This is a genomic window from Collinsella tanakaei YIT 12063 (assembly GCF_000225705.1).
Classification (GTDB): domain Bacteria; phylum Actinomycetota; class Coriobacteriia; order Coriobacteriales; family Coriobacteriaceae; genus Collinsella; species Collinsella tanakaei.
Genome location: NZ_JH126475.1, coordinates 1 through 57671, shown reverse-complemented (window position 1 = coordinate 57671; position 57671 = coordinate 1). Strand labels below are relative to the sequence as shown.

50 protein-coding genes (1 of these 50 running past the window's edge) are annotated in these 57671 nt (G+C 60.0%); 22 read left to right on the top strand and 28 right to left on the bottom strand.

Translation table 11 applies throughout. The features are described from left to right. From HMPREF9452_RS10740 to HMPREF9452_RS10720, 5 genes are all read right to left on the bottom strand, one after another. Positions 1-605: the start of a uracil-xanthine permease family protein gene (locus HMPREF9452_RS10740; protein WP_009142160.1), read on the bottom strand. It extends 688 nt beyond the left edge of the window; 605 of the gene's 1293 nt are visible here — the first part of the coding sequence; the start codon lies at positions 603-605; the stop codon falls past the left edge of the window. 68 nt (positions 606-673) lie between these two features. Next, entirely contained in the window at positions 674-1153 is a 480-nt protein-coding gene (locus HMPREF9452_RS10735; RefSeq protein ID WP_009142159.1) for a nucleoside deaminase, read from the bottom strand. Positions 1154-1727: 574 nt separating this feature from the next. Next, positions 1728-2954, bottom strand: a complete 1227-nt coding sequence (locus HMPREF9452_RS10730) for an FAD-binding protein (RefSeq protein ID WP_009142158.1) — start codon at positions 2952-2954, stop codon at positions 1728-1730. Beyond that, entirely contained in the window at positions 2951-3745 is a 795-nt protein-coding gene (locus HMPREF9452_RS10725; protein WP_009142157.1) for an electron transfer flavoprotein subunit beta/FixA family protein, read from the bottom strand. Before HMPREF9452_RS10725 ends, HMPREF9452_RS10730 begins: the two co-directional genes overlap by 4 nt. Further along, entirely contained in the window at positions 3745-5352 is a 1608-nt protein-coding gene (locus HMPREF9452_RS10720) for an FAD-binding oxidoreductase (protein ID WP_009142156.1), read from the bottom strand. The genes HMPREF9452_RS10725 and HMPREF9452_RS10720 overlap by 1 nt, the downstream gene beginning before the upstream one ends. A gap of 316 nt (positions 5353-5668) precedes the next feature. Here HMPREF9452_RS10720 and HMPREF9452_RS10715 point away from each other — a divergent pair, with 316 nt between their 5' ends. From HMPREF9452_RS10715 to HMPREF9452_RS10700, 4 genes are all read left to right on the top strand, one after another. Beyond that, complete coding sequence (locus tag HMPREF9452_RS10715) at positions 5669-5914, top strand: hypothetical protein (RefSeq protein ID WP_009142155.1); 246 nt, start codon at positions 5669-5671, stop codon at positions 5912-5914. Between the two features lie 94 nt (positions 5915-6008). Further along, a complete protein-coding gene (locus HMPREF9452_RS10710) occupies positions 6009-6722 on the top strand; it encodes a DUF554 domain-containing protein (protein ID WP_009142154.1) in 714 nt (237 codons plus the stop codon). Between the two features lie 125 nt (positions 6723-6847). Continuing rightward, the gene (locus tag HMPREF9452_RS10705) at positions 6848-7903 is read left to right on the top strand and encodes a DUF1385 domain-containing protein (RefSeq protein ID WP_009142153.1); all 1056 of its coding nucleotides are present in this window, start codon (positions 6848-6850) and stop codon (positions 7901-7903) included. Between the two features lie 120 nt (positions 7904-8023). Beyond that, complete coding sequence (locus HMPREF9452_RS10700; RefSeq protein ID WP_009142152.1) at positions 8024-8404, top strand: hypothetical protein; 381 nt, start codon at positions 8024-8026, stop codon at positions 8402-8404. Between the two features lie 44 nt (positions 8405-8448). Here HMPREF9452_RS10700 and HMPREF9452_RS11885 read toward each other — a convergent pair whose 3' ends face one another. Next, positions 8449-8613 (bottom strand): hypothetical protein, encoded by a 165-nt coding sequence (locus tag HMPREF9452_RS11885; protein ID WP_009142151.1) that lies wholly within the window; start codon positions 8611-8613, stop codon positions 8449-8451. Positions 8614-8841: 228 nt separating this feature from the next. On the opposite strand from HMPREF9452_RS11885, the gene HMPREF9452_RS10695 reads away from it, so the two are divergent. Next, complete coding sequence (locus HMPREF9452_RS10695; RefSeq protein ID WP_009142150.1) at positions 8842-10338, top strand: alpha-amylase family glycosyl hydrolase; 1497 nt, start codon at positions 8842-8844, stop codon at positions 10336-10338. Positions 10339-10350: 12 nt separating this feature from the next. Here the strand turns inward: HMPREF9452_RS10695 and bsh are convergent, their stop codons facing one another. From bsh to HMPREF9452_RS10675, 4 genes are all read right to left on the bottom strand, one after another. After that, entirely contained in the window at positions 10351-11295 is a 945-nt protein-coding gene (gene bsh, locus HMPREF9452_RS10690; protein ID WP_009142149.1) for a choloylglycine hydrolase, read from the bottom strand. 134 nt (positions 11296-11429) lie between these two features. Next, positions 11430-12188 carry a class I SAM-dependent methyltransferase gene (locus HMPREF9452_RS10685; RefSeq protein WP_009142148.1) on the bottom strand — a complete coding sequence of 253 codons (759 nt, stop codon included), beginning with the start codon at positions 12186-12188 and terminating at the stop codon, positions 11430-11432. A gap of 27 nt (positions 12189-12215) precedes the next feature. Further along, positions 12216-13145, bottom strand: coding sequence for a patatin-like phospholipase family protein (locus HMPREF9452_RS10680; protein WP_009142147.1), 930 nt, complete (start codon positions 13143-13145; stop codon positions 12216-12218). A gap of 18 nt (positions 13146-13163) precedes the next feature. Then, positions 13164-13994: a type III pantothenate kinase gene (locus HMPREF9452_RS10675; RefSeq protein WP_009142146.1), complete on the bottom strand. Its 831-nt coding sequence runs from the start codon at positions 13992-13994 to the stop codon at positions 13164-13166. 138 nt (positions 13995-14132) lie between these two features. On the opposite strand from HMPREF9452_RS10675, the gene HMPREF9452_RS10670 reads away from it, so the two are divergent. After that, positions 14133-15824: an OPT/YSL family transporter gene (locus tag HMPREF9452_RS10670; RefSeq protein WP_009142145.1), complete on the top strand. Its 1692-nt coding sequence runs from the start codon at positions 14133-14135 to the stop codon at positions 15822-15824. A gap of 226 nt (positions 15825-16050) precedes the next feature. Here HMPREF9452_RS10670 and HMPREF9452_RS10665 read toward each other — a convergent pair whose 3' ends face one another. The 6 genes from HMPREF9452_RS10665 to HMPREF9452_RS10635 all read right to left on the bottom strand — a co-directional run bounded on the left by HMPREF9452_RS10665 (position 16051) and on the right by HMPREF9452_RS10635 (position 23546). After that, positions 16051-17664, bottom strand: coding sequence for a peptide chain release factor 3 (locus HMPREF9452_RS10665; protein ID WP_009142144.1), 1614 nt, complete (start codon positions 17662-17664; stop codon positions 16051-16053). Between the two features lie 77 nt (positions 17665-17741). Beyond that, positions 17742-19406 (bottom strand): SulP family inorganic anion transporter, encoded by a 1665-nt coding sequence (locus tag HMPREF9452_RS10660; RefSeq protein WP_009142143.1) that lies wholly within the window; start codon positions 19404-19406, stop codon positions 17742-17744. 264 nt (positions 19407-19670) lie between these two features. Next, positions 19671-20525: an AraC family transcriptional regulator gene (locus tag HMPREF9452_RS10655; protein ID WP_009142142.1), complete on the bottom strand. Its 855-nt coding sequence runs from the start codon at positions 20523-20525 to the stop codon at positions 19671-19673. Between the two features lie 135 nt (positions 20526-20660). Beyond that, positions 20661-21761, bottom strand: a complete 1101-nt coding sequence (locus HMPREF9452_RS12055; protein WP_009142141.1) for a GNAT family N-acetyltransferase — start codon at positions 21759-21761, stop codon at positions 20661-20663. 39 nt (positions 21762-21800) lie between these two features. Beyond that, complete coding sequence (locus HMPREF9452_RS10640; protein ID WP_009142140.1) at positions 21801-22370, bottom strand: DUF6933 domain-containing protein; 570 nt, start codon at positions 22368-22370, stop codon at positions 21801-21803. 132 nt (positions 22371-22502) lie between these two features. Continuing rightward, complete coding sequence (locus tag HMPREF9452_RS10635) at positions 22503-23546, bottom strand: DNA alkylation repair protein (RefSeq protein WP_009142139.1); 1044 nt, start codon at positions 23544-23546, stop codon at positions 22503-22505. A 130-nt stretch (positions 23547-23676) separates the two neighbouring features. On the opposite strand from HMPREF9452_RS10635, the gene HMPREF9452_RS10630 reads away from it, so the two are divergent. Together HMPREF9452_RS10630 and mcrC are read left to right on the top strand one after the other, a co-directional pair. Further along, positions 23677-25668, top strand: coding sequence for an AAA family ATPase (locus tag HMPREF9452_RS10630; protein ID WP_009142138.1), 1992 nt, complete (start codon positions 23677-23679; stop codon positions 25666-25668). Continuing rightward, complete coding sequence (mcrC, locus tag HMPREF9452_RS10625; protein WP_009142137.1) at positions 25632-26723, top strand: 5-methylcytosine-specific restriction endonuclease system specificity protein McrC; 1092 nt, start codon at positions 25632-25634, stop codon at positions 26721-26723. Before HMPREF9452_RS10630 ends, mcrC begins: the two co-directional genes overlap by 37 nt. Before the next feature lie 36 nt (positions 26724-26759). Here the strand turns inward: mcrC and HMPREF9452_RS10620 are convergent, their stop codons facing one another. Both HMPREF9452_RS10620 and HMPREF9452_RS10615 read right to left on the bottom strand, forming a co-directional pair. Continuing rightward, positions 26760-28634 (bottom strand): DUF2075 domain-containing protein, encoded by a 1875-nt coding sequence (locus HMPREF9452_RS10620; protein ID WP_009142136.1) that lies wholly within the window; start codon positions 28632-28634, stop codon positions 26760-26762. 2 nt (positions 28635-28636) lie between these two features. Beyond that, a complete protein-coding gene (locus HMPREF9452_RS10615; RefSeq protein ID WP_009142135.1) occupies positions 28637-28972 on the bottom strand; it encodes a nucleotide pyrophosphohydrolase in 336 nt (111 codons plus the stop codon). A gap of 229 nt (positions 28973-29201) precedes the next feature. Here HMPREF9452_RS10615 and HMPREF9452_RS10610 point away from each other — a divergent pair, with 229 nt between their 5' ends. Beyond that, entirely contained in the window at positions 29202-30032 is an 831-nt protein-coding gene (locus tag HMPREF9452_RS10610) for a PDDEXK nuclease domain-containing protein (RefSeq protein ID WP_009142134.1), read from the top strand. A 151-nt stretch (positions 30033-30183) separates the two neighbouring features. Here the strand turns inward: HMPREF9452_RS10610 and HMPREF9452_RS10605 are convergent, their stop codons facing one another. From HMPREF9452_RS10605 to HMPREF9452_RS10590, 4 genes are all read right to left on the bottom strand, one after another. Then, on the bottom strand, positions 30184-30474 hold the full coding sequence (locus tag HMPREF9452_RS10605; RefSeq protein WP_009142133.1) for a hypothetical protein: 291 nt from the start codon (positions 30472-30474) through the stop codon (positions 30184-30186). A 2-nt stretch (positions 30475-30476) separates the two neighbouring features. Continuing rightward, positions 30477-30731, bottom strand: a complete 255-nt coding sequence (locus tag HMPREF9452_RS10600; RefSeq protein ID WP_009142132.1) for a hypothetical protein — start codon at positions 30729-30731, stop codon at positions 30477-30479. Positions 30732-30797: 66 nt separating this feature from the next. Further along, complete coding sequence (locus HMPREF9452_RS10595) at positions 30798-31379, bottom strand: NUDIX hydrolase (protein ID WP_009142131.1); 582 nt, start codon at positions 31377-31379, stop codon at positions 30798-30800. A gap of 52 nt (positions 31380-31431) precedes the next feature. Next, a complete protein-coding gene (locus HMPREF9452_RS10590; protein WP_009142130.1) occupies positions 31432-33018 on the bottom strand; it encodes an LPXTG cell wall anchor domain-containing protein in 1587 nt (528 codons plus the stop codon). A 371-nt stretch (positions 33019-33389) separates the two neighbouring features. Between HMPREF9452_RS10590 and HMPREF9452_RS11465 the strand changes: the two genes are divergently transcribed. Then, a complete protein-coding gene (locus tag HMPREF9452_RS11465) occupies positions 33390-34016 on the top strand; it encodes a helix-turn-helix domain-containing protein (RefSeq protein WP_009142129.1) in 627 nt (208 codons plus the stop codon). Between the two features lie 24 nt (positions 34017-34040). Continuing rightward, positions 34041-34622, top strand: a complete 582-nt coding sequence (locus HMPREF9452_RS10580) for an SGNH/GDSL hydrolase family protein (RefSeq protein WP_009142128.1) — start codon at positions 34041-34043, stop codon at positions 34620-34622. Here the strand turns inward: HMPREF9452_RS10580 and tsaA are convergent. Together tsaA and HMPREF9452_RS10570 are read right to left on the bottom strand one after the other, a co-directional pair. Beyond that, positions 34619-35356 carry a tRNA (N6-threonylcarbamoyladenosine(37)-N6)-methyltransferase TrmO gene (gene tsaA, locus HMPREF9452_RS10575; protein WP_009142127.1) on the bottom strand — a complete coding sequence of 246 codons (738 nt, stop codon included), beginning with the start codon at positions 35354-35356 and terminating at the stop codon, positions 34619-34621. The genes HMPREF9452_RS10580 and tsaA overlap by 4 nt on opposite strands. A gap of 322 nt (positions 35357-35678) precedes the next feature. Then, on the bottom strand, positions 35679-37709 hold the full coding sequence (locus HMPREF9452_RS10570) for an elongation factor G (protein ID WP_009142126.1): 2031 nt from the start codon (positions 37707-37709) through the stop codon (positions 35679-35681). Between the two features lie 211 nt (positions 37710-37920). Here HMPREF9452_RS10570 and HMPREF9452_RS10565 point away from each other — a divergent pair, with 211 nt between their 5' ends. Both HMPREF9452_RS10565 and HMPREF9452_RS10560 read left to right on the top strand, forming a co-directional pair. Continuing rightward, complete coding sequence (locus HMPREF9452_RS10565; protein WP_009142125.1) at positions 37921-38880, top strand: glycosyltransferase family 2 protein; 960 nt, start codon at positions 37921-37923, stop codon at positions 38878-38880. Then, a complete protein-coding gene (locus HMPREF9452_RS10560; RefSeq protein ID WP_009142124.1) occupies positions 38873-41335 on the top strand; it encodes a YfhO family protein in 2463 nt (820 codons plus the stop codon). Before HMPREF9452_RS10565 ends, HMPREF9452_RS10560 begins: the two co-directional genes overlap by 8 nt. 123 nt (positions 41336-41458) lie before the next feature. Here HMPREF9452_RS10560 and HMPREF9452_RS10555 read toward each other — a convergent pair whose 3' ends face one another. Both HMPREF9452_RS10555 and HMPREF9452_RS10550 read right to left on the bottom strand, forming a co-directional pair. After that, complete coding sequence (locus HMPREF9452_RS10555; protein ID WP_009142123.1) at positions 41459-43870, bottom strand: 5'-nucleotidase C-terminal domain-containing protein; 2412 nt, start codon at positions 43868-43870, stop codon at positions 41459-41461. A 276-nt stretch (positions 43871-44146) separates the two neighbouring features. Beyond that, the gene (locus HMPREF9452_RS10550) at positions 44147-45100 is read right to left on the bottom strand and encodes a tRNA dihydrouridine synthase (RefSeq protein WP_009142122.1); all 954 of its coding nucleotides are present in this window, start codon (positions 45098-45100) and stop codon (positions 44147-44149) included. A 475-nt stretch (positions 45101-45575) separates the two neighbouring features. On the opposite strand from HMPREF9452_RS10550, the gene HMPREF9452_RS10545 reads away from it, so the two are divergent. The 4 genes from HMPREF9452_RS10545 to HMPREF9452_RS10530 all read left to right on the top strand — a co-directional run bounded on the left by HMPREF9452_RS10545 (position 45576) and on the right by HMPREF9452_RS10530 (position 51002). Beyond that, on the top strand, positions 45576-45797 hold the full coding sequence (locus HMPREF9452_RS10545) for a cupin domain-containing protein (RefSeq protein WP_147568286.1): 222 nt from the start codon (positions 45576-45578) through the stop codon (positions 45795-45797). Between the two features lie 240 nt (positions 45798-46037). Beyond that, positions 46038-48035 carry a DNA gyrase/topoisomerase IV subunit B gene (locus HMPREF9452_RS10540; protein ID WP_009142121.1) on the top strand — a complete coding sequence of 666 codons (1998 nt, stop codon included), beginning with the start codon at positions 46038-46040 and terminating at the stop codon, positions 48033-48035. Between the two features lie 78 nt (positions 48036-48113). Further along, complete coding sequence (locus HMPREF9452_RS10535; protein ID WP_009142120.1) at positions 48114-50354, top strand: DNA gyrase subunit A; 2241 nt, start codon at positions 48114-48116, stop codon at positions 50352-50354. A gap of 69 nt (positions 50355-50423) precedes the next feature. Next, positions 50424-51002: a hypothetical protein gene (locus HMPREF9452_RS10530; RefSeq protein ID WP_009142119.1), complete on the top strand. Its 579-nt coding sequence runs from the start codon at positions 50424-50426 to the stop codon at positions 51000-51002. A 380-nt stretch (positions 51003-51382) separates the two neighbouring features. Here HMPREF9452_RS10530 and HMPREF9452_RS10520 read toward each other — a convergent pair whose 3' ends face one another. Then, positions 51383-52606: an ATP-binding protein gene (locus HMPREF9452_RS10520; protein WP_009142118.1), complete on the bottom strand. Its 1224-nt coding sequence runs from the start codon at positions 52604-52606 to the stop codon at positions 51383-51385. Between the two features lie 566 nt (positions 52607-53172). On the opposite strand from HMPREF9452_RS10520, the gene HMPREF9452_RS10515 reads away from it, so the two are divergent. The 5 genes from HMPREF9452_RS10515 to HMPREF9452_RS10495 all read left to right on the top strand — a co-directional run bounded on the left by HMPREF9452_RS10515 (position 53173) and on the right by HMPREF9452_RS10495 (position 56538). Beyond that, positions 53173-54126, top strand: coding sequence for an Abi family protein (locus HMPREF9452_RS10515; RefSeq protein WP_009142117.1), 954 nt, complete (start codon positions 53173-53175; stop codon positions 54124-54126). A 216-nt stretch (positions 54127-54342) separates the two neighbouring features. Then, positions 54343-54945, top strand: coding sequence for a Type 1 glutamine amidotransferase-like domain-containing protein (locus HMPREF9452_RS10510; protein WP_009142116.1), 603 nt, complete (start codon positions 54343-54345; stop codon positions 54943-54945). 115 nt (positions 54946-55060) lie between these two features. After that, positions 55061-55741, top strand: coding sequence for a DUF3800 domain-containing protein (locus tag HMPREF9452_RS10505; RefSeq protein WP_232205062.1), 681 nt, complete (start codon positions 55061-55063; stop codon positions 55739-55741). Positions 55742-55943: 202 nt separating this feature from the next. Beyond that, a complete protein-coding gene (locus HMPREF9452_RS10500; RefSeq protein ID WP_009142114.1) occupies positions 55944-56141 on the top strand; it encodes a hypothetical protein in 198 nt (65 codons plus the stop codon). Continuing rightward, positions 56128-56538: a hypothetical protein gene (locus tag HMPREF9452_RS10495; protein WP_040363097.1), complete on the top strand. Its 411-nt coding sequence runs from the start codon at positions 56128-56130 to the stop codon at positions 56536-56538. Before HMPREF9452_RS10500 ends, HMPREF9452_RS10495 begins: the two co-directional genes overlap by 14 nt. Before the next feature lie 853 nt (positions 56539-57391). On the opposite strand, the gene HMPREF9452_RS10485 is transcribed toward HMPREF9452_RS10495, so the two are convergent. Further along, on the bottom strand, positions 57392-57671 hold a 280-nt coding region (locus tag HMPREF9452_RS10485; protein WP_040363094.1), incomplete at its 5' end, for a hypothetical protein.

Below are 57671 nucleotides of genomic sequence, written 5' to 3'. Positions count from 1 at the left end.
GCGCCCACCACCGTGCCGAATACGATGCCCAGCAGCAGAGACATGCTGCGCCAGATGCCCTTGCCATAGCGCTCGACCAACAGGACGAAAACCAGCACGCCAAAGCCGAGGGCGAGGTTGGGAACGGAGGCGAAGGCGGCGCTTCCCTCTCCGCCCGCAAGGTCGCGCAGGGCGGAAGGAGCCAGGCTCACGCCGATGAGCGTAACAAAGGTACCCACCACTACCTGCGGGAACAACTTCATAACCTTGTCCATGAAGAACGATAGCAAGAAGATGATCGCGCCCGAAGCGATGATGGAGCCAAAGAGCGTGGGCAAACCGTAGCGCGTGCCGATCATGATCATGGGCGCCAAAGGCGCGAAGGATGATCCCAAGATGATGGGATAGCGCGAACCGATAAGCTTACCGATGCCGATAACCTGCAACAGCGTGGTGATACCGCTGGTGAAGAAGTTCGCCGCGACAAGGAAGCTGGTGGTCTGGGCATCAAGCCCCAGGCCGCCGGCCAGCAGCAGGGGCACGGCGATGGTGCCCGGCGTCATGGTGAGAACGTGCTGGAACGCGATTACGAGCATTTTGCCCTTAGAGATGTTCTCCTCGAACACAAGGGCCTCCCTTCTGGAAAGCGGACAAAAACCCGGCGCGCGGGCAAGCATGCGCCGGGCCATTCAAGCTAGTCCCAATAGCCCTCGTGCACGGCGGCAGCCTCGACCTCGACCTCGGGGAAGGGTCCCACGACCTCGATCTTTTTCTGACCGCATGCGAAGACGTTGCGACACGGCAGGTCGAACGTGGGGTTCTGCTCGTTAGAACCGGTGAGCTCGAGCAGGCGACGCTCCGTCATGCCGTATACCACGCGGCCGATGTTCGCCCAGTAGATGGCGCCGGCGCACATAGCGCACGGCTCCGCGGTGGTGTACAGGGTGCAATCCCACAAAAACGCCTTGGAGTACTCATGGGACGCGCACGCCGCGAGCGTCGCCTCGGCATGGCCGGTGCAGACCTTCTCGGTGATCTCGATGTTCTCCTGCTCCATCAAGATGTTGCCGTCCTTATCGACCAACAGGGCGCCAAACGGCGTGTTGCCGTGGGCGCGGGAATCCTTGGAAATCTCGATGCAGCGGCGAAGGTAAAACTCGTGGGACTGGTACATGGTCGGTCTCCTCCCCATCCATTGTTGATAGGTAGTAGGTAATAGGTATTACCTTTATACAGAATCAAGTGCGAGCAAGTACTGGGCGCCGTCATCTTTCCTGCAAACGAGCAGATTTCACGCGCCAACGGTATCGAGCAAAAGAGCGGGGACTCGAGCCTGATGTTAATACGGGCCGTATTGCTTTTTCGGCACCGAGATTAATAATCGGTGCCGAAGCGGCCATGCAAGAGCATCGGGTGCGTTCGTCTCGGCACCCGATCTCAAACTCGGGGACGGAACGGACGCCTGCGTGCTCGGGAACGCCCGTCTCGGCACCCGATTTGAAACCGGGTGCCCAAAGGGACATCCCATCGTTCCAAGATGTTCGCCTCGGCACCCGCATCCAAACTGGGGGCCGAGGCGGACGCCCCGGCGCACCAAGAGGTCTGTTTGGGCACCCGCGTCAAAACCGGGTGCCCAAACAGACCTTCGTCACCGCATAGAAAGGGCGGACGAAAAACTCGACCGCCCTTGATGGTCTTATTTGTACCGCAGGGCCTTCGCCCTACCCTATCCGGGCCCGGCGCCACGCCTAGGCCTGAAGCCTCGCCGTCAGCTCGCGGGCGACCTCCACGCAATCGCCCACCACGCGATAGGTGGCGGATCCAAAGATGGGGGCGTTCGGATCCTCGTTGACAGCGATCACGGTCCGCGCGCCGCCCGTTCCCGCCACATGCTGGATAGCGCCGGAGACGCCCAGGCTGATGAGGAGCTTGGGAGATACGGACACACCGGTCTGCCCCACTTGGTGCCAGTACTCCAGCCAACCGGACTCCACCAAGGGGCGCGTGCAGCCAAGCTTGCCACCCAGGACATCTGCCAGCCGCTGAGCCACCGCTAGGTTCTTTTTGGAACCGATGCCGCGACCCGCTACCACCAACACGTCGGCGTCCGTGATGATGTCCGTCGCGCCGGCATGCTCGATGGCATCCACGCGCACGCTCGGCCGCCAGGCGTCGGCCAGGGCGACTTGGGTGATGCGGCCGCGCTCGGCATGCAAAGCATCTACTTGGGGAGCAGCGAAGATGCCCGGGCGAACGGTGGCCATCTGGGGGCGATGCCGCGGGCATTCGATAGTGGCCATGAGGTTGCCACCAAAAGCAGGGCGCGTCTGCTGCAACAGGCCCGTGGCGGGATCGATGTCGAGAACCGTGCAGTCCGCGGTAAGGCCCGTTTGCAGCCGGACGGCCACGCCCGGCGCGAGCTCTCGTCCAAATGCGGTGGCGCCGTACAAGATGATCTCCGGCTTGCGCTCGCCCGCCATATCGCAGATCCAATGCGCGTAGACCCGCGCATCCAAGGTTGCCAGACGGTCATCGCGGCACAGCAAGACCTCGTCCGCACCTGCCGCGAGCAGCGCTGGAGCCTGGTCTTGCGGGGCGGTAGCGCCCTGGCCCAGCAGGGCGACAACACGGCAGCCGCGAATAGCCGCGAGCTCGCGGGCGCGACCCAGCAACTCGAACGCCACGGGAAGCGCGCGGCCCGTCTGGTCGACCTGCGCGAACACCCAAACATCCTTATAAGCCGCCAGGCGGCTTGCGCGTTGCTGCGGGGTCTCGTCCCCATCCTCATCGCGCGCGATGGAAATCGCCTTCTTGGGGCATGTCTGCACGCACGCGCCGCACAGGATGCACCCATCGGTGGCGTGGGCGAAGCGGTTGGGGCGCTCGCCCTCCACAACGATACCGGCGTTGCCGCACGCCTTGACGCACAGGCCGCAGCCTATGCACAGGTCTTTATCTACCAGCAAGCCACTCATAGCGACATCCCCTCAATCAGCTGGGCCAAGGCGCATGCCTGCTCGGCCGCATCGCCCGGAACGGTCACGGCGCCGTCGGCGCGATCGGGAACAAACGACCTCACCACCTGCGTGGGAGACCCGCTCAAACCAATGCGGCGCGCGTCCGACGCGGAGCGCTTCGCGTCGAGAACCTCGATCGAGACCGTCTCGGCCGCCATGATGCCGGCGATGCTGGGCATACGCAGATCGGCGATGTCCTTGGACACCGTCAGCACGGCGGGAAGCGGCACGGCCAGCGACGCCACGCCGCGATCGATGTTAGCGCGCACGCATGTGCACATCGGTTCCAGCCCGCGAACCTCGACAACATCGGTCGCGCACGGCCACTCAAACGTGCCTGCAAGTTCGGGACCGATCTGGGCCGTATCGCCGTCGACGGCCATCTTTCCGCACAAGATGAGATCGGCGCCGCCCAACGCCTCGATACCGCGTGACAGCGCGTAGGTGGTCGCCAGCGTATCCGCTCCGGCAAAGGCGCGGTCGCTCAGCAGCAATCCATCGTCCGCGCCGCGGGCGATGCAATCGCGCAGCAAATCCGCCGTGGCGGGAATGCCCATGGACAGAACGCTCACTCGCACGTCCGCCGGCTCCGCGGCGGCATCCTTGATGCGAAGGGCCGTCTCCAGCGCGGAGGCGTCGAACGGGTTGATAACCGCCTGCCCTCCGTCGCGGACGATGGTATTGGTCTTGGGATCCATTTTGACCTCGGTGCTGCCGGGCACCGCTTTGACGCACACAACGACATGCATCACAGCTCGCCTCCCTTCGCGCGGGCGACGGCCGCGTCGAGCTCGTCCTCGTCAAACAGGTTGCCGCGACCCAAGATTCCCTGGGGGTCCAGCGCCGCCTTGGTATTAGCCATCTGATCGATCGCCTGGTCGCCGTACATGATGCGCAAGAAGTCCCGCTTGATCTTGCCCACGCCGTGCTCTGCGGAAACCGCGCCGCCCATCGCGGTCACCTCGCGCGCCCACCGGGCGAATAGGCGCTTGCCCGCCGCGTACTCCTGCGCGTTGCGCGGCAAGATGTTCACGTGCAGATGGTTGTTTCCAATGTGGCCCCACGCCGCGGACTGCAGGCCCGCCTGAGCAAGCGTGTCGCGGTACAACGCCACCACCTCATGCAGCCGCTCGTTGGGAACGGACATATCGGAGCCAAGCTTGGTAATCGAGGGGTCGGTACGCCTGCGCTCGTCGATCAGCATGTTGACGCTCTCCGGTACGGCGTGGCGGAAGAAGCGCTGGCGCTCGCGGTCCACGTCCGTACGGGCGACCCAGGTATAAGCGGGGCTCGACCCGCACTGGTCCAAAAGATCGCCCAACAGGTGCAGGTCCGCAGCAGCTTGGCCGGCATCATCGCACTCGAGCTCCACGTACACGCAGGCGGCATAGGACTTTGGCACCGCAGGCAGGGACGAGAAGGCAGCGGAGCGCTCGCGCTGGGAACGCAGCACGTCGAGCGCGTCGCCATCGAAATACTCCAGCGCCGCGGCGCGAGGCAGCCTGTCGCGCATAGCGATGGTTGCGTTGAGCGCGGACTTCTCGTCCATAAAAAAGCAGTTGACGCCCCAGGTGAGTGCCGGCAACGCGGATAGGCGCAGCTCCAACTGGGTAATGACGCCCAGGGTACCGTCCGACCCTATGAACAGGTCGACGGCGTCCATGTTGTCCTCTACGTAATAGCCAGAAGCATTCTTGCTCGCCGGCATGGCATAGGCGGGCAGGGGCACCGAAATGCAGCGCCCGCCCACGGTTTCAAGCGTAAGCGCACGTCCGCGCGCGTGGGCCTCGCCTCGCTTGAGCGCCACCACGTCGCCATCAGCCAGCACCACGCGCAACGCGCTCACGTGCGAACGCATGGGACCGTAGCGGTAGCTGCGCGCACCGGAGGCGTTGCACGCCGCCATACCGCCCAGGCAGGCGGAGGCCTCCGTGGGATCCGTGGGGAAAAACTGGGTGGGCGCGGCGTAGAGCTGCTCGAGCACCTCTAGGTCCTCATCCGCCCAACCCGTGCAGGGAACGGTTTTATTTGCCAGGTACTTGCGCAGCTCCGACAAGATGACGCCGGGCTGCACCGTGAGGTAGAACGTGCCGTCCCCACCGCGGCGCGCGCCCAGGCAGCGGTTCATGTGGGACAGGTTCATCACGTGCCCACCGTGCGGCACCGCGCCCGCGGCCAGGCCCGTACGAGCCCCCTGCACGGTCACGGCGGTGCCGGAAGCCGTCAGCTTGGAAAGAATCGCGGAGACCTCGTCCTCCGTCGTCGGAAACGAGATGCTCTCCGCCTCGCCCTGGACACGCGACTCGTCACGGCGGTACTCGTCATAATCCGCACCAAACGCTTGTATTTGCTGCATGCGCGGCTCATCCCCCGTTCTTTTGCCTTTATCTCGATAGAGTGCATCCAGCAATTATGCCTGAACCCCGGGCATCGCGCGCACGCGCGACGGATTATGTCAAGCACGTGAACTCGCACGGCCCACCAAAGGAAAAGGGCAGATTGCGCATGTTTTATGTGCGTTCCATCCGCAACGTCACACCCCCAGGGGGTGACATGCTGCCCTGTGCAGATTTGGACGAGGTTTGGGGGAGATTTACCGTGCGCGGGGACAGGTAGGGTATTCCGCACCGGGGGCAACCATAGCCCCGCCACGCCAACCGATGGGAGAAATCATGGCGCTCTACCTGCCCGATCTTCACGTTGCCTTTGAAGTGACCGATGACCCCGCCAGCGCGCCCGTTGACGCCAGCGCGTTTCCGGGCCTCACCACCATCCACGTCACCGCAAACCAACTCGATGACCCCGGGCTTCTTGCCAAGGCGATAGAGCGGGCGCAAACCGGCCGCGGCCTGCCGTCCCCAGCCGGCGCGCAGAAAGCCGCCCTCCAAGCAGTGCGGGCGGCCTCGAGACTGCGCTAGCCCGGCTCGAGTTTGCTACCATCTCATTAAATGAATACGGGCGCCGCACCAACGTTTGGCAGCGGCGCTCCATTTGGATGGGAGCAGTCCGCACATGATCGGTCTTGGCACGCTTATCAACACCGCCTTGGCTGTCGCCGGCGGCATCGCCGGCATGCTTTTTGGCAGGTTCATCACCCCGCGCTTGCAAGACGGCCTTATGAAGGCGACGGCCTTGAGCGTGCTTTTTGTGGGACTCGCCGGCGCTCTTGGCGGCATGCTCTCCATTGCCGACGGCAAGCTGGTAAGCGGCGGCACCGCCATGATCGTGGTGTCGCTGGCTGCCGGAGCGCTTGTGGGCGAGTGGATCAACCTGGAGCACCAGATTGGCCGCTTTGGCGAATGGCTCAAATATAAGACGGGCAGCGCGGGAGATTCCTCATTTGTAGACGCCTTTGTCACGGCGTCGCTCACGGTGAGCATAGGCGCCATGGCGATTGTGGGATCCATCCAAGACGGCATCAACGCCGACCCTTCCACCCTCATCCTCAAAGGCGCCATCGACGCGCTGCTTGTTTGCATTATGACGGCGTCTATGGGCAAGGGCTGCATCTTCTCCGCCATACCCGTCTTTATATTCGAGGGGTCGCTCACCCTGCTCGCGCGCCTGATCCAGCCCATCATGTCCGCAGCGGCTATTGCCAACCTCTCCACCGTGGGCGCAATCCTCATCTTCAGCGTGGGTGTAAACCTCATCTGGGAGCGGACCTTCAAAGTTGCCAACTTGTTGCCCGCCGTGGTGGTTGCGGTTCTCTTCGCCCTGTTCTAGCCGCACCCGCCCCTAGTTGCGGTATGGTTGATGGCACCGCTTTGGCTCCGCAACGCCAAAGCCCACCCTGACCGCCAACGCATATGCGCGTTGATATGTTGATATGCAAGAGTATGGAGACCACCATGAGCGCACGCACCAACGAGGGCACAGCAGAAGACGGCGAGCTGTTTCGCACCCACATTGGAGGCTCTGCCGTGATCGAGGGCGTCATGATGCGGGGCAAGCTCAACTGGGCCGTCGCCGTGCGCCAGGACAACGGGCAGATCTACACCGAAGCGCATGACCTTCCCGACCCCGCCGGCCGCCCTGGTTGGTGGTCCTGGCCGCTGGTGCGCGGCTGTGTCTCTTTTGTTCAGTCCATGCAGCTCTCGCTGAAAGCCATGAACATCGCCGCGGAGCACGCATATCCGGATGAGGACGGAGCCGACGATGCCGGCGCATGCGCCAAGGATGATACGGACGATGGCATGCATCTGGATGTTCTCATCGCAAGCGCGGTGGGCGCCGTGGTGGGCGTGGGCGTCTTTTTAGCGCTGCCGGTCTTTTTATCGAACCTCATCATGGGCGAGCTCACGCCGGAAAACTCCGTTGCCTGGAATCTGGTCGAGGCGCTGGCGCGCATCGCCTTGCTGGTTGGCTATATCTGGCTGTGCGGCCGTTTTCCGGAGATGGCTCGCGTCTTTGGCTACCATGGCGCCGAGCACCAGACCATCCACTGCTACGAGCACGGCGACGCCCTCACGCCCCAAAACGCCGCGCGCTACTCGCGCCTGCATGTGCGCTGCGGCACCGCCTTCCTTGTCATGACCGTCACCATCGCCATCATCGTCCACTCATTGGTGCCCGTGGCGCAGCTGGCTGACGCGTGGGGCATCCAGGGGATTGCCCGCAACCTTTTTATCTTCGCGTCGCGTTTGGTGATGCTGCCCCTAGTCGCCGGCGCATCCTACGAAGTCACCGTGAAATGGGCCGGCGCGCACCCCGATAACCCCCTGGTCAAGATTGTGCTATGGCCCGGCATGCAGATGCAGCGCATCACCACCAACGTAGCGGACCAGGGCATGCTCGAATGCGCGATCGCCGCCCTTGAGCTTGTGCGCGACCGCGAGATAGAAGCGGGCCTGGACACCGCCGACTCGCCCGCCGACGCATCTGGCACGGGATGCTCCTGCCAATAGGGCGTTGTGAGAAAGTTATGCACGGTAAACTTTCTTCTACTGGCATATTTGTTTTATATGGTTAACTTTCTTGGCCGATAAGCGGGTGCGTTGTGCGCCCCTTTCAAGAAAGGATGCCGCATGAAACCCGTCCTTATTATCGAGATCGTCTCTGCCCTAGTCGCCCTTGGCGCTTTGGCGACGCTTACCATCCAGGCGGTCCGCGCGAAGCTGAAGTCAGGCGGAGACTCTGTTGGGCTTGGCCGCGGACACATCGCAATCGGCAGGGTGCTGCTCGCCGCCTCTTCCGTCCACGGCTTGGCCGCCATGGCCTACGGCTCCAGCGCACGACCAGAGGCCTATACGCTGGGCTGGGCGTCGCTCGCCCTCTTCGCGCTGTCCGGCGCTTGCATGCACCCAAGCGTCAAATGCCGCCTAAACTCCCCCGTCACCGCGCATGCAACGTTGTTTGCCATGGGCATTGTCCTGTTTATCATGCACGCTGTAGCGGGCAGGCTCTAGCGCGCAGACGCCCCGGCGCACCCTGCATCCGGCTCGAAGCCGTCTTAGCCGCGCTTTGATCCCTGGCGGCAGATGCCGCCCTTGTGGCCGCACGCCTTGTTGGGGCCCATGCCCTTGGAGGCGCGCACGTTGTGAAGCGGCGCCGCGCGAAACGCCGCCTTCTTGGCTGCCAGCGCCTGCATCTGCCTTTGGTCGAATGCCTTAGCCATGAACCCTCGCCCTTTCTCGTCCACCTTATCCGCCGCGTGCGTCACCGTCCTCCGCGTCGATGCGCCGCCATGCCCTGTAACGGTACCACCTATTGCGCCGCTGGGCGATATGCGCCGTCCGCGCCCGTGCGGGCGAACTATCCTTAAGCATGCAGGCACCACCGGCCCGGGCCAGCAAGCGAAAGCCATGCCGCGCATTGCGCCCCGGCGACTCTAGGGAGACTTCTTATGTGGGCATTCGACACCACCTTGTATCAGATCTATCCGCTGGGCATGCTCGGCTGCCCCTTTGACGCCCCCGCCATCGATGATGACGCCGCGCAGGAAGAGCAGGCGTCGCTGCATCGCGTACGGCACTTGATTGACTGGGCACCCTATCTGGGCAAGCTGGGCGTGGGCGCCATTTTGCTCAACCCGGTCTTCTCCTCTGACACGCACGGATACAACACACGCGACATGCTGACCATCGACTGCCGACTGGGTACCAACCAAGACTTTAAAGAGACGGTCGACGCGCTGCACGCCTGCGGGGCGCGCGTGGTTCTGGACGCGGTATTCAACCACGTGGGACGCGGCTTTTGGGCCTTTCGAGACGTGCAGGAGAAACGCTGGGAGTCTCCCTATAAAGACTGGTTCAACATCAGCTTTGACGGCGATACCCACTTTGGCGACGGCTTTTGGTACGAGGGCTGGGAGGGCAACCAGGACCTGGTGAAGCTCAACCTGCGCAACCCCGCCGTCATCGATTACCTGCTCGACGCCGTGCGCATGTGGAAGCGCGAGCTGGGCGTGGACGGCCTGCGCCTTGATGTCGCCTACAGCCTGGACCGCGACTTTGTGAAGCGCCTGCACCAAGTAGCGGGAGAGCTGGGGGCAGAACCCCGCTTTGACGGCGAGGCGGGCGACGGTTTTCCGTTGATCGGCGAGGTGCTGCACGGCGACTACAACCTTATCGTTAATGACGAGATGCTGGACTCGTGCACCAACTACGAATGCTATAAGGGCCTGTACTCCAGCTTCAACTCCATGAACATGTTTGAGATCGCCCACTCGCTGCACCGCCAGTTTGGCGGCGACCCGTGGTGCATCTACCGCGACAAGCACCTGGTGAGCTTTGCGGACAACCACGACGTAACGCGCCTGGCAAGCATCCTTACCTGCAAAGAGCACCTCCGCGGAGCCTATGGCGTGCTCTTTGGCATGCCCGGCATCCCCTGCCTGTACTACGGCAGCGAATGGGGGCAGCTTGGGCAGAAGGGCACCGGCTACTTGGCAGACGTGGAGCTTCGCCCCCAGCTTGATGTGCCGGCGGCAGACGCCCTGGAGCACCTAGCCGCAGGCTGGGAAGGCGGCGGCGCCCCCAACCAGCTCACCGCATACATCTGCGAGCTCAACCACGTTCGCCGCGCATCGCGGGCGCTGTGCCACGGCTCTTATCGCAACGTGGTGATCACCAACAAGCAACTGCTGTTTGAGCGCGACGCCGCCGCGGAGAGCGAACAGACGCCCGAGCGCGTGCTTGTTGCCGTCAACGCCGAGGACTGCCCATTCACCCTGAACGATGGAACGCTCAACGGACGCTTTGAGGTACTTCTGGCAAGCGCACCGTGCGCCGACGACCCCAACGCCGCGCCGGATTATCCGCAAACGGGAGACCTTTTGGAACTTGAGGGGTCGCTGACGCTACTTCCCTACGGCGTCCTGTATCTCAGGCGGACGATGTAGCGGCGCGGGGACCTACGCCTCGATGACGGCATCGCCCGTCTGGGGATACTCGTCCAAACAGTAAGAGCGAATCGATACGTCCTCGTACGTATTGAAGTAATACGTACGGGTAGCCGACGAGAAGCATCCGGTATAGAGCGTCTTCTCGGTCTTGCCGTCACGTGCCATCGCGCTACCCTCGACCATCGCTACCTGGGAAAGCGAGTGGAACATGCGGCTCACGTTGGCGGCCTCCCGCTCCTTTTGAGGATAATTGGCGTTTACGTACGCGGCGCGGACAAAGCGCGAAGGGGACGTGTAGTCGCCGGGAAGCCCGCGCTGGGCGGCACCCGCGCCAAACGGGGCGAGCGGGCGCCCAAAGGACCCCTCGCCGCCCCACGCGTTGGAAACGTTGAGATAGTTGCGAAGGTTCTCGGCATGCCAGCTGTAACCGGGCTGGTTCGCCAAAACATCCACAGGATTATCGAAGACCTGCATACCCGCATCGGTATACTCCACCACGACCGAACGCGTGCGATCCGCCACGATCCAATGCAGCAGGGCGGAAGGCCACTGGGGAGCGATGGGCTCGTCCACGATCGCCGTGGTTTGGAGGGCATCGACGACCTGGTCGACGCTTTCGAAGTTGGCGCAGACCCAAAGCGGGAACTCCCAGGCGGATACGTTGGTCTTCCCCTCCTGCGGCGCGCTTTCATACCCGGCGTACCCGGGGAAGTTGAGGCCGGCGACCGCGAGCCCGGCATCGTTGCCGGCATCGAACAGCATGGGCTGCCCCTGTTCCACCAAACCCATGCCTATGAGCGCATGGGAGCATTCGGCCGTCGCCCCAAAGGGGGAAGCCGGCTTGAAACCGCGGGGAACCACCAGCACGCGCTCGCCATAGTCGAACGTCCAGTCGAGATTTCTGCCGAAGAACATGTTGCCTTCGGTATCGTTGAACCTCATACCCGTGCACATGGGGATAGTCCTCTCACTCGATCGCGCCCGCGGGCGCGCGGCAAATCAAAGCCTGCATGGATATGTACCCCCGCCCCGCCCGCGTACGCCCTCCGCGTCGCCTATCCATAGGGCAAGCAGATTAAGGGGCGAGCTTAAGGGCGCGGGGGCACGATGCAGTCGTAGCGCACCGCTTTGCCCGCAACCGTATGGCTGGGCTTGACGCCGGCAAGATGCGGGCCCTTGACCGGGCGCTTGACGACGACCTTGCGCGGATGCGCCAGCAAGGCCGCGCGAAGCAGCTCTTCCTGGTCCTCGCATGGGCTTTCGAGATGATGGAGCAGCTGAAACTTCTTCTTAACCGCAGCGCTCTTGGTGCGCTCGGGGAACATGGGGTCGAGATAGACCACATCGGGCGCGGGGGAGATCATGGGAAGCGCCGCGATGCTGTCCGCGCGCACCAGCGTCATGCGGGCGACGAGCCCCTCCAGGCGGGGATCGGTTGCGGCGCGGTCCAGGGCGTCTTGCAGCAACGCCGCGATCACCGGATCGCTCTCGAACATGGTGACGGTAAAGCCCGCGGCGGCCAGGAGCAGGGAATCCTGTCCCAAGCCCGCCGTCGCATCGACCGCCGTGGGCGAGACGGCGCCTTTGATCTTGGCGGCGCGCACCAAAAGCTCACGCGACAGGTTCGCCTGCTTGAGGCGCGGAAGCATATCGGCAAAGTCGCCCCGCAGCACCATGCCGTCGCGTTCGAGCGAAAGGCCGCCCTCGTCCAACCGCAGCGCCAAGGCACCGCCCGGAGCGCCTTCAGCGACCTTGGCCCCGGTCGCGGCGGCAACGGAGGCGACGCGCTCTGGATCGGCCCCTTTGGACGCGACCAGCAGAAGCGGTACCTGGAGAGTTTCGATCATCATCGTCCTTTCATGGTGCGCATGGGGCTAGCGTGCGAGATACGCCAGCAGGTCCCCGTAGGTCGCCTCGCCGTCGCGGCGCCCCACCTGGTAGATGTCCTCGAGCTCCTGCGGGTCCTTGATCACCGCCGGCGCCTTCACCGACTCGCTGGGCCTGATGACAAAGAGATCCCCCGCCGCCTCGCGCTCGGCGACGTCGTCAAGCTGCGCGTTATAGCGCTCGTGGCGCCCCTCGAGCAGCTCGACCACGCGGGGGCAGCCCCGTAGCGCGCGGCGGATCACCGGCATGAGCTTTTGGGGCTGTTTGCGAAAACCCTTAGGCTGGGTGAGCACGGCAACCTGCTTGGCGTAGCCCTGCGACGCCATCCATGCCACGGGGATGGGATCCGCCGCGCCGCCGTCCAGCAACCGCAACATGCGTCCCTCGTGTTCAAGCTCCACGGGGCGGGACACCACGGGGATGGAGGCGGACGCGCGAATCCAATCGATATCGACCACATCGCCGCTATGAAGATCGCGGTAAACGGGACGCCCGGTTTCCACATCCGTGCACACCACGGTGAAGCGCATGGGGTTGGACGAGAAGGCCTTGGTATCGAATACGTCGAGCTTCAGCGGCACCTCGCGATAAGCGAAGTCGCGGCTGTAAAGGTCGCCCGTCTTGAGCAGCACGCGCAGGCCCGCGTAGCGCGGATCCGTGCAGAAGCGCTTGTTATAGCGAACCGCACGGCCTATCTGGCGGGATTTGTAGTTGCAGCCAAACGCCGCACCTGCGGAAACGCCCACCATGGCATCGACCTCAAGGCCGTGCTCCATCCACACATCGAGCACGCCCGCGGTATACATGCCGCGAAAGCCGCCGCCCTCGAGCACCACGCCGACCGTCTTAGCATGCTCGCGCACGGAAGGCGCGAAGGGCGCAGTCGGGTCGGCTGCAAGCTCGTCGTTATTTTCCATATGCATCTCCGTCATATCTCAATCGCATCGCTTCCGCGAGCGCGGGACAGCGCCATGCGCCCAGATACGGTAAAGCCCGCGCAGGGTCAGGGTGTTGTCCACAACCACCGCATGGGCCAGCAGCGGCGCCAAACCGGACGCGCCGTCTCCGGTGATAACCACCGGCGCCTCCTGCCCCAGCTCCGCCATAACCGCGTCAAGCAACCCGTCCACACGAGCGACCTCTCCCAGCACCACGCCGGACTGCATCGCGGCACGGGTGTTGCGACCTATAACGCTCGCCGGGGCCCGCAGCTCGATCACCGGCAGGCGGGCCGCCGCTGCCGCGAGCGACCGCGCGCCCAAAGCGACGCCCGGCGCGATCACGCCGCCCGCGAAGGCACCGTCCCCATCGATGACCTCGATGTTGGTTGTGGTGCCAAGGTCCACTACGACCACGGGCGAACCGTAGGCGTCGCGGGCCGCCACGGCGTCCGCCACGCGGTCGGCGCCCACCTCGGACGGATCGTCGATACGCATGCGAAGCCCGCTCTTGAGACCGGGCCCCACCACGTAGACGCGGCCCTCGCAAACGCGGGACAGCGCCGTGCGCCACGCGTCCGTAAGCGACGGCACCACGCTGGCAAGGATGGTCTCGGAAGGAGCAGCGACACCCAACATCGCCAGGGCGTGGGAGATATGCGAGAACGCCTCGTCCGCGGTAAGCGCCGCAGGCGTGGTGATGTCCCAGGTACCCAGGAGCTCCTCGTCCAAAAACGCGCCCAAACGCGTGGTGGTGTTGCCAAGGTCAACGGCCAGCAGGGTGCAGGGGCGAAACGCATCCCTAGACGCACCCGTTATGTGCTCCATATGGGGCCTCCAAACATATATCGACGCGGGGGCCGAATAACGGCGCCGCGCGAGGGGTCGACGTCTATACTATAGCGGTCCTTAAAGCCGTAACCCGACTTCCCGCTGCAGGGGAAGCGGATATACGAAGGAGAACAGATGAATACATCGAACGGTCGCGCGGAATCGCGCGAGCAGCTTAAGCCTGCCGGCATTGTTGTCGGATGCGTGGGCTGCGTCATCATCACGGCGTCGTCCGTGTACACCGCCCTTAAGATGGGAGCGCTGCCCTGGCCCACCATCTTCACCTCTATCACCGCCCTGGTGGTGCTGCGGGCGCTGGGCAGGAAAAGCCTCAACGAAGCGAATATCACCCAGGTCATCATGTCCGCCGGCTCCATGGTGGCGGGCGGGCTGGCCTTCACCATCCCCGGTATCTGGATGCTGGGGCTCGACGAGCAGGTAAGCCTGCCTCAGCTTTTGGCCGTGGCGCTCGCCGGCACGCTTTTGGGCCTGGTATGCACCGCCCTGATCCGCCGTCGCTTTGTGGAGGAGTCCGACCTGGAATATCCCATTGGCACCGCGGCGGCGCAGACCCTGCTGGCCAGCAGCGCGGGAGGGGCCACGGGCAAGAAGCTCTTTGGCTCCATGGCGCTGGCGGGAATCTGGTGCGCCCTGCGCGACGTGGCGGGCGTGATCCCCGCCATGGTCGCAGCGCTGCCCATTCCCGGCGTGAACTTCGCGCTCTACAACTCGCCCATGCTGTGCTCCGTGGGCTTTCTGGTGGGTGGAGCCGCGGTAGCCTTCTGGTTCGCGGGAGCGCTCATCGGCAACTTTGGCATCATCGTGGGCGGCAGCGCCGCCGGACTGTGGGACGTCGCGACGGCGCAGGGCATTGTCTCAAGTTTGGGCATGGGTCTCATGATGGGATCCGGCCTGGGCGTGGTGATCAAGGACATCCTGCCCAAGGCCGCGGGCTACCTTAAGCGCGGCCGCGCCACCGGGACGGGCGCCGCGCAAGACGCGGACGATAAACCCGGGATGCTGGGCAGCCTCTCCCGCATGGACGCCGGCGCGCTGGGCCTCCTCACGGCAGCCGCCGCCTGCCTGGCCTGTTTGGTGCTGGGACTCTCCCCTATCGCCGCCGTTGTGGTTGTAGCGCTCGCCTTTGTCACCACCATCATGAGCGCGCAATCCGTGGGTCAGACCGGCATCGACCCCATGGAGATCTTCGGCCTCATCGTCCTTCTGGTAATCGCCGCCATGGGCGAGCATAACCAGGTGAAGCTGTTCTTCGTCGCGGCGATCATCGCCATCGCATGCGGTCTTGCCGGCGACGTCATGAGCGATTTCAAAACCGGCGCCATCATCGGCACCAACCCGCGCGACCTGTGGCGCGGTCAGGCGATCGGCTCGCTGCTGGGCTGCATCGTCTCCGTCGCCGTCATGGCGGCGCTGCTGGGCGCGTACGGCGCCGAAGCCTTCGGCCCCGGCAAGCTCTTCGTCTCCGCCCAGGCCAGCGTGGTCGCCACCATGGTCTCCGGCATCCCCAGCGTCGCCGGGTTCGGCATCGGCATTATCGCGGGCATCGCCCTGTACTGCCTGGGCATCCCCTCGATGATGCTGGGTCTTGGCATCTACCTGCCGTTCTACATGTCGCTCACCGCCGCGGTGGGAGCCCTCATCAAGGCGGTCTACGACCGCATCGGTGCACGACGCGCCACCGCCGCAGATGCCGAGACCACGCATGAGGAATCCGGCATCATCGTGGCGTCCGGCATCCTGGGCGGCGAGTCCATCGTCGGCGTCATCATCGCCCTGGTCTCCGTCGCCAGCGGCATGCTGGGGTAAGAATGGCCAGAGGGGCGCGTCTTTGCAGGTAATCAACGGAGCGCCCCCAGACCGCGCCCCTGCGCGCCCCCGGCACACGCTCTCGGCACACGTTCCCCGCGCACCCCTATAGTGAGAAGACAAAAAGGACGCTTTTCAGGCAAGTTCACCGCCTAAAAAGCGTCCTTTTTTGTTGTTTCATCAAAATGGTCGCGCCCGACGGCGGGCAGGGCAACCCAAAGAAGCGTTAGAACTCCACGTTGCCAAACTCGGAGAGCTTGAGCTCCTTGTTGTGGTCGGCGGCCCAGTCGACGTTCCACGGGCTGGTGAACAGCAGCAGCTTGCCGCCGCGCATGTCCTCGACGCGCAGGGTATCGCGGGTGAGGGACAGGCCGGCGATATCGATGCTGCCGGGCTCGTTCAAGATCCAGCGGATATCCGTGTAGGGCAGTGGCTGGCGGCGCACCTCAACGTGGTACTCGCTCTTCAAGCGCTGCTCCAGCACCTCGAACTGCAAGGTGCCAACCACGCCGACGATAACGCTTTCCATGCCGGCGCCCAACTCGCGGAAGATCTGCACCGCGCCCTCCATGGCGAGCTGCTCCATGCCCTTCACAAACTGCTTGCGCTTTAGGGTGTCCACCTGGGTGATGCGGGCGAAGTGCTCGGGCGCGAAGGTGGGGATGCCCGCGAACTGCACGTGCTTCTTGCCGGCGCACAGGGTGTCGCCGATGCTGAAGATGCCCGGATCGAACAGGCCCACGATGTCGCCGGCGTACGCCTCGTCCACGATCGCACGGTCATCGGCCATCATGGTGGTGCCGGTAGCCAGCTTGATCTTGCGGCCGCCTTGCATATGGTAGGCCTCCATGCCGCGCTCGAACTTGCCCGAGCAGATGCGGACGAAAGCGATGCGGTCGCGATGGTTCTTATCCATGTTGGCCTGGATCTTGAAGACAAAGCCGGAGAACTCCTCGCGGGTGGGCTCCACCACCTCTCCGGTAAGCGAGTCCACATGCGTGGAGGGGCCGGGAGCCAGACGCAGGAAGTCCTTAAGGAAGGGTTCGACGCCAAAGTTGGTGAGGGCGGAACCAAAGAACACGGGCGAGAGCTTGCCGGAAAGCACCGCGTCCAGGTCGAACTCGGAGTCGGCGCCGTCCAGCAGCTCGATATCGTCCATAAGGTTCTTATGGTTGTTCTCGCCGATCAGCTCGTTGAGGGCGGCGTCGCCCAGCGTCGCCTCGACCTCCTCAACCTTCTTGGTGCCGTTGGCGCGACCGTCGCCCTCAAATGCCAGCACGTGGCGGCTGGCGCGATCGAAGACGCCGCGGAAATCGCGACCATTGCCGATAGGCCAGTTCATGGGGTACGTGCGGATGCCCAGGACGTTCTCGACCTCTTCCATAAGGTCGAAGGGGTCGCGGGTCTCGCGGTCCATCTTGTTGACGAACGTGAAGATGGGAATGCCGCGCAGGGCGCAGACGCGGAAGAGCTTCTTGGTCTGGGCCTCGACGCCCTTGGCGCCGTCGATCACCATGACCGCGGCGTCGGCGGCCATCAGGGTACGGTAGGTATCCTCGGAGAAGTCCTGGTGGCCGGGGGTATCCAAAATATTGACGCAGCAGCCGCCATAGGTGAACTGCAATACGGACGAGGTAACGGAGATGCCGCGCTGTTTCTCGATGTCCATCCAGTCGGACACCGCATGGCGGGCGTTCTGCTTGCCCTTGACGGAGCCGGCGGACTGGATGGTGCCGGTATAGAGCAGCAGTTTCTCGGTAAGGGTGGTCTTGCCGGCGTCCGGGTGCGAGATGATCGCGAACGTGCGGCGCGAGGAGATCTGGTCAGCAAGAGATGCCATAGGGTTTGATTCCTGTTCTTTTGCGCAAAGGTTGAACCTTGCCATTGTAGCGACAAACGCGGGCGGCGCCGTCCTCGCTACTTCTCGTCCACCAAAACGGCGGCGCGGGCGATAGCGGCGTCGATGTTGGGCAAGAAGTTCTCGCGGCCAACCTGGTCAACAAAACCGGCGCGCTCCATGGTGCGCATGGGCTGGTCGTTGGGATGCGAGATAACCAGCTGCACACCGCGCTCGCGGCACATATCGAGCAGGTCCTCCAGAGCGTGCATGGCCGAGGAGTCGAGCGACGGCACGCCGCGCATACGGATGATGAGTACGCGCGTGAAGTCCTTAACCGAGATGTTGTTGAGCTGATCGGTCATGCCAAAGAACATGGGACCGTTGATCTCGTACACGCGGACGGCGCGCGGCAGCTCGCGCAGGTGCGTAACCTCGGAATCCTCATCGCAGTAGTAACGCCAACCGCGCACCTCGGTCTCTTGGCTCACCATCTTCATAAAGAGGACGATGGTGACGACCATGCCGGCTCCAATAGCGGTGACCAGGTCGAAGACGATAGTGAGGACGAGGGTGGTGAGCAGCACCGCTATGGCGCCGCGCGAGGCGGTGCGGCAGATGTGGACCACGTTGCGCCAGCCGCTCATGTTATAGGCAACCTGCAGCAGGATCGCCGCGATGCAGGGCATGGGAATCAGCGCCGCGTAGGGCATGAGCAGCACCAGCACCGCCAGCAGCACCACGGCGTGGACCATGCCGGCGATGGGCGTGCGGCCGCCGCTTTTGATGTTTGCCGCGGTGCGGGCGATGGCGCCGGTCGCGGGGATGCCACCGAACAGCGCGGAGGCGATGTTGCCGGTGCCCTGCGCCACCAGCTCCATGTTCGCGCGGTGATGCGAGCTGATCATGGAGTCCGCCACCACGCAGGACAGCAGCGATTCAATTGCCGCCAACACGGCGATGGTGAAGCCGTTGGGCAGCTGTTGGCGCAGCAGGTCCAAGCTGAGCTGCGGCATGACGAAGCGGGGAGCACCTCCCTGGATGGAGTACAGGTCGCCGATGGTGTTTACATCAAGATGCAGGCCCGAGACCAGGGCGATTCCGGCAAGCACCGCAACCAGCGACGCGGGCACGCGCTCGGTCACGCGCGGCCACAGCACCAGAACCGCCAGGCAAGCCAGGCCGACGGCGAGCGCCTGCACGTTGAGGGTTCCCAGGTTCTGTACCACGCAAGCGAGTTTGTCCATGGACTCGATGGGCGCGGTGCCCGTCGGATACGTGAGGCCCATGAAATCCTTGAGCTGGCCGATGACGATGGTGACGGCGATACCGGCGGTAAAGCCCGTGGTGATGGTATGCGGCACAAAGCGGATGAGCGTGCCCAAGCGCATGACGCCCATAACTATCAGCAGCACGCCCGCGATGATGGTAGCCGCAACCAGCCCGCTCATGCCGTCCGTCGCCACGATACCGGCGACGATGGTGGCGAACGCCGCCGTGGGACCGGAGATCTGCACGGCGCTGCCGCCCATGAGGGCGATGATGAAGCCCGCGACGATCGCCGTGTACAGGCCCTGCTCCGGGCCAACGCCCGAAGCGATAGCCAGCGCGATAGACAGCGGCAACGCCACCACCGCGACCACGATGCCCGAGACGATATCCCTAGGGATCTGCCGTTTGAGCTCCTCTTTTGTAGAGTGGCCGATGATGCTGAACAGGATCGGCTTGAGTTTGTCGCGATGCACGCGCCGCCGCCCCCTTTCTTGCTCGCGAAGCGCCCCGCGGCACGTCGACACGGCGAACGGGGCGACTCGCCGCCGCCTCGTCCGCCACGGGAAAACGCCCGCCGGGGCCTTCCGACGGGCGCAACGCTTCAGTTGTATCTGCTTGCTAGCGGCGATAAAAGTGTGTCCGCTGCAGCATGTTTATACCACAGGCACCTTATAAAATGGGAGTTGTTCATCAAATTGAAAAGAGCTGCGGACCATCGATATAGGCTGCAAGCAGCCCTATTCCGCACGGACCACGGGCAGCCACAGCTCGCTTCTGCTGTCTGCCGCGTGCATATCCCTGGAAAGATAGCGCTCCACATCAGAACCGCTCTCCCATGAAAAACCGCTCGACGGCAGCCATTCGCTCAACACGCGATGCCACAGCTCGCCCATAGCGGTCGAAACGTCACCCGTGCACTCGAAGACGGCGTAGGTCGCCGCCGGAACAACGCGCACCGCCATGCCGTCCGGGCAGGGCGCCTGCGTAGCCACGCATGCCATATAGCCGTCGAATGCGCCGTCGCGGCAAAACTGCACGCCTAGCAGGCCCGCCGGCTCCCCATCCGATAGACCAAGCAGCGCATCGACTTGCGGCTCCACATCAACCCAGTACTGCACCGCCTTCTCGCCCGCATCCTCAAGCTCCCATTCGCCCGTGGACGGCACGCCCACCACGCGAAAGGCGGGCATCTCTACAATCTTGTAATCCATTGGTTCCTCCCCTTTTACGGACAAGGTGAACACAAGGCGCGGATATGACGCGAGCTTAACGCCCTCGCTTTTCGCTTCGCTGGGCGAGACGCCGTGCACGCGCTTGAACGCACGGGCAAACGCCGTGGGAGAGTCATACCCGTAGCGCAGGGCGACGTCTATCACCCTGGCGTCGCGATCAAGCAAGTCGGACGCCGCCCTGGTCATCTTGCGACGACGGACGTACTCCGCCAGGCTCACGTTCGCCAGATAGGGAAACATGCGCTCGAGCTGGTAGCGCGAGCACCCTGCCGCACGCGCCGCTGCCTCGTAGTCGACATCGCCCTCAAGCGATGCCTCTATAACCGCGAGGGCGCGATTGAGGTTTTCTAGCTGCGTCATCTCCGCACCTCCTTACAAGACCAATCCTATGGTGGCAAAGAAGCGCGGTCCTCTCAATACGCGTGCGAGAAAAGTCGCGCGACGGCACGGTCGGCCGCCACCATGCACGGTCGCACCCTCACCCGCAACCTTTGCCTACTCCGTTCGAGCAGGGTCGAGACCCCAGATCGAATAGTGCTGTGGGCAGCCAAACATCGTAAAGCCTCGTTTGTCCCCATGCGGATAACGCCAGAACTCGCCTTGCTCTTGCAGCGTCCAGCCGGGGCGGCCCATGTAGGAATAGTTTTCGCCGTTGTCAGACATATGGACGAGTACCACCCGGCGCCGCGCTTGGGCTTCCAGCTTGTCCAAAAACGCCAGAAGTACGTTGTTGTCAAACGGGTTGAACAGGTAGAAATGGGTGAAGCTTTCCAGCGGCATATCGAGCGCGCTGCCGCAGACCACGTCGACCTGGTCAAACGGCCCCGCCCATGACTGCGCCCGCGCCGCCAGCGCCGGGTCAAGCTCCACGCCAGTGAAATGCCCCAGCAGCCCCGCCTCCACCGCGTAGGCAAGCACGCGCCCCGCGCCGCAGCCCACATCGAGCAGATGCGAATCCTCGTCCAGATGAATACGGCTAAAGAGGTCCTCCAGAATGAAATATGGGGTAGGCGTAGGCTCATGCGCGCAATAATCCGCGCGGATGGAGTCATCCCAGCAGCCATCGTCCGCACGTGCGGAAAGAGGGCGGCCGCACACCAGAAGATCGCGCGACTCATCCTGCCTCAGCAGTTCTTCTTTTGTAGTTGCTACCAGGGGTTTTTGCAGGTACACCATATCGATAAGCTGCCGTCCGTCCTCGATGATGACATGGTCGTAGTTGTCGATAAAGAAGTTTGCCACCCTATGCGAGAGCGCGAAACCGCAGTGTTTGTAGAAGCCGACGGTCGAAGGGACATCGCCCGTACCAACTTGCAGCGCGTTGTGGGAGCTGCGATAGTTACGCTCGATAAAGGAGATAAGGGCCTTGCCAAAGCCCCGGCCTTGAAAGCGCGGATCAACCGAAAGGCTCTTGAGTTCCAGAAGTCCCTCGCCCTCATCGGTCACCACGCACTGCGCCGCGGGCCGGCCATCGCAGGCGAGCAGGTACATGTCGCCGCGCTCGAGGTAGCGGTCGATCATGTCCTCCTGCTCGTCCGCAAGAAGCAACAGGTCGAGATAGCGCTTTTTGTTCGAGGTTATCCGGGTGATTTTCATCTCTAGCCCCTATGGAAAGCGAGTCCTTGCAAGCTCGATCTAGTTCAGTGTGACCTTGCCTCGCAAAATCCCATGCTCCGCCAGGCTCTCCGCAAAGGCCTCCGCCGGAAATATATAGGATTTGCGCAGCGAGCAGTTGCGAATCAACTTGTTATTTAGCAGGTAGCACATGTCGGACTGAACCGAGCATTGACTATCGACGTTCTCGAACCAAATCATATCGACCGACTGGTTCATGTGCCCAACGGAGACGCGGCCATGCGTTTTGGTGACTTCCACGCCTTCCGTAGGGCGATAGAGGCTCTCGCTTGCCTCTGCTCCCGCAGCATCAAAATACGCCCTGATCGTAGCTTCATCAAAACCAGACACCGCCATGGAATCCGCGATGGCCCCCACCGCCTCGCCCTCCCAGCGCTTCCACGTGGCGGCAGTCATGCGGGTGACGGCAGCGAAATAGCTTGAAGCATTCGAAACGATCATCAAAACCTTGCCGTTAGCGATCTTGACACGGTGAACGTCCCAACAAAACAAGGGATCGGGACAGGTTCCGTACGGCGGCTGCTTGAGTTTGAGGAACTTCTGAAGCGGAATGGTGATGCCAAGTTCCATGCGAGACCTCCTGTTAGTGCGCGTGTTGCACAACAGGGTAACCGAGGCGGCAGCCCCTATTCGCGCTCATGTCAAAATACCTCATCGCGAATGTACTCGCACAAATGAGGAATGCAGCAACATCATCGATAATCAGCGCATCGCGCGGAGCTGTTCCTTCATGGTGGACGAGATGCGCCGGCTTTCAATCGCCTTCTGGATAGCCTTACGACGGGTCCATTCGTCCAAAAGTGCAGCGTCGCCCTTGCGCTGCAGATACGGCAACGCAGCGGATTCCTGCTTCGCGAGCGCTTCGGCAAAGTACCACGCGCGCATCATGTCCACGTAGTAGATATCGTCCTCAGACGCGGGCGAACCGTCCGCAGCCGTCTGCGGCATGCGAGAGGTCGCGACCATATCAAGAAACCGCGGGTCGAACAACTCGTCCAAAAACAGACGCATAAGCACGCCGATGCCAAACCGGATGGTGTAGCAGCGGCCAGAAGCGAGCCATACCTCAACCTGCTCAAGCGTGCGCGAAGGATCTTTCGCAAGAACTTTCACCGGCAGCTGGTCGCACGTGGCCCAGTTATCCACATGGAGCAAGAAGCGTTTGTACAGCTTGAGCGCGCGGCCAAAATCGCGCTCTTGACCAATAGCGAAGGCGTGCACCTGGTTCTCTTCGAACAAGCGGTGCGGCAAGGCGCGCAGAAACGTCGCGGCATCATCGCGGTGGACGAGCTCCTTGGCGATTGCACGCAAGGCGGGCGTGCGCACGCCGACCATGCGCTTAGGATCAACCGTGGGCGTGAGTTTAGCCATGAAGTCCCTGTACGCAGGGTCAACCTGTTCGCTCAAGCTGCGGGCGACGAATTCGCAGGCGGAATCATCACCAAAGCCGGGCAGCTCGCAGCAAAGAACGTCTTCAAGCGGCTCTGTGGCTGCCATGGCCAGCAACGCATCCTTGCGCTCTCGCGGCAGCTTCTTGAACAAGGCCTCCGCACTCATGGCGCGCTGTTTGGAATAGAAACGCGCCTGCGCCACCAGGCTCACCGGTGCGTGCGACTTGGTGTACTTGGCGCCGCGCCCGGCTTGATGGGCCGCAACGCGCGCCGTGACATCAACCGCATAGCCGGTGTAGAGGCTGCCGTCACCGCAGCGCAACACGTAGAGGTAATGCTCAAACGGCGAGGTCACATGCACTCCTTACCTAAAATACAGCTCTTGAGTATTGTACAGAGTGGACCGGCGATGCGGCGTCCTTTAATAATCGCCGCCTCAGACGCATAATATAAAGTCGGATAGCAAGCATACAGAGGAGCTGGCAATGTTTGACGATGCCCTATTCCAAAAATACCTCGTCCAATACAAAAAAGATCTCACAACCGGCCACTGGGATGCGGAATCATATAAATGGAAGGCAGTCAAACAATTTCAAGAAAACTGGGACATAGGCTCACAGGACTTCAAAGACATGCTCGAGCGATCCCTTGAAGCTTCAAGCAATCTTTTGACGTCATATAACCATTACCCTAAAAACATGCTGCTCGAATTTGCAACAGAAGTCCCAGAGGAAACGCGCGCGCTCTTTGTATCTCTTTTTGACGAGTCAAGGGATTATCTTGACCGAATTGAGGCATTTAATCTGGGAAGCGAAGTGCTAAGGAAGACTTATAGGCCCACAGCGAAAAACCACTATCAAAATGAAAATGTAATCACTACGTACTTATGGCTGCGGTATCCAGATAAATACTATGTATACAAATATACCGTTGCAAAAGCAGCGTTTGAACAACTTGGAAACAACCGCAGCATCATCAAAGGCAGGCGCGGCGACAACCTGCGCTTCCACCTTGGCTTTTACAATGAGATCTGCGAGAGGCTCAAAAAAGATGATGAGCTTATTGACCTCTTCAATTCCCAGCTCACCCCCGATTATTACCCCGATCCTCAGCTACGCACACTAACGGCAGACTTTTGCTATTACGTGAGCAACCATAAAGAAGAAAATCCGTCCAGCAATCATTTAGGCAGCGGAGAACATGACTTTTGGTGGTTAAACGCCAACCCTTCCCTCTGGAAGCCTTCGTCCGTCCCCATAGGCTCATCCCAGAGCTACACAATGTACAGCGAAAACGGCAGCAAGAGACGCGTATTCCAGCACTTCCTAGATGCGAAGCCAGGAGACGCGCTCGTGATATTCGAGACAAGCCCCATCAAGATGATTACGGCTTTAGGAACAATATCTAAAGACCATGACAATGAGCGGATTTACTTTGAGAAGACCGCGGATATCGCCAACCCCATCGCCCTCGAATCCCTGAAGACAAAACAAGAGCTCGCCAGCATGGAGTATTTTATCAACCCTCAAGGCAGCCTTTTTAAGCTCACGGCTTCGGAGTACCAAACCATTATTAACATGATTGAACATTCCAATACTACGCCTGCGACCTCCGTGCGACCGTACGACAAGGAGTCTTTCCTTAGGGACGTCTTCATGGGGAAAAGCGATTATGATTGCTTGAAATCCGTGCTATTACGAAAGAAGAACGTCATCTTGCAAGGCGCTCCAGGCGTTGGGAAAACCTTCGCCGCTAGACGCCTCGCTTGGTCGATTATGGGAAAAAGGGATAACGACCACATCAAGCTTATTCAATTCCACCAAAGCTACTCCTATGAAGACTTCGTTATGGGGTACAAGCCCGAGGGCGACTCCTTTGCTCTAAAGCATGGAGTCTTCTACAACTTCTGCCAAAAAGCCGCATCGCATCCGGAGGAGCAGTTCTTTTTCATCATCGATGAAATCAACCGAGGCAATATGAGTAAAATCTTTGGCGAACTGCTCATGCTCATCGAGCGTGATTATCGCGGATCCGAAGCGACTCTTGCATATGATGGCAGCCCATTCAGCGTTCCTGAAAACCTATACATCATCGGCATGATGAATACCGCCGACAGATCTCTGGCCATGATCGACTACGCGCTGCGCCGCAGATTCAGCTTCTTCGAGATGACGCCTGGCTTTGAAACCACCGGTTTTAAAGCCTACCAACAACAGCTCTCAAGCGAAACAATCGATGAGCTCATCGCATTGATTGAGAAATTGAATGATGAGATTCGTACGGACAAATCTCTTGGCACAGGATTCTGCATCGGTCACAGCTATTTCTGCGGTGTCAACCCCGATGAGGCAAGCGATGAGTGGGCGCGCGAGATAGTTGATTACGACATTCTTCCCATGCTTCGCGAATACTGGTTTGACTGCGATGAGAAGGTCCTCAAATGGGAGAACGCTCTTCATGGGGTGTTCCAGCAGTGACAACTAAAAACGGAACCATTTTAATCAAAAACATCTACTACATGCTTGCATACGCATTCAGGTCGCTCGAATCATATGGTTATCAAGAAATTGCCGGAGAGGAATTCAGCAACATACACGACCTATTTGCCGTAATACTAGCAAAAGAGGTAAGCCGCCAAATTAAAAGGGGACTCTATCGCGAATATCATTCGCGCACAGAAGCCCTGCCGACCGTGCGAGGCAAAATCGACTTGCAGGGCACGATCGGTAACAAAATCAAGAGGGAACGATGTGTAACCTGCGAATACGATGAGCTTACGGAAAACAACCCGCTCAACCAGATATTAAAAACCACGATCTGTCTGTTGCTCCGTCATGGAAAGATAACAGATGAACGATATGCCGAACTCCGAAGGATCCTCCCCTTCTTTTCGAACATTGATGAGATCGACGCGAAGTCAATCGCCTGGGAAGCCGTTCACCTGCAACGTAACAATCAATCCTATCGACTAGCGCTGGGGATATGCCAGCTTATTCTCGAAGGCATGCTGCTGACCACGGAATCCGGACAATATCGCCTTTCTTCATTTGTCGATAGCCAACAGATGCATAGACTGTACGAAAAGTTCATCCTGGAGTTCTATACGGCAGAATACCCTTTCGCCAAAGCCTCGTCCCCACAAATCACATGGGCCCTTGATGACGGCGCGGGCACCTTGCTGCCCACAATGCAAACCGACATAGTTCTCTCAAGAAACAATGAGGTTCTAATCATTGATGCCAAGTACTACTCACACTCTATGCAATACTCTTTCGGCACCGCAACCATCCACTCTGCGAACCTCTACCAGATTTTTACCTACGTTAAAAACAAGGAAGCCGAGCTTTCCGACAGGCCTCACAGAGTAGCAGGGATTCTTCTATATGCAAAAACCGATGAAGCGCTTCAGCCTGAAGGCGACTACTGCATGAGCGGAAACCAGATCAAGGTAAGCGCCCTCGACCTCAATCGAGACTTTCAAGAGATACAAGCCCGGCTGATCTCCATTGCCAATCAGTTTTTTGCCGCATAATAACCCGCCCTGCCCCCTCGTGGCCCCATCAGTCAATTAGACGCACACCGCCGAACGCTCCTTCAAGTAGCTGCGCAGATTTGGATCCGTGGCGTATACATAACAACCCTTCATGCCGCGCGTCATCAGCGTGCGATATGTGTTCTTAATAATCTCATCAGCAAGCTTGAGCGCATGTTTTGGATCTTCGCGCTCCATCTTTTTCAAGCCCTTGATCGACTGGTCCGTTCCCGCGCGCTTTGTATAGTCGGTCACCACATGGTTGCCCTCATAGCGAAGGTCGTCGCCTATGATCACGCCAACGTACTCGAACTCAAGGCCCTGCGTTGTGTGGATGCACCCCGCCTCGTTGATGGACGTTGGACTAAGCGCGAACGCCTCTCCCCCATCCAGGTTCCAGCTTATCTCGAAGTCTCCTATTGTAATCTCATGGGTGTTTGTATCGGCGCGACCCGCGCGCGGCCAGTTCCAGCAATATCCCGCCAAAATGCGCGACTTGTTCGACCCCTGGTTTCGCTCGATTACCTTTTGCCTCATTTCATCGGGAGAATCAAGCACTTCGAAGTCGTAGTCGATGCCCTCGATATCGTAATTCGCCGTCTCGCGAATCTCTAGAACATCGTCCAGCCATGCGAGATACCCATCGGAGCCGTTGCAGCGAAACTGCGAGGAAAGCCCCTCTTCATGCACTTCCGCCCCGTTAACGGCGGCCCAGCGCTTAATCTCCCCAACGCTGCCGATATCCTTCACGGTCACGCGTTGGCATTCGTCGATAAAGAACACGCTCAGCCTGGCGGCATGGATGATTTCATGTATCTGGTTGACGCCCTGGTTGCCATACAGCCCCGACTTTTCGTTCAGACGATGTGCCTCGTCGGCCAGCACAACTCCAACGGCGTTCCTAGGCGCTTCCACATAGGCACCGGAGCCCTTGAACATGTTATCGATGCTGCTTTTTGTCCTGTGCCCCTTGAGTTTCTTGGCGTAGACCGTACGGGGCGCGCTGTTCTTCGAACAATACTGTACAAAGACGCCCTCTTGGGTAAGGCGAGCAAGCAGATTCATCGCGATAACCGTCTTGCCAGTTCCGGGACCACCGGTCGCAATAAGCACGCGCTTCCTTCCATCCCGCTCGCATTGGCGAGAGAGCTCCATGATGCGCTCGAACACAACCTTCTGGTCGTCGATCAGGTTGAACTCGGGATTGCTCTCAAGCATTCCCACAATAGCGTCCTGAAGACTCTTCGATGGTTTGATGCGGCCGTTATCGATCTCGTAGAGGATTTCGCTGTCATCGCCAGTCTCCACCACGCGCTTAATGAACTCGCGTAGCTTCCTCACGTCGCCCTTGGCAAACGCGGGGGCTTCGTCCAGATAATCCTTGTAGATGGGATCGTCCAACGGGTCATCCTGCACACGCATATAGTTATGCAGATAGGCGCAGGGCCACAGGTTCACGCCGGCCATCTGGGCGTATTCGTTGTAGTCCCTGATCATCTCCGCATAGCTCCAGGCTTGGTAAGAAGGATGGACCACGCGGCGCTCCCTGCCACCCGTGAACGTTTCCACCAGCGCGTCGAGGCCCTCGACCTTGTTCAGCTTCTCCCACTGTTTCAGCTCGATAATCACCACATTGGCCGCGCGTTTAGCGTCGTAGCCCGAAACAAGAAAGTCCACGCGCTTGGCGGTGTTGGGCAGGTTGTATTCGATCGCTATGCCAGAATTCCGCGGAATCCCGTCATCGTTAAGCACCTTGTACATGTACTCAAGCGAATTCACCCATGACCTGAACTCGGCGTCGGGCGTCTTGCGGTGCATCTTCTCCAAGATATTGTCACGGATGGTATAGGCGATGGTGTCTTCCTCGACCTGAACCATAAAGTCGGCCTTGCTACCACTGTAGATAATCATGGTTACAGCTCCGTGTACTTCTTTGAATTGCCGCGCGCCTTATCGACGGGATATTTCACTGCATTAGCATCGATTTTAGCGCTTACGGCATCGGCCAGGTCCACGCCCAGCTCGCTGGCAAGAAAGATGCAGTAGATAGCAACGTCGGCAAGCTCCTCTACCATCGCCTCTCGCTTCTTGGCAACCTCAAGATCCGTCCCCGACCACTGGAACGTTTCCAACAGCTCCGCCGCTTCCAAGCTAATAGAGATCGCTAGGTCCTTAGGGTTATGGAACTGCGCCCAGTCCCTCTCATCACGAAACGCCAGCGCCTTTCTGGCCGCATCCTCAAACACCATGGCACACCCCTCTCGTCATTCTTAGGACGAATTATCCCACCGCGCGTAACATGCAAGGGCCTTTTTATGTCCGGACGAAAGTTTAGTAAAGGCACAATGAAATAGAACACAGGTTCGATACATCAACCAGAAGGGAGTAGCCAACCGCCAACCTCGTCCACAGCAGCCTCGTCCACAGTAATCAACCCGCCTAAACAACCCGCTCGAGCACCGGAAAGGACAGACAACCATGAAACATCCAACCAGTCCTAGCCCCCTTGAGATAACCGCGAGTGTGGCAGCTGGCAAGCAGCAAGCTGGCGACACGGCCCCGAACGACGAATCGGTCTACTCCAACGTCCACGACGTCCTTGCACAAGCGCGCTCATCTGTCACGCGTGCCGTGAACGGCGCCATGGTGAACGCTTATTGGGAGATTGGGCGGCAGATTAACGAGGCGATTGGTGAGCGCGCCGAATATGGCAAGCATCTGTTCTCATACCTCTCCAAGCGTTTGACGGATGACTTTGGCAAGGGCTTTACGCAGCGTAACCTGCGAGCCATGCGCCAGTTTTACCTCACGTTTCCAATTCGGCACACACTGCGTGCCGAATTGAGCTGGTCTCACTACCGCATGCTTATGCGCGTAGACAACGAGCGGCGGCGCTTGTGGTATATGAACGAAGCCGCGGACGCAGGATGGAGTTCCCGCCAGCTCGACCGGCAAATCCAGACCCTCTACTATGACCGTCTGATTGCCACGCGGGGCGAACGGAACAAAGAAGAAGTCGCTGCAGAGATTCAATCCACGCAGCCAGTCACTGCGGCCGATAGCATTGTGCGTGACCCCTATGTTCTTGAATTCCTCAACATCCCTCAATCGCCAAAACAGTTGGAGAGCACGTTGGAACAGGCACTCATCGACAAGTTGCAAGACTTTTTGCTGGAGCTGGGGCGCGGTTTCGCGTTTGTGGGCAGACAAGGACAGCCTCTTTGCCTCTCAATACCTGACCTACCTGCCAACCGAGAAGGAGCTGGAGCGTGCCCTGCGGCGCGAGCGCGATGCGGCGGAATCTGTTGAACTATGGAACCGCATCGAGGATGAGGGATACCGACTCTTATCCAACCTTATCTAGAAAAGATTGAACGCCGGGCGTTGCAAACCGCACGACGGTCCAAGCCAAACAGGATCGATGCCCAACTGACAGCCCCGGTCACGAGCAGCCCTTAGACTAATCGCCCCTTTCCTCGTCATCATCCTCGCACGCAGCGCATCCCTCCCCGGTTAGCTCGGGAGCGCGCTCGATCATGAAGCCGATTAAGGCTACAAGGTATTCAAGCCCCATCTTGTAGCGGGTGTCCTCAGAAGGGGAAACGGCGATGTACTGCTCCTCTCGCTGGCCGAGCTCAAAATAACTCTCGAGCTCCGCGAGCTCTGCCACAAGTTCTGCGCGGGCCCTAATGAGCTCGCTATAAGGAGCATCCTCAAATTGAGCGATGTAAGACTCAGGTGAAATCATCATGGCTACTCCCCTACAAAGAAGTTGATTATCACCGCGGCGACTACAAACAGCAGAATGGCAACAACTAGCGCGCCGCCGGGGGTATCGACTCCGCCATAGCTGCCGGCTCCCTTGGCGCGCCTTCGATTTGCGGACGAGGGGCCGGCGGCGTCGCGGGCATCATCCAGCTCCTGCATAAGACGCTCTTCCTCGTCCATCCACATAACCCCAAAAGAGCGACGGCCGATCTCCTCGCCCAGGCTCCGCTTCTCGTCCATGCGCGCTCCGTCCCCGCCATCAGCCGACCGATAGGCCAAACTGGAAACCTAGCTGGTCCATTGAGTCTATGCTACCCAATCTGCATGTTGCCGGAGCTTATCGATAAGCTTGCGGTAGATGCGCTCGCGAATCCAAGGCTCGTTCGAAAGGGCGATGGCGTCTTCCATAGGCACCCAACGCACCGCGGAGTTCTCGTCCGCACAAATGCGCAAGGGCTCCGCCGGGTCCGCGACCGCCAGGTAGGTAACGTTAAGATGGGTATGCGAACTTACGTAGCGCCCGCGCTTCTCATGGCCGGCGACGGGAAGGACCTCGAGCGAGAAGATGGCGCCGGGCCCGCACTCAATCAGGCACGCGCCCGTAACGCCCGTCTCTTCCCGCAGCTCGCGAAGGGCGACGGCTGCAAGGTCGCGCTCGCCGTCCGCATGGCCCCCGATCCAGCTCCATGAGTTATAGATGTTGTGGTAAACCAGCAGAGTTTGGCGAGCCGTCGGGTCAACGGTCCAGATGGAACACGTCATGTGGGCGGGAGCCGTGCGCTCGAAGCACGTGGAGCCGCAGTCGAGCGCACGCAGCATCACATGACGGTCTGCCTCCTCCTGCGCGTTGAAAGGCGTGTAAAGCTCGATTTCCTCGCGCAGGTCCATAACGGGTCAACTCCCTTGCCGCAGTAAATCTATTCCTTGCTGCAGTGTAGCCCTACTTGCGCTTATTGAACAACAAGGCGATACCGGCGCCAAGAAGCGCGACTCCGATGATTCCGGCAAATACAAGAGGGAGCGTAAGGTTGGCGTCACCCGTCTGGGGGAGGTGTGACGCAATGGAGCCTTTGCGCCCCGCTGCCTCCGCCTTGGAAGGGGCGGACGCGTCCTTCGCCTTGGCAACCTGGGGCTTCCGGGCAGCATTCGCCTCGCTGTCTTCAAGCGCCTTCTCGACGTCTTCGCCCACCTTCTCGACCGTGCCCTCAACGTCCTTCTCAGCTGCGGCGGCGTCCTTCTCGGCTGCGGCGGCGTCCTTCTTGGCGGCGTCCTCCTTCATCGCATCGTCCTTAGCAGCCCCGTCCGTCTTTGCCGGACTTTCAGACTTCTCGCTATCTTCGTCCCGCGCGGAACGCGACGCATCAACGGGCTTCTTTTCGGTCGTGTACAGCACGTTTGCCCGCAGGGCATCGACGGGAAGCTCACCCTCCTTGGTATAGGGGGCTCCTCCCACGGTCTCGAACTTCACCCCATCCAGACCATCGACATCCGAAGGCAACGCCCTCACGCCGTCCGCGGTGGCAACGCTCATAACCTCACCCGCATCCGGCGCCACCGTGAATCCCTTGGGGCAACGGGCCGCTTCAAAGTTTCCGGACGCGAGCAGTTTGCCGCCGACGACCGAAGCGCTCACCGCCGAGATGCCCACACCCTCTTTAGCGGACGACGAGGCGCTCACGACGGAATCTCCCGCCACAGTGATGGAGCCGAACGCGCTGCCCATACCAGCGCTGCTCGCCGCTTCGCCAGCGGTCGCCGTGAGCCTTGCAGCGTCGACGCTGATGTCATGGGCGGCATGGATGCCGCTGCTTATGCTCCCCTTACCTGCATCTGTGTTCCCAGCGGTAGCCACCACCGTGCCGTCTTCTATCTTCACGGCGCCGGCGTTGGCGCTGATGCCGGCGCTCACCTCCGCCGCGCGGCCGCCGCGAGCCTCGACATCCGCCTTCGCGCCCTTGATCACCACGTCGCCCTCTTCGCTGTAGATGCCGACGCCGTACTTGGCTTCGCCCTCGCCCTGATCCAGACCGCTCGCCTTGACGGAAACGCTGTCGATCACCACGTCGCCCGTAGCGTAGATGCCATCGCACTCGTCGTTGCCATCATGCGCAGGGCGATCCATGCCGCTTTCGACTTCAAGCGAGCCCGCACCCCCTATCCACAGCGAACCGTCGACTTCGATTCCGTTCGCGCCCTGGGACGTAACCGAGCTGTCCCCGTTCAGCATGATGCGTAGGTCGCCATCGCCCAGGATTCCCTCGCCGGCGATACACGATACCGTGGCATGGTTGAGATACAGCGTGCCGTCTTGGAACTTGAGGTTGTAGTCGCCCTCGCCACCTCCCAACGCCACCGATCCGGCAGGGTCCGTCTTGGCATACGCGGCCTTGCCCGCTCCGCCCAGGGTGACGCTGCCGGCAACCACGCTGCTCGCAGGCTGAGCGTCCGCGATCGCGGGCGCGACGCCAATCGCCAGCGCCGCAACCGTTGCCGCGAGCATCATCTTGCGCTTGCCCCCATTACCCATGTTTCCAATCCTTTCTGCTACGTAGGTTCCCGCTCACAACAAAACGGGCTGAATCGCCCCCTTTCAGGAGTCATTTATCAAACGCACGATGCGCCACCGAGCACCTTGGGCCCGTCGGCACGTGGATTGGAATGTGGTTTTAGGATGGCTCCCAGGGGGCACCCGCGCGAACCGTGCATAGGCAAAACATGGCGGCACGCGGGCGCACAACCCCAAAATACCGCCGGCGCGAATACCGATTCGTATCATTTGTTATTAGCATTAAACTAGCAGGTAGATTGGCATGTTACATATTTTTACTGACAAGATGACCCCCATTGTTCATGCTGGAAGGCATACCATCAGGACAAACGGGCGAAAGGACGGGCCGTATGAACGTTGGCGAGCGCATTCGCGAAAACAGAGCGAGAATGGGACTTTCTCAAGAAGAGCTCGCACAGAGGGCGCTGGTGTCCAGGCCAACCCTGTCGCACTGGGAAACGGGGCGGACGCTACCCGATGCCCAGTCCCTCCTCATCCTGTCCCAGATTTTTGGTGTAGCCATCGACGACTTGGTCTTAGGCGATGCGGACGAGATGCGCAATATGGTCCAGGCGGAAGCGCGCGCCTCCCACGGTCGAACCATCCTACTCGCAGCAGTCACCGCGGCGAGCGCGTGCGCCCTTATCACGGTTGGCCTGACGGCTCGCCCCATGGTTGGCAGCGTGGCCCAGCTTTGCCTGGGGGCGATCTGCGCGACCGTGTTCATAGTCCTGACCATGCGCGGGCTGGGGCGTGCCACCGCCGCGCAATCCGCCGCAGGGGTACTGAGAGCCCTCGACAAGGAGAACCGCCGATCAGTCGATCCCTTGGACGAGTGCCTCGCCGACCAGATCGCCCGCGATGGAGTAAAGGACCCGCACAACGCCCTGGTCCTCTCCCTTGCGACGGCGGTTGCCATCGCCTGTATACTCGCATGGATCGCCACCTTGCTTGCACCGAACCTCTTCATTGCCTAATCCGCATTCCAAAGAAGGAGTCCCATGAGCCTCTCCATACTTATGGTGGGCAACAGCCTCACCGCGGCAAATGCCATGCCAACCATCCTTGCAAGTCTCCTCGACGCGCAGGTGGTCGCCATCACCCGTGGGGGCGCTCGACTCGCAGAATTTTCCAACCCTCTCACCAAAACGGGATCGCGCGTTCTGCAAGCGCTGGACGGCGATGGAACTCAGGCAGAGCACGGATGCTTTGACTACGTGATCGCGCAGGATATGAGCCATCTGCCCGCAACCAACCCATCCGCACACGAGCGAGCGGTGGCCAAAATATGCGAGCTGGCGCGCGACCACAACGCGGCGCCCGTGCTCTACGGAACCTGGGGATACCGAGAGGACTCGGCCAAACTGAAGAAGCTGGGCATGAGCGCCGCGCAGATGGGTCAGCTCATGCATGAGGGATCTCTGCGTGCCGCTGCCGCCCATGGCGCCATCTTTGTCGACATGGCAAAAGCCGTGGCGCAGATGGAGGACGCCAGTTGGTTTTACGCGGTCGACGGCGTGCACCCCTCGCCCGCTGGATCGCAATTTGTTGCCCAAACGATTGCAGACGCGTTGAACCGCTAGTCGAGTCCAAGAACATGCAGCATGTCTCGATCCACGGTGAACGCGACATCAAACCCAGCGTATGCCAGATGATAGACGCGGTCGGGTTCATGTTTGCTTCCGGCACGGCGCGGATCCTGGCGCAGGACTTCGATAAGACCTTCGAGCTTAGATGCCTCCGCAAGCGCTGCAAAACGAGCGCGTAGCTGGTCGGGAAAATCGACTTCGAGCTCATGCCAGGGCGCGTCCTCGATCCATCCTCCCGTGGCTTCCGGATGGCAGTCTGCAAAGGGAATATAGGGCTTGATGTCATAAATGGGCGTGTCGTCGCGCAGGTCCGCCGCAAGCACATGGATCACGGGACCCTGCGGCGTCAACTCCACATGATCAAGCTTTACGCAGGTAAGACCTATAGGATTGGGACGGAACGGGCTGCGCGTAGCGAAGACGCCGTGCCTCTCAACGCCGCCCAAGCGCGGCGGACGCACGGAAGGCGTCCACTTGGACGTGGCACCGCTCTTATCCTTAGTCGCTAGATCTGCGGCGATATCCGCCGCGGCCCCGCCCGGCGTGCCGTTTTGGAACTCCCAAAGCAACCATATATGCGAGAACTCGTCGAGCCCCTCCACCGCTGCAGGCAGCGCGAACTCCGGCTCGAAAACGATACGCCCCTGCAGATGGGGAGCAAGAAAGCTGTTACGGGGAATGCCGAACTTCTGCGGCAGGTCTGTATGAATATGTGCGATGGCTTTCACAGCGACCCCTTCTATTTCCAGGCATGTTTCGTGACTACAACGGGCTTTTCCTGCGTTCCGCCCTGCTTGTTAGGCGCCTGTGCGCGGCTCTTTCCAGAATGCCGCACGCATTTGTGACGGATAATTGCATCGATTTTGATTATCCCCAAGTAGACAGCCATGCCGCCCCAAAGAAACGCCTGGTAAAGCCAACCCGCAAAACAGGTATACACGCACTTTTCTGAAAACGATGCAATTATCCTTCAGAACTGCGCAGGCGCACCATTCAGGACCCGTTTTCACAGCCGCTTTTCCATGAAAATCGCCTGATACTCGCCGCACCTCACTCCGCAAAGAAACTCGCATCCGCCTTTCGCCACGGGCGCAGCCGATCAAAGTCGATCTCGACGTGCGCCTGCGCGGGAACCTGATCCCATGCCACGTTGTAACCAGCACCGTGGCTGCAAAAAACGGAGTCGGGCGTGTTGGCAAGATCCGCCACGGGATCATAGGCGGCCTCAGCGATAACCTGCTCGGCGTTATGGCAGGGCCGGTAGCCTGCATACTCCAAAAACAACCTTCCGCGACCTCCCGAATACGCACTCACCTCCAGCGCGTAGGAACCAATCTCAGAAGCCGGCGCCGCGCCCGCAATCTCCGCGCGATCGCCCTCGGCGACCGGCGCATCGAAATCGCCACCCATACGTTGCAAGTCAGCAAGTGCGCGACCCACCTTGTCCGCCGGAACGCCCAGTCTAAAGCGGTACCACGGTTCCAACAGCCGGCAAGCCCCCTGCTCGCGCGCCGTCATCAGCGCCTGACGAATAGCGCGGTAGGTTGCCTGCATAAAATCGCCGCCCTCGGTATGCTTCAGGTGCGCGCGCCCGCCCAGCAAGGTGATGCGAACATCCGTCAACGGGGCACCGGTCAGCACACCGGGGTGTTCGCGCTCCAGCACGTGGGTAAGGATAAGCCGCTGCCAGTTGCGGTCCAAATCATCCTCAAGGGCGCGGGTGCCCGCCTCAACGCCCGCTCCGCGCTCCGACGGCTCCACCAGCAACTGAACCTCCGCATAATGGCGCAGCGGCTCAAAATGACCCGCCCCGCGCACCGGCGCGGTCACGGTCTCGCGATACAGGATGCCTCCGGCGCCAAAGGTCACCTCGAGCCCAAAGCGATCCAACAGCTGACGCGCCACCACCTCGCGCTGAACCTCTCCCATAAGCTGCACGTGCACCTCTTGCAGCTGCTCGTGCCACGCAACGCCCAGCAGGGGATCCTCGTCCGCAAGCTCTCGCAGCGCCTGCACCAGCGTGGTAGCGTCCGCACCCGCGGCGTTCACGCTGTAGGAAAGCACGGGCGCCAGAGCAGGCTCGGCCGAACGCGCCTCCGCGCCCAAAGCACTCCCCGGCAGAACCTGGGACAATCCGGTCACCGCGCACACGCGCCCCGCCGGCACCTCGCGCGCGATCTCAAACGAGTCGGCATCATAGATGCGCACCTGGTCGACCTTCTCGTTCCATGCCGCACCACGGTCAAAGCCGCTCAACTGCTCCTTGGCGCGCAGCACGCCGCCGGTGACCTTGACCCAGGCCAGGCGCTCGTCATGCGCCCCGCGACTCACGCGGTACACGCGCGCGGCGAACTCATCCGGCCACGTCTTCTCCTGCACCAGCGCGACCACGCCGTCCAAAAACTCCTCGATACCTTCCATGCGCAACGCGGATCCCGCAAAGCACGGAAAGACCTTTCTTTGGACGATGAGCCGGCGAATCGTCTCGGCAGACAGAAAGCCGCTCTCCAGATACTCATCCAACGCGTCTTCATCGGTCGCCGCGACGTCTTCTAAAAGCGCGGCAGCGCCCTCCCCCGCCCCGCCAGCTGAAGCGACCAGCGCCGACAACGCGTCGCCGTCCACAACCGAAGGTGACAGGCGGCGATGCATCTCGTCCATAACGGGACCGAGGCCGTCCGCGGCAAGATCGAGCTTGTTTACAAAAACAAAGGTAGGAACGTTATATCTGGCGAGCAGGCTCCACAGGGTCTCGGTATGGCCCTCCACCCCGTCGTTGGCCCCCACAATAAGCACCGCGTAGTCCAGCGCCTGCAGCGTGCGCTCCGCCTCTGCGGAGAAGTCGACGTGGCCCGGCGTGTCGAGCAGCATTACGTGCGCACCCGCCCAATCCAGCGAGGTCTGCTTCGAAAAAATCGTGATACCACGCTCGCGTTCCATGGCGTCCGTGTCGAGGTGCGCATCGCCCTTGTCCACGCGCCCCTGCCGGCGAATGGCGCCCGCGCGGTACAGAAGAGCCTCCGCCAACGTGGTCTTGCCCGCATCGACGTGGGCGACAAGACCTATCACGGCCTGGGACATGAGCGCTCCTATCTATGCAGGCCACGGCTGCCCGCGGCGGTTTTGCAACCCATTTATTGTATCCCGCCCATGCAACCGAGACGCCCGAGCTTACATGCGGCGGTATATGGCCAGTTTAGCCAAATCGAAACGCCAAGGCCTATACTTAAATGATCGAAAAACCAGCAAATAAAAGCGCTATCGCCTCGCGCAGTGACTCGGGGGTATCACATTGAACGCACAGCAAACTCTATCCGTTGTTGTTCCATGCTTCAACGAGGAAGAGAGCCTGCCGCTCTTTCTCAAGGAGCTTTCAAGCGTAGCGAAAAAGATGGAAGTCGAGCATTCCCTCGCCTTCGAGGTTATCCTTGTCGACGACGGCTCAACGGACCGGACGCTTGACGTTATGAAAGAGCAAGCGAGCGCGCACGATCCCCTTGCCATCAAATGGATCTCCTTCTCGCGCAACTTTGGCAAGGAAGCAGGTCTTCTCGCAGGATTGCAGCACGCCACGGGCGATTACGTCGCCACCATGGATGCGGACATGCAAGATCCCCCATCCCTCTTGCCGCAGATGTATGAGATTCTCCAAACGGAAGACTATGACAACGTCGCCACGCGACGCACCACGCGCCAAGGCGAACCGCCCATCCGATCATTTTTCGCCCGGATGTTCTACCGCCTCGTCAACCGCATCTCCAAAACAGAGATTGTCGACGGCGCACGAGACTTTCGCCTTATGCGCCGGTCCATGGTTGATGCAATTCTATCCATGCCAGAGTACAACCGTTTTTCCAAGGGCATATACGGCTGGGTTGGTTTCAAAACAAAGTGGCTGCCCTACGTCAACGTAAACCGCGTCGCCGGAGAAACCAAGTGGAGCTTCTTCTCCCTTTTGCTTTACTCAATCGATGGAATCGTCGCCTTCTCTACCGTCCCGCTCTCGATCGCCTCTGTTATGGGAACGATTTTCTGCATCGTCGCGTTCATCGCCCTCATCTTTATCTTCTTTCGCGCACTGCTGTTCGGCGATGCCGTCCAAGGCTGGCCGTCACTCGCCTGCATCATCATCTTCATCGGGGGCATTCAGCTCCTCTGCCTTGGCATCATGGGCCAATATCTTGCCAAGACCTACCTTGAGACCAAGCACCGCCCCCTTTACATTGTGAGGGAGAGCAACATCGATGAATAAGAATGGTTGCAGAACTCTTTTATTTTGGGCCGTCTGCTTCACCCTGCCCATCGCCATGCTTGCCGTGCAATCCGTCTGGGCGGGTACGTATCCCTTTGGTGCCCAATCCTTTTTGGCGGACGATCTTAGATATCAATATATCGACTTCTTTACCTGGTACAGAAGCTTGTTGTGCGGACAGGGAAGCATCTTTTACTCCTTTGCCCAAGGCATGGGATCCAATACCTGGGGGCTTTACAGCTACTACCTCGCCAGTCCGTTTAACCTGGTGACCCTGTTGTTCGACCAAAACCATCTCACCCTTGCCATTTACGTCATCGTCGCGCTCAAGCTAGGATGCATGCAGCTCGCCATGACCTGGTATCTCAAAAAGAGGTTCTCCCTCTCCCCTGCGTGGGCGCTCACGCTTGGGCTTTGCTACACCTGGTCGACCTGGACGGTAACCAACCTGCGCAACCCGCTTTGGCTCGACGCGCTCATCATCCTGCCGCTCGCCGCCTGGCGCTGCCATAGGCTCATCATAGGCGGCTCATTTGCGCCCCTCGCCGCAATAGTCGCCATTGACGTGATCACCTGCTGGTACATGGCCTACATCACGCTGTTGTTCCTCTGTCTGTTCGTCCTCTTCGAGCTGGCGGATCATATAACGTCCGGCGCGCGCGTCTCCGCCCGCTGGGTCGCCGGCAGGGCGGGGCGCTTCACATTCGCCATCGTTCTTGGCCTTTTGCTCTCCTCCTGGACATTCGTTCCAACCGTACTCGCTATGCTGGGAGGCTCTGGTTCTTCCCAGATTTCCCCCCTTGCCACCACGCCCCACGCAATCCTGCTTGGCTTTCTTCCCTCGCAATGGGCACCGGACGCGGTACCGCAATTCTTTGCAGGCATTATTCCACTCGTGCTTTCCGCCTGCTTCCTTCTCACCCCAAAGGTCGATTGTAAATTCAGGCTCCTCTCATTCGCATGCCTCGCGTTCATGGCTGCATCGAGCATTTTTGGCGCTCTCCAGTTTGTATGGTGCGGCATGCGAGTTCCAAACGGGTTTTATTCTAGAACCGCCTTCCTGTTCACCTTCCTGCTCATCTGGACCGCAGCGCATTACCTATACGCACGCGCGACAGCAGAAAAATCGGAGGAAGAAACGGCTCGTCGCCTAGTGTCGCCCATTGCAAAGAACGCAGCGCTGACCGCCCTTCTTTTGTTCGCCTGCGTCGATTTGGGGCTCAACGCCCACTCCGCATGGGAAAAGATCTATTACAACTACACGCAGGAGCAACATAACGCCTACGTTGAAGAGGCTGACGTGCAGCTCGCTCAGATCAAGCAAGCGGACACGGACCCCTTCTACCGCTTCGACAAGACGTACAACAGAATCGGCGCCTCGTTCAACGAGGGCATCTCGCACGGCTTCAACCAGCTCTCGTCCTATTCGTCCGCAAACTCCCCTGCCGCCATACGGTTCCTCAACAGCATGGGGTATAGCAGCGTGGGGGAGTTCTCAACCGTCTACGCTTCACCCGTGCTGGCAATGGATAGCTTGCTTGGCGTGCGCTACGTCGGCACCTGGGGAACGCCCGCAGGATACCGCGCGACCGGCATCGAAACCCCAAGTAACGGCGCCTCCATTTCGTACAACCCATACGCGCTTTCCCTAGGCATAAGCGTCGATGCAAACTACAGCCTCGCCATCCCCAATGGGGGCAATCCATTCGAGCGCCAAAACGCTCTGTTCTCAGCAATCACGGGCTCCACGGTTGAGCTCTACCAAAAAATCGATGCCACGCAACACGATGCAGACGGACGCCTAAGCTGGACCGTCGATGTTCCGGCCAACAGCATTGGCTATGCCTATGTGGTACGCGGCGAAAACGCGGGAAGCTACTCCCCCGTCTCATTCAGTGTCGACGGAGGCCCCCTCATAAAGGAAGGCTGGCGTTTCTCCAACAACGTGCGCGAGGTCAACAGCCAGATTGTGGAGAGCGCCACAACCCATACCGTAAACATCGACCCGTTCTATGAGGGCGGCGCTGTCCCCGCTGGCACGGGCTGCTTGTTCTACGCGCTTAATATGGACGAGTTCACCCGCATCCATGACAGCCTTTCGCAGGCACAGTTTGTCCCCAACGTGTTTGAAGACGGCCACGTCTGTGGCATATACACGGCCGCGCGCGACACCACCCTGCTGCTCTCCATACCCTACGACAAAGGCTGGCAAGCCCGCGTGGACGGCAGCGAGGCTCCTATATCGCCCGCGTTCGACAAAGGCATGAGCTCCATCCCCGTCTCTACCGGCAGCCACACCATCGAGCTCACCTACCGCTCTCCCGGCTTCACCGCCGGCCTTCTCCTCACGCTGGTAGGCTGCGGCGCCATGGCGTTCATTGGCATATGGACCGTTCGCAGGCGCAGGCGCAACGATGCCAGCCCCACAGCCAGCGCTCCTTCTTTGCGCAGCTAACCGTTGCAGAAAGGGCGCTCCCGCATGCAACGGCGGGAGCGCCCTTGTTTTTGGACGATTACGGCCTACGGATGGTTTGCGTCCGCTTGACCAGGATCACCCTAAGATGGTCACCATAACCGATTACTTAACGCCATCCTTGATGAGGTCCTTGGCGAGCACAAACACCTTCGCCCCCTCGCAGCGCAGGGTGGAAGCCGTGGGCTTGAGGTAGGATCCATCCGCCTCGACCGAACCGGTCAGAATGCCCTTGGAGGCAGCCCATTTAAGAGCGTCGACGGCGAAGACGGACTCCTTGCCGGCGTCCTTGCAAGAACGGTAAGCATCGTCGCTGGTCGCTACGGGCGCCCCGGCAGCGCGCCACACCAACGTGACAAGCTGCTCGCGCGTCACCGTGTCGTGGGGGCCAAACAGGTTGGCCATCTCGCCGTTCGCCTTGGTATATCCGCTGGTAAGTCCGTTCTCATACGCCCAGTTGAGCGCGTTGATGTAGTAGGCCCCATCTTCAACATCGGTAAACGGCGTCTTGTTGGCGCCCGGTTTCTCGCCCGACGTCGCATCGCCGGAAATGCGATAGAGCACCGTCACAACCTGCGCGCGCGTCATGTTGTCATAAGGCCCAAAGAAGCCGGTGGAAGCGCCCGAATCGTCTGAATACCCCTTCATCAGCTCGGCGTCGACCGCCTGGCCCACCACGCCGGCGAACCAATCGGTGGCGGCAACGTCCTTAAAGCCAGTGCCGGGCTTGGTCGCGTACGTGATGCGGCCCTCGCCGGTGGCGTTGGCATAGCGCTCGCCCACTACGCCCTTGAGGTCGTTGGTGATGTAGTTGATAAGCGCCTGGTTATCCAGGATCACGTTCTCCTGCAGCACCTTGTTGTCCCTGAACATGGTGAGGCCGTCGCCGCCTTCAAGCAGCATGTATCCGTGGGATGCGACCTTGTACGTCTTGGTGGCATCGATCGCCTGGCCGCCCACCTTGACATCGAACACGCGGCGCTCTCCGTCCACGCTGACAAAGTTGCCGTTCTCATCCGTCTTTACGGACGAGGGGATGGAGGCGTCGATCTTGTAGCTAAGGCCGGACACCTTCAAAAAGCCGCCAAACTCCTCCGGCGCGTTGGAAGCGCCCATCTCGAGCGCATCCAGAATCTCCTGGCCAGTAGCCTCGATCAGGCATAGCTCGTTGCCGTAAGGCTGAACGGAGAGCAGGTCGTTGTTGGTAATGTCGCCGGCAGCGATGGATGCGCGCACGCCGCCGCCGTTAGCCAGCGCGATGCCGGCTCCAACCGCGGCACGGTAAGCGTCCGCGACCAGGTCGCCCATATTGGTCTCATGGTGGCGAACCTGGCGCACGCCGTCGGCATCCACAATGGTAAGGGCCACGTCGGTCTTGCCCACAACCTTGTTGAGGACGTCAGCAAGCTCGCCGTTCACCTGGTCGACGACCTTCTTGACCGCGGCGTCCTCGTCCTTGCACTCAGACGCCGGGACCAGCTGCGCGGTAACGTCCTGGCCGTCCGCTGCGTCCGCATCGATCACCAGGTTGCCCACGTTGGCAAGCTTGGTACCGGTCTGCACCAGCACCACCTTGTCGCCATCACTGTTGGCAAGCGTCTGGATGGCACCCGCCGCGACCTCGGAACCAACCGTCTTGTCATAGGCCTCATGCGAGTGGCCGTCGATCAGGGCGTCGATGCCAGTGGTGTGCTTGATAACGGCCTCGCTAGTCCAGCGCGAGGTTGTACCCTCGATGCCCAGATGGCCCACGGCTACCACGTAATCGGCACCCTGGGCGCGAGCCTCGTCCACAGCGCTCTGCACCGCGGCGTATAGGGCCTCGCCGGTTTCATCTTGGCAGAAGCCGTAGATGTAGTTGCCGGCAGCGTCCTGGAAGTTTGCGGGCGAAGACTTGGTGAGCGTCTCGGGAGTGGAAATGCCAACGTAAGCGACCTTGAGCACGCCGTCCGCGTCATCTGCGGCGACATCTGCATCCTTGTAAGTCTCGATGGCGAAGGGCGCGAACACGCTCGCCTTGGAACCGTCAGCGTTAAGCTTGGTGAAGTTGCAGGAGAGATACGTGGTGCCCGCCTGCTTTACCAGCGCGTTGAACTGGTCCATGCCGTAGTCGAACTCATGGTTGCCGGGGATTGCGTAGTCGTATCCCACGGCGTTCATAATCTGGACCAGCGCCGCGCCCTTGGTGAGCGTTCCCACGGGACCGCCCTGGATAGCGTCGCCCGCGTCGACCAGGGTCACGTTGTCCGCGCCGTACAGGCCCTTTTGCGCGTTGGTATACGCCGCGACGCCGGCATAGCCAATGCCGGTCACGTTGCCGTCCTTATCAACCTGCTGGTCGATAGCGCAGTGAACGTCGTTGGTAAAGACAATGGAAACAGCGCCGTCTTTTGACGCGCCGTCAGCGCCGGCAACCCCGGCAGCGTAGGCTCCCGCGGGCGCCACCGTCACGGCACCGGCGATCAGTGCCGCGGCACCCAGCGAGAACAGGGCCCTCCGAACAATCGGCTTACTCATGCGCAGTCCTTCCTTAAATGGTTGGCGAATGCAATCCTTGCCTACTTTAAGCGACAAGTGACATCGGATTGTCATGCCTGCGTAACCCCATGCCCAAGCGGTTGACATGCCGTGCCAAACGGCAAGGCGACACGTCAGAGGGCCGTGCGACTCGCCGGGAACCCCTGCGCACCCGGTGCATTGTAAAGAAGTGCTTAGCCACGTGTAAGCGTTCGCGCCCGGCGCGGGCCATACGGCCCCACACCGCCTGGCGCCGCCCGATGCTGACCGTGCTTCCTACGCCCTAAACACCGGCACGGATGCGAAGGCTTCCCCGCTGAAGACCCCCGCCACCGCATGCTCGTACTCGTCCACGCAGCGGACCTTGCGCACCGCGCGATGCACCGCCAGCGGGTCGGCGAACGCGAACTTGGCGTAGAACCACCACTCTTTCATGCGAAAGACCGCGTTGCCACCCATCTCGTCCAAATACGCTGAGAACAGCTTGTCATGAAAGCGCTTGAGCTCCGCCGCCGTAGCGGGCGCGCCGCCGCGCACCATGCGCGCCAGGGCGGGGTTTGCCAACAGCCCGCGTCCCAGCATTACGTGGCGCGTCTGCGGATACGCCGCGCACAGGGCGTTATACTCGTCCACGCTAAAAACGTCGCCGTTGTACGCCACGGCGAAAGGCGCGCGGCGCAGCGTCTCGCCATAGGCCTCCTGGCGCGGGGTTCCCTGGTAGCGGTCCTTTTGCACGCGCGGGTGGACGATGAGCTCTGCCAGGGGCAAGCGGCAGTACAGATCGAGGATCTGCCTGTATTCCCGGTCTTCAACGAGTCCCAACCTGGTTTTGACGGAGACGGCTATGGGCGAGCGCTCGCACACGTCTTGCAGGAACGCCTCCAGCTCGCCGGGGTTGCGCAGAAAGCCCGATCCGCGGCCCTTGGCCACCACCGTTCCGGACGGGCACCCCAGGTTGAGGTTGACCTCTGTGTAGCCAAGCTCCGCGAGGACCTGCGCCGCCCACACGAACTCGTCCGCGTTTCTGGTAAGTAGCTGAGGTACCACATTGAGCCCTTGGTTGTTTTTGGGATCGATCTCTTTGAACGCCTTCTTACCAAAGCCGGAGCCCACGTGCGGCGGGGCGAGAAACGGCGTGTAGTAGCGGTCCAGCGGGCCGAAGCATTCCGCGTGCACGTTACGGAACATGTATCCGGTAAGCCCCTCCATGGGGGCCAGCGACAAGATCATCGAGTCTCCTCAAGCAAACATCAAGCAATCATCAAGCAAATACCAGCAGGTAGAACCTAGCGTTAGCACCCCCGGTCGCATGCATGCCGCGCGACGCGGGGGCGCGGGCGTGCCGCGCGCCGTGCGTGAGCCGCACGCGGGCATCTTCCCCTCGCATGTCGAACCAGGGCGTAGGGCAACAACACTAAAGCACGCGGTCCGCCCACGCCAGAACATGCAGAAAAGCGACAGCATCATCGCAATGTCGACGCTCCTCCTGCGCCAATACGAATGCCGCCCATGATTCTCAGCTCGCGGTCCGTCAGTCCCATCTCGGTTTGCTTTACAAGCAAGAGCATCTCCTTCCGCCCGTTGGCGCAGTCGCATGCCGTCGCACGTAAACACGCACGACCCGCCGGTACGCTCAAGCAGCTCGACGCCCAGCCCCCGTTCCAAAGCGGCAATCTAACGAGAAGGCGCTGGCGGCCAGGTTCTTATCTGCGTTGAGGGCGAGGGCCGGTACCAGGAAGAGGGCAAGCCCGCCCAGAGCCTTGTGCCCGGCGACATCGTGGAGATCCCCGCAAACGTCAAGCACTGGCACGGTGCCAAAGCAGGCTGCTGGTTCAGCCACCTTGCCTTCGAACTCCCTGGCGAGAAGCGCTCCAATGAATGGCTCGAGCCCGTCACCGAAGAGGCATACAACGCACTGGAAGCGTAAATCTGCCTCAAGAATGCGGGAGCGCTCCTTGAGCTTTCTTGTGCATATGCGTGTACCCTCTCTATAAAGAAGCCCCACGTGCTCTGATCATCTCGCTCGGCAAAAACTCCCCGAACGAAGCTATACACAAACATTTGTTCGATGGATTTCGATTGGACGAGACCCAATGCGAGCTGGGCTATGCTACGGTATTCATCTATGACTACATAGACGCAAAAGGGAACCACCGAGAGAGCGAGCATGGCAAAGAACAACGCAAACTATGGCAACGACAGCATCCGTCAGCTCAAGGACGAGGAGCGCGTACGCCTGCGCCCCGCCGTCATCTTCGGCTCGGACGGGCTCGACGGCTGCGCGCATGCCGCCTTCGAGATCCTGTCCAACGCCGTCGACGAGGCGCGCCAGGGCTACGGCAAGCTCATCACCCTCACCGCCTTCCGCGATGGCTCCATTCAGGTCGAGGACAACGGCCGCGGCTGCCCGCTCGACTGGAACCCGTCCGAGAAGCGCTTTAACTGGGAGCTCGTTTTCTGCGAGCTCTATGCCGGCGGCAAATACAACAACAACGAGGGCGGTGACTACGACTTCTCGCTAGGCACCAACGGCCTGGGCTCCTGCGCAACCCAGTACGCCTCCGAGTACATGGACGTCACGGTCTGGCGCGACGGCAACAAGTACTCCCTTCACTTCAAGAAGGGCAAGGTCGTGGGTACCAAGAAGAAGGCGCTCGAGATCGAGCCCACCGACGAGGACCGCACCGGCACTACCATCAAGTGGCGCCCGGACCTGGAGGTCTTCACCTCGATCAGCATCCCCCACGAGTGGTATCGCGAGACCATGCGCCGCCAGGCCGTGGTCAACGCCAACGTGACCTTCCGCCTACGCATCGAGGGCGACGACGGCGAGTTCGCCGAAGAGGATTTCTGCTATCCCAAGGGCATCGAGGACTACGTGCTCGAGAAAGTGGGCGCCGACTACCTCACCGAACCCTTCTTCATCGAAGCAGACCGCCGCGGCCGCGACCGCGAGGACCTGCCCGACTACAACGTCAAGATCACGGCCTGCTTGTGCTTCTCGCGCACCTTCCAGATGCAGGAGTACTACCACAACTCCTCGTGGCTGGAGAACGGCGGCTCGCCCGAGAAGGCCGCCCGCAGCGCGCTGACCAGCGCAATCGACGCCTACATCAAGCAACAGGGCAAGTACAACAAAAACGAGAGCGGCATCAAGTGGCAGGACGTCCAGGACTGCCTGGTGCTGGTGACCAACTGCTTCTCCACCCAAACCTCGTACGAGAACCAGACCAAGAAGGCCATCAACAACCGCTTTATCCAGCAGGCCATGACGGCATTCTTCAAGGAGCGCCTCTCGACCTATCTGATCGAGAACAAAGACGCCGCCAACAAGATTATGGAGCAGGTTCTCATCAACAAGCGCTCGCGCGAGAACGCCGAGAAGACCCGCCAGAGCATCAAGACCAACCTGCAGCAGAAGACCGACATGGCCAACCGCGTGCAGAAATTCATCGACTGCCGCTCCAAGGACAAGACCCGCCGCGAAGTCTACATCGTAGAGGGCGACTCGGCGGCGGGCGCCATCCGCACCTCGCGCGACGCCGAGTTCCAAGGCGTCATGCCCGTCCGCGGCAAGATCCTCAACTGCCTGAAGGAGGACTATCCGCGCATCTTCAAGTCCGACGTCATCATGGACCTCATGCGGGTGCTGGGCTGCGGCGTGGAGATCAAGGATAAGCGCATCAAGAACCTGGGCGCCTTCGATCTTGATAACCTCAACTGGAGCAAGGTCATCATCTGTACGGACGCCGACGTCGACGGCTACCACATCCGTACGCTCATCTTGACGATGCTCTACCGCCTGGTGCCCACGCTTATCGACGAGGGCTACGTATACATCGCCGAGTCGCCGCTCTACGAGATCAACTGCAAGGAGAAGACCTACTTCGCCTACACCGAGCTCGAGAAAAACGATATCTTGGCAGAGATCGGCGACCAGAAGTGCTCCATCAACCGCTCCAAGGGTCTTGGTGAGAACGACCCGGACATGATGTGGCTCACCACCATGAACCCCGAGACGCGCCGCCTGATCAAGGTGGAACCCGAGGACGTCGCCAAGATGGAGACCATGTTCAACCTATTGCTGGGCAACGACGAAGCGGGCCGCAAGCGCCATATCGCCGAGCACGGCAAGGAGTATCTCGACCAGCTGGACCTGCAGTAAGGGCTGGCGGCTGCCGTTGCGCGGCCCCGACCGCATCAAGATAACGACCCCTCCCCCAGGAAGCATCAAGAGGAAAACGTGGCTAAGAAGAAAACCAACACCCAGAACAAGAAGAAGCAGGTCAACACCGATAACGTCATCGGCCTGCACTCGGAGGTCACGGCGCAGCCCATCACGGAGACGCTCGAGACCAACTACATGCCGTACGCCATGAGCACCAACGTCTCTCGTGCCTTCCCCGAGATCGATGGCTTCAAGCCCTCGCATCGCAAGCTGCTCTACACCATGTACAAGATGGGCTTGCTGAAAGGCGATCGCCAGAAGAGCGCCAACATCGTCGGCCAGACCATGAAGCTCAACCCGCACGGCGATGCCGCCATCTACGAGACGATGGTACGCCTCGCCACGGGCAACGAGGCGCTGCTGGCGCCGTTCGTGGAGTCGAAGGGCAACTTCGGCAAGTACTACTCGGGCGACCTGAGCTACGCGGCCTCGCGTTACACCGAGGCAAAGCTCTCCCCCATCTGCGCCGAGATCTTCAAAGATATCGACAAGGACCCGGTCGACTTTATCGACAGCTACGACGGCGCCATGAAGGAGCCGCGCCTGCTGCCCACCACGTTCCCCAACATCCTGGTCTCGGCCAACAAGGGCATCGGCGTAGCCATGGCCTCCGACATCTGCGGCTTCAACCTCAACGAGGTATGCACCGCCACCATGCACTTCCTCGAGAACCCCGACTGCGACCTACTCGAGTACATGCCCATGCCCGATTTCTCCACCGGCGGCGAGATCATCTACCGTCGCGAAGAGATGGAGCGCATCATCGAGACGGGCCTGGGCAGCTTCCAGATCCGCTCGCGGTGGCGCTGGATCCCCGCAGAGCGCATCATCGAGGTTTACGAGATCCCCTATACCACCAAGACCGATGTCATCATCGACCGCATCGTCAAGCTCTCCAAGGAGGGCAAGGTGCGCGAGATCGCCGACATCCGCGACGAAACCGACCTCTCCGGCCTGCGCATCGCCATCGACCTGAAGCGCGGCGTCGACCCCGAGAAGCTCATGGCGAAGCTTTATCGCATCACCACGCTGCAGGATTCGTTCTCATGCAACTTCAACGTGTTGGTCGATGGGTACCCCCGCGTGATGGGCGTGCGCCAGATCCTGCACGAGTGGGTCGTATGGCGCGTCCAATCCACGCGTCGTCGCGTGAACTTCGACCTGGGCAAGAAGTCCGAGCGCCTGCACCTGTTGCACGGTCTCGAAGCGATCTTGCTCGACATCGACAAGGCCATCGCCATCATCCGCGGCACCAAACTCGAGGCCGAGGTAGTCCCCAACCTGATGCGCGGATTTGATATCGACGAGACCCAGGCCGAGTTCGTCGCCGAGCTCAAGCTGCGCAATATCAACGAGGAGTACATCCTCAACCGCACCAAGGACATCGCGAAGCTCGAGGGCGAGATTGCCGAACTCGAGGAGATCCTCTCGAGCGAGGAGAACATCAAGAAGGTCATTTCCGACGAGCTGGCGGCGGTCAACAAGAAATACGTCATGCCGCGTCGCACGGGCCGCATCGAGCCCTCCGACGTCATCGAAGTGAGCCTGGAGCCAGAGGTCGAGGAGTACCCGGTCACCATCATGCTCTCGCGCGAGGGCTACCTCAAGAAGATGACGGACCGCGTTCTGCGCAAGGCCGCGGAGCTCAAATACAAGGACGGCGACGAGCCCTTTATCGAGTTCCCATCCGCCAACACGCACGAGCTCTTGGTCTTCACCAACAAGAGCCAGGTGTACAAATGCAAGGTCGCGGCATTCGAGGACACCAAGTCCGCCCAGCTGGGATCATATCTGGCAACCGACCTCGAGATGGATCCGGATGAGAGCGTGATCTGGGTCATCGATCCCGAGAATTACAAGGCTGACGCGTTGTTCATCTTCGAGAACGGCCGCGCGGTGCGCGTCGCGCTTGCCGGCTACGTCACTAAGACCAACCGCAAGCGCCTCAAGAACGCCATCTACGGCGGGTCCAAGCTGCTGTACGCCCAGGTGCTCAAAGAGGACCGTGACATCGCGCTGGTCTCGAGCGACTATCGCCTGATGAACTTCAACACTTCGCTCCTCAAGACCAAGACGACCACAAACACCCAGGGCGTCCAGGCCTTCACGGCAAAGAAGGGCCGCGTCATCACCACCGTGAGCACCACCGAGGAGGTGCTGGGCGCCGGCGTCTCCGCGGAGAAGTTCACAGCCCAGAGCCTCCCTTGCGCCGGAGCCCTCATGAAGGATGACGACATGCCGAGTCTGTTCGACTAGAAAGGCACTCCGGTCGCAACCGATTTGGCAATGGCCGAACTCGTTTTTTATTGGCATAAAGGAGAAAACATGAACGACGAGGACCTCGGCCTGCCAAAACCGGAAGACTACGATGGCGATTCTTTTTGTGCCTTGGACTACCTGACGGGAGAATATGCGACCGCAAGGACACTCGAGGAGGCCATCGACATTCGAGGTGCCAGGGCGTTCCTTAGGAATGTAGCTCCGGACGACTTCATAAATGACGATCCACATGACACCGAAAAAATCGGAATAGCAGAACTGTGGTCGAGCTCGACCTGGAGGGAAGGCGAGGTCGAGCGCGATGTTGCCCGCGAGAGGTCGGCGAGCTCTCTCAAAGAGAATGATCTGCTCGAATTGCGCCCGTGCTCAGAAGCCGTCAGGGAGTGGGGCTACAGATTCCACCTCGCAGACGGGTCCGTGACGCCTTACGAGCCCTACCACGACTATGACGATCTGCTATTCCAAAGGAACCTCAAGAATCTGGCTGGAGGCGAAAGGCTTATATGCCGCGTTAGGAGCGTCTCCTGTTTTGGTGAGAACGGTATCGACGTCGACCCCGCATTCTGCTGGCGCGTTTACTCATGCAAGGTCACGGTATACCGAGACCGTTCAGCATTAACTTAGACTGCCCGAACCATCTCACCGGCATCGAGAAGGCGGAAATCTCCTGTGTCCCATCCTTGGGCTTCGCATCGTTGCAGAGTATCACGCCCCCCGCTACCGTCGCTTCGCTTTATTATTTGGGTCGAGCCACCTCCATCTCAATGGGCAAACAGCAGGATGTCACAGAGATTGCCCTAATGAAAAAGCCCTTGACCTTTCCGCAGATCAAGGGCTTGGACGGTGTCGTTTTTCGTTACTCCCACTCAGTAACAGGAGCCGTTGGTCAAAAGCTCATTAACTTCAACACGAGTTCTCGGCTTGCCGATTCCAAGTGAGTCAATGGTCCTCATTTAATACTCACGTCACTCATACACCGAGAAGCAAAGAAATCCGGCCGTCGCTCAAATAAGGTCGCCATTATCTTTCATAAACGACACCATGTTAAGATGTCTGACCCCATCTCTCTCCTGCAGCAGGGGATCAAGCGTGAAAAGGTATCGCGGATACCCGTCCCTGATGTAGCCGAATGGCCTGTACTCACGCTCTTCCACGTTCCTATCGGCAATTGTCATCGAAACCTGGATGTAGGCATAGGCGTTGCGCCTGCGGGCTATGAAGTCGCACTCCAGCTTCCCGATGCGGCCTACGGATAGCTTATATCCCCTCGAGCGGAGATAGATGTACAAAGCGTTTTCCAACGAGGGCCCGTAATTCAGCCGGACATCGATGTTGCGCGCAAAATAGATACCCGGATCCGCAAGGTAGTGCTTCTCCTCGCCACGCAACGATTTGCGGGACTTAAGGTCGAATCTCTCGCATCTGTAGAGCACCTTGGCATCAACGAGCATCTGGATGTAGGAAGCGATTGTCCGCCGCTCGACGGCAATGCGCTCCGTCTTAGTGAAATAGTCATGAAGGTTGGTGAGGCTCGTTGGCGCACCATAGTTGTTGATGACGTAGGTCATGACACGGTTGAACGTGTCAATGTTCCGGATCTTGTTGCGAGACCTGATGTCCTTGTCGACGATCTGCCCAACGACATCCTCGATGTAGCGAGCCTTTGCCTCGGGATCTTCGTATTCCAGAGACCGAGGAAACCCGCCATAGCGTAGATATTCGTCAAATTCGATTCGCGCATCACCGACCGCCTTGCCCATGAACCTCTTCATATCGAGGAACTCGGAAAAGGACAGGGTGAACATCTCGAACTCCACGTATCGGCCCGTGAGCTTGGTCATCAACTCGCCAGACAGCAGATACGAGTTGGAGCCTGTGATGAATATCGAGAAGCCGCCATCCGAGTTGTAGGCGTTCACGACCTCCTCGTAGTCTCGAACGTTCTGCACCTCATCGATGAAGAGGTATTTGAAGTCGTTGTCAGCCAGAAGCGACTCGATCTTTTTCTCCAGCTGCTCAGGCGTCTTAATCGAGCGGTTTCCGCGCTTATCAAGATCGAGGTAGATGATGTCCTTATCTTCGACACCGCGATTTCTCAGTTCTTCGGCAATCGTTGCCATGAGGCACGATTTGCCGCAGCGACGAATACCTGTGATTACCTTGATCAGATCGTCATCGTAGAACGGTCGAATCTTTTTCAGATATTGCTCGCGATGGTACAGCTTCATGTAAATCGCCTCCTCTGCCTAGCTTATCAGAGGAGGCGATAATCGTCAGTTAAGACACTAATATTTTTGATTTTTCAGAAGTTGGTTCCTTAAACCTTATTCCCACTCGATGGCTCTGTATTTGTCGTCCCGTCATTCTAGTTGCACCCAGTTTTCGGTGTCGTCTCGAACCGAATGCCGCCAAATAACACCATGTCTTGTTTCGTCGGCTTCGGGGACAAAAGTTGGGACAACTCCAAAAACTTTTTTCAAACTCAGTGTTTTGAGTTTTTGTTTTTGTCCCAAAGGGCGCGGCGGACCGCCTTTGGAGGCTCGATTTCGCCGAAAACGCCCGTTTTGAAACTCAACCGACCTTTAGCGTGCAAGCCGCCAGCTTCAACCGCAAGTGAGTCAGCGCTGGTGGTTTTCGAGCCGTTCGCAAAACCGCAGGTCACAGGTCTTTGGTATCGGTGGGCAAAGTGAGTAGTCTCGGGGGGCTTGCCCATGAGTTGACAAGCAAGCCTTCAGAGTTTCGAGAAAACATACTGGTAGAATACGGTCTGCAAATCAATGACAGGAGACCGACGATGGCCGATATCCCGAGCAGGAAGCCCATCCTCACAATAGAACAGCAGATCGAGCACCTGAGGCGGAAGGGCGTCTCCTTCGAGCTGTGCTCCGAAGCGGAAGCCGCGCGCATCCTGGCCGGCCAAGATCACTATTTCAGACTCGCTGCCTACCGCGTGTTGTTCCCCAAACGCGTAGGCGGGCCGCGAGACGGCCAATACGCCGGGCTCGACTTCGGGCACCTCGTCGACCTCGCCGCCATCGACCGCGAGCTGCGCAGCTTCCTGCTGCCGCTGACCCTCGACGTGGAGAACTCCGCGAAGACCAGGCTGGTCGAGCGCATCACCGAAAAGCCGGACGAGGACGGCTACTCGATCTTCTCCGACTACCTCGCAGCCCTCAACCACGGCGACCGCAACCGCAGGGAGGGAGAGCTCAACCGCCTGAAAAACGACGCCTACCTCGGATCGCTCGTTTCGAGGTACCCGATTGGCGAGATGCCGGCGTGGGTCTTTCTGGAGCTGTCGTCTTTCGGCGCCTTCGCCGACTTCTACCTCTTCTGCGCCGATCGATGGGGCGATTCCGAGATGAGGGACGAGCACTACATGCTCAGGCGCGCGAACTCGCTGCGAAACGCCGCGGCGCATTCGAGCGCCATCGTGAACGGGCTCGGCTCGTCATCGAGCGCGCCGCAGCTGAGGTACCCCGCGCCGCTGGCCGCGGCTCTCGGCGAAATCGGCGTGTCCAAGCGCCTCAGGCGCTCGAAGATGCGCAATCCACGCATCCTGCAGATGACCGTCCTCGCTTACGCCTACTCTCGATTCGTTCCTAGGGAGAAAGCAGAAGGGACTCCCGAGAGGCTACTCGCTCTTGCCGACAGGTCCGAGCTTCACGGCGACTGGTACGCGGGCAACACAGTGATAGCCTCGTCGCACGACTTCATCGCGATGGTCTTCAAAGCCTGGCTCGGGTAGGATCTGCTTCCCACTTGCGCGCAAGCTTTGCTCGGTGCTGATGCGCGCGTCAAGCATCCATGGGATTGACAAAGAGGCGTTTAACTGCATAATGGACTCTAGTTAGAAACCCTCGGGTTTGCGGGGCGGGATCGTGAAAGCGATTCTGCCCTATTTTTTTGCTCGCACATTCCTCTTCTCGACGAGCAATTCCGGGCTATCTAAAGGAGAACATGGATGAAGCTGTTTTTATGTTCGCACTTTTCAAGTGTAGGAAGTTTGATAAAAGAAGAAATTGATAACAAGAAAGTCGCATTTATTCCCACAGCTTCGCTGCGTGAAGGCTACACCGGTTATGTCGGCTCGGCTCGAAAGCTATTCAATAAACTGGGAGCAGCCGTAACGGAAATTGATATTTCAACGGAGGCTTATTCAACGATACGGTCCATTTTTGAAGATGCGGATGTGATTTATTTTACCGGTGGAAATTCTTTCTTCCTTATGGACCAGCTCCGTAAAACGGGAACGGATGAGCTGTTGAAGAAGGAATTGGCAAGGGGAAAACTGATGATCGGTGAATCGGCGGGGGCGGCTATATGCGCTCCTACCATCCAATATATTGAGCAAATGGATGAAAAGCCGGAGGACTACTCACAGGAAGATGATGCAGGGCTTGATTTGATCGATTTCTATGTTCTTCCGCATTATCTTACGGCACCATTTAAGAAGGTTACCGAGAAAATAATGACTGAGTTTTCGGATTTGAATCTATGCCCAATTAACAACCGTCAGGGAATTGTAATTGATGGTGAAGGCTCAAAGGTTATTTGCAAAGACTAATTTGAAAATTCGAGTGTCCTTGAATTTTCGGCCAGTACATGATACAAGGTAATTGGTTTTCCGTATGGAAGGCTTCCAAGTGCCGGGGACGTTTTCCCCGGCTTTTTTCTTATCCATGAGAGCAATGCGAGAACTCAGCATCTTCGTCGACGAGTCGGGAAGCGGCGGCCTCTCCGACCGCCACTACCTGCTCACCGTCGTCATGCACGACCAATCCGACAGCATCGCGGACTCGATCGAGGCATATGAGAGCGCCCTCCGCACGAAAGGGCTTCCGGACATACCTTTCCACGCGTCGCCGCTCATGAACGGCAAGGACCAGTACTCGGGACTCGACCTGAGGACGCGCAAGATGCTGCTCGGCTCGTTCCGAGTCTTCTTCCGACACATGCCCGTGAAGTACCACACCTTCGCATACGCGACCAAGCAGTTCGCCTCGCTCGACAAGCTCGCGGGGACGATGCGGAGGAACCTCGTGAACTTCCTGTTCGACAACCTCGCAGAGCTGCAATCCTACGATATGGTCAAGGTCTACTACGACAACGGCCAGCACTCCATCGCCGAGTCCCTCCATCGCGCGGTCGAGTACGCGCTGTCGAAGGACGTCGTCGTCTACCGATCGGCGCAGCCCTCCGAGTACCGGCTTTCGCAGGCGGCGGACTACATCTGTACCATGGAGCTCACGGCGATCAAGTACGCGGAGCATGCGGTCACTGCCACGGACGAGAAGTTCTTCGGCAAGTGGTCCGATTTCAAGAAGGGCATACTGAAAGAGACGCGCAAGAAGCTCGTCTAAAGAAAAGCCAACAGCGCCGTGTTCGTTGCAGGATTTCATCGAGATGTACCGCTGCCATTGGTTCCACGCATTCGCGAAATGAACCAGCCTCCTGTCGACGTCTATTCCCATGAACAGTCGCAAGTCGGCGGCAATTCGGCGGATGCGCAAATTGAGCCTAGAACATGACCCGGCGACTGCAAATAATTGAAAAGAGGAGTTCATGGCCCATCTAGCATGCCCATGCGGGAACAGCCTTTCAAATAGCTGCGACGGGGATGAGACAGAATACTACTTCGTCGAGAACGAAGTCATCGAAGCCCATCAGGATGACTTCGCCTTCTTCGAGCTTGAGTACAACGGCCTGTCAACCGAAATCTGGAAGTGCGGCGTCTGCGATAGGATGATTGATCTTCGATAGTCCAAACGCCCCAGTCTCGCGCTACATGAGGCGCATCGATGCCGAATCGCTCGGCAAGAACGAGCTTGACAGCGCGCACAAGAGCGGAATCTGCTTCAACAACCTCCTGTTCAACGAGGTGGGTTGGTTCGTTGACAGCAAGCGCGAATCGAGCGGAGAGCCAGACTACGAAATCCTTGGCAACCCCGGCGAGCCGGACAGGGGCCCGCTGTTCACTTGTTGCATGATGGAAGAGCGGATATTCAGTCACGAGAACGGAAGGTTCCACAACTGGTGGTATGCGGACCTGTACGACGACCTCATCGTCTTCTACGCGCCCTTCAAGGACGGAGAGAAGGATACGGTCCCGGTGAAAGCCTGGAGACGATACAACCAGGTCTGGCGGGGCAAGGAATAGCCGCGTCCCTCGCTATCGGTCGTCGTGCGGAAGAACCGACGTTGCCGAGCGGCAGTCCAATCGCTGCAACCCCGATTTGAGTTTCACGGGCTAAGAAACGGCCTCGTTTCACCCTCGGGGACAAAAACCGCGCGTTCATTCACTTAGGATGAATCCTTACTCCCATTCCCCTGAGTGCCGCCCCGTGCCTTGCCGTCTTGAAACACGGGGAGTAAATGGTGAAATCGCAGGTGAAAGGGAGTAAAACGGCGAAGAATAAGCCTCCGTCCCAACGCGGGAACGGAGGCTCGATTACGGCTTATAGGACAAAAAGTGTGTCTCGATAGAACACATGTTCCCCTCATGCTAATCCAGCCAGAACGGGAAGGGGTCCTTGCGGTGGAGTTCTTCCCAGACAGCCCTGTCGCCCCATTCCGGCCTCCCATCGCCTTGCTTCGGGGATGACGGGTAGACGTCGTAGAGCAGGTCGATGTCGGCGTCCCTCGGCATGGTCGCCAGCTTCTCCCTGGCGGTCCTCGCGTCGCCGGAGTGCGCGTGGCACCACCAGAACACGGCCTTCACGCGCTTCAGGGACGTGAGCCCCCTGTGGTTGCGGAGAACAGCCCTGAGCTGGGCGTTGACGCCTCCCTCTATCCTGTTGTTGGTCGAAGGGAGCGGGCCGGCCTTCGTGAGCCCGGGGTCGAGGTAGGTGAAGAGCGTCCCCGCCGAGACCAGCGAGGACAGCTGTATTTGGTCAAGTAAAAGTTTCCGAAATGGTAAAAGGAGCTTTCCGATTTGGTAAGCGAAAATTTTCCGAAATGGTAAGGCCCACGGGGCGGGCTCCCGCGCCCGCCCCGCCGACCGTCCGCACGTCCTACAGGTAACCCGAATCCTCCGCCTCGAGGAGCCTGTCGAGGAGGTCCGGAAGCACCTCCAGCAGCGCCCTCGACGGGGCCGGGTAGTCGAAGTCGGTCCCCTCCACGGAGATCTCCAGGGAGGGGCAGCCCTCGGCCTCGCCGGTCGACACGGCCCAGCTGGTCACCCTCCATCCGTCGAGTCCCGGGAACTTGGCCGTCACCGCGATCTCCGCCTCCGGGTCGAGGCCCTCCAGCCAGTCCATCGCCTGCCTCGCGTTCATGCGCGTCCCCCCTTCC

Coding starts and splice junctions, on each gene's coding strand:
- HMPREF9452_RS10685 (WP_009142148.1), bottom strand. CDS start 12,188: ATGATCGAAACTCTCCAGGTACCGCTTCTGCTGGTCGCGTCCAAAGGG.
- HMPREF9452_RS10610 (WP_009142134.1), top strand. CDS start 29,202: ATGAAACATCCAACCAGTCCTAGCCCCCTTGAGATAACCGCGAGTGTG.
- HMPREF9452_RS10680 (WP_009142147.1), bottom strand. CDS start 13,145: ATGGAAAATAACGACGAGCTTGCAGCCGACCCGACTGCGCCCTTCGCG.
- HMPREF9452_RS10620 (WP_009142136.1), bottom strand. CDS start 28,634: ATGATTATCTACAGTGGTAGCAAGGCCGACTTTATGGTTCAGGTCGAG.
- HMPREF9452_RS10600 (WP_009142132.1), bottom strand. CDS start 30,731: ATGGACGAGAAGCGGAGCCTGGGCGAGGAGATCGGCCGTCGCTCTTTT.
- HMPREF9452_RS10530 (WP_009142119.1), top strand. CDS start 50,424: ATGAACGACGAGGACCTCGGCCTGCCAAAACCGGAAGACTACGATGGC.
- HMPREF9452_RS10560 (WP_009142124.1), top strand. CDS start 38,873: ATGAATAAGAATGGTTGCAGAACTCTTTTATTTTGGGCCGTCTGCTTC.
- HMPREF9452_RS10715 (WP_009142155.1), top strand. CDS start 5,669: ATGGCGCTCTACCTGCCCGATCTTCACGTTGCCTTTGAAGTGACCGAT.
- HMPREF9452_RS10720 (WP_009142156.1), bottom strand. CDS start 5,352: ATGCAGCAAATACAAGCGTTTGGTGCGGATTATGACGAGTACCGCCGT.
- HMPREF9452_RS10515 (WP_009142117.1), top strand. CDS start 53,173: ATGGCCGATATCCCGAGCAGGAAGCCCATCCTCACAATAGAACAGCAG.
- bsh (WP_009142149.1), bottom strand. CDS start 11,295: ATGTGCACGGGTATGAGGTTCAACGATACCGAAGGCAACATGTTCTTC.
- HMPREF9452_RS10500 (WP_009142114.1), top strand. CDS start 55,944: ATGGCCCATCTAGCATGCCCATGCGGGAACAGCCTTTCAAATAGCTGC.
- mcrC (WP_009142137.1), top strand. CDS start 25,632: ATGGGAGAACGCTCTTCATGGGGTGTTCCAGCAGTGACAACTAAAAAC.
- HMPREF9452_RS11465 (WP_009142129.1), top strand. CDS start 33,390: ATGAACGTTGGCGAGCGCATTCGCGAAAACAGAGCGAGAATGGGACTT.
- HMPREF9452_RS10675 (WP_009142146.1), bottom strand. CDS start 13,994: ATGGAGCACATAACGGGTGCGTCTAGGGATGCGTTTCGCCCCTGCACC.
- HMPREF9452_RS10505 (WP_232205062.1), top strand. CDS start 55,061: ATGAGAGCAATGCGAGAACTCAGCATCTTCGTCGACGAGTCGGGAAGC.
- HMPREF9452_RS10595 (WP_009142131.1), bottom strand. CDS start 31,379: ATGGACCTGCGCGAGGAAATCGAGCTTTACACGCCTTTCAACGCGCAG.
- HMPREF9452_RS10705 (WP_009142153.1), top strand. CDS start 6,848: ATGAGCGCACGCACCAACGAGGGCACAGCAGAAGACGGCGAGCTGTTT.
- HMPREF9452_RS10700 (WP_009142152.1), top strand. CDS start 8,024: ATGAAACCCGTCCTTATTATCGAGATCGTCTCTGCCCTAGTCGCCCTT.
- HMPREF9452_RS10640 (WP_009142140.1), bottom strand. CDS start 22,370: ATGGAACTTGGCATCACCATTCCGCTTCAGAAGTTCCTCAAACTCAAG.
- HMPREF9452_RS10655 (WP_009142142.1), bottom strand. CDS start 20,525: ATGACGCAGCTAGAAAACCTCAATCGCGCCCTCGCGGTTATAGAGGCA.
- HMPREF9452_RS10590 (WP_009142130.1), bottom strand. CDS start 33,018: ATGGGTAATGGGGGCAAGCGCAAGATGATGCTCGCGGCAACGGTTGCG.
- HMPREF9452_RS10605 (WP_009142133.1), bottom strand. CDS start 30,474: ATGATGATTTCACCTGAGTCTTACATCGCTCAATTTGAGGATGCTCCT.
- HMPREF9452_RS10580 (WP_009142128.1), top strand. CDS start 34,041: ATGAGCCTCTCCATACTTATGGTGGGCAACAGCCTCACCGCGGCAAAT.
- HMPREF9452_RS10670 (WP_009142145.1), top strand. CDS start 14,133: ATGAATACATCGAACGGTCGCGCGGAATCGCGCGAGCAGCTTAAGCCT.
- HMPREF9452_RS10555 (WP_009142123.1), bottom strand. CDS start 43,870: ATGAGTAAGCCGATTGTTCGGAGGGCCCTGTTCTCGCTGGGTGCCGCG.
- HMPREF9452_RS10665 (WP_009142144.1), bottom strand. CDS start 17,664: ATGGCATCTCTTGCTGACCAGATCTCCTCGCGCCGCACGTTCGCGATC.
- HMPREF9452_RS12055 (WP_009142141.1), bottom strand. CDS start 21,761: ATGAAAATCACCCGGATAACCTCGAACAAAAAGCGCTATCTCGACCTG.
- HMPREF9452_RS11885 (WP_009142151.1), bottom strand. CDS start 8,613: ATGGCTAAGGCATTCGACCAAAGGCAGATGCAGGCGCTGGCAGCCAAG.
- HMPREF9452_RS10510 (WP_009142116.1), top strand. CDS start 54,343: ATGAAGCTGTTTTTATGTTCGCACTTTTCAAGTGTAGGAAGTTTGATA.
- HMPREF9452_RS10710 (WP_009142154.1), top strand. CDS start 6,009: ATGATCGGTCTTGGCACGCTTATCAACACCGCCTTGGCTGTCGCCGGC.
- HMPREF9452_RS10550 (WP_009142122.1), bottom strand. CDS start 45,100: ATGATCTTGTCGCTGGCCCCCATGGAGGGGCTTACCGGATACATGTTC.
- HMPREF9452_RS10725 (WP_009142157.1), bottom strand. CDS start 3,745: ATGCATGTCGTTGTGTGCGTCAAAGCGGTGCCCGGCAGCACCGAGGTC.
- HMPREF9452_RS10520 (WP_009142118.1), bottom strand. CDS start 52,606: ATGAAGCTGTACCATCGCGAGCAATATCTGAAAAAGATTCGACCGTTC.
- HMPREF9452_RS10630 (WP_009142138.1), top strand. CDS start 23,677: ATGTTTGACGATGCCCTATTCCAAAAATACCTCGTCCAATACAAAAAA.
- HMPREF9452_RS10730 (WP_009142158.1), bottom strand. CDS start 2,954: ATGAGTGGCTTGCTGGTAGATAAAGACCTGTGCATAGGCTGCGGCCTG.
- HMPREF9452_RS10735 (WP_009142159.1), bottom strand. CDS start 1,153: ATGTACCAGTCCCACGAGTTTTACCTTCGCCGCTGCATCGAGATTTCC.
- HMPREF9452_RS10540 (WP_009142121.1), top strand. CDS start 46,038: ATGGCAAAGAACAACGCAAACTATGGCAACGACAGCATCCGTCAGCTC.
- HMPREF9452_RS10695 (WP_009142150.1), top strand. CDS start 8,842: ATGTGGGCATTCGACACCACCTTGTATCAGATCTATCCGCTGGGCATG.
- HMPREF9452_RS10570 (WP_009142126.1), bottom strand. CDS start 37,709: ATGTCCCAGGCCGTGATAGGTCTTGTCGCCCACGTCGATGCGGGCAAG.
- HMPREF9452_RS10615 (WP_009142135.1), bottom strand. CDS start 28,972: ATGGTGTTTGAGGATGCGGCCAGAAAGGCGCTGGCGTTTCGTGATGAG.